The 56949-nt window shown below is 72.0% G+C and carries 51 protein-coding genes and 1 pseudogene (2 of these 52 cut by a window edge); 27 read left to right on the top strand and 25 right to left on the bottom strand.

Features of this window, described 5'->3' with window-relative positions; genetic code table 11:
• From N7925_RS06025 to N7925_RS06000, 6 genes and pseudogenes are all read left to right on the top strand, one after another.
• Window positions 1–502 carry the 3' portion of a carbohydrate ABC transporter permease gene (locus N7925_RS06025; RefSeq protein WP_274343268.1) on the top strand. The gene continues 383 nt to the left of window position 1, outside the view, so only the last 502 of its 885 coding nucleotides appear in the window; its start codon lies off the left edge, out of view; it ends in the stop codon at window positions 500–502.
• The gene (locus N7925_RS06020; RefSeq protein WP_265598463.1) at window positions 502–1800 is read left to right on the top strand and encodes an ABC transporter substrate-binding protein; all 1299 of its coding nucleotides are present in this window, start codon (window positions 502–504) and stop codon (window positions 1798–1800) included. Before N7925_RS06025 ends, N7925_RS06020 begins: the two co-directional genes overlap by 1 nt.
• Before the next feature lie 19 nt (window positions 1801–1819).
• Window positions 1820–3056, top strand: a pseudogene (gene mgt / locus N7925_RS06015) (macrolide-inactivating glycosyltransferase).
• 565 nt (window positions 3057–3621) lie between these two features.
• Entirely contained in the window at window positions 3622–4824 is a 1203-nt protein-coding gene (locus tag N7925_RS06010) for a S8 family peptidase (RefSeq protein ID WP_274343267.1), read from the top strand.
• Window positions 4825–5187: 363 nt separating this feature from the next.
• Window positions 5188–5736, top strand: coding sequence for a DUF1697 domain-containing protein (locus N7925_RS06005; protein ID WP_274343266.1), 549 nt, complete (start codon window positions 5188–5190; stop codon window positions 5734–5736).
• On the top strand, window positions 5729–6136 hold the full coding sequence (locus N7925_RS06000) for a nuclear transport factor 2 family protein (protein WP_265598460.1): 408 nt from the start codon (window positions 5729–5731) through the stop codon (window positions 6134–6136). The genes N7925_RS06005 and N7925_RS06000 overlap by 8 nt, the downstream gene beginning before the upstream one ends.
• 37 nt (window positions 6137–6173) lie before the next feature.
• On the opposite strand, the gene N7925_RS05995 is transcribed toward N7925_RS06000, so the two are convergent.
• From N7925_RS05995 to N7925_RS05940, 13 genes are all read right to left on the bottom strand, one after another.
• The gene (locus N7925_RS05995; protein ID WP_274343265.1) at window positions 6174–6926 is read right to left on the bottom strand and encodes a sirohydrochlorin chelatase; all 753 of its coding nucleotides are present in this window, start codon (window positions 6924–6926) and stop codon (window positions 6174–6176) included.
• Window positions 6927–6934: 8 nt separating this feature from the next.
• Window positions 6935–7861: an ABC transporter permease gene (locus N7925_RS05990; RefSeq protein ID WP_265598458.1), complete on the bottom strand. Its 927-nt coding sequence runs from the start codon at window positions 7859–7861 to the stop codon at window positions 6935–6937.
• Window positions 7848–8639, bottom strand: a complete 792-nt coding sequence (locus tag N7925_RS05985) for an ABC transporter ATP-binding protein (protein ID WP_265598457.1) — start codon at window positions 8637–8639, stop codon at window positions 7848–7850. The genes N7925_RS05990 and N7925_RS05985 overlap by 14 nt, the downstream gene beginning before the upstream one ends.
• Window positions 8640–8692: 53 nt before the next feature.
• Window positions 8693–9808 (bottom strand): ABC transporter substrate-binding protein, encoded by a 1116-nt coding sequence (locus N7925_RS05980; protein ID WP_274343264.1) that lies wholly within the window; start codon window positions 9806–9808, stop codon window positions 8693–8695.
• A 238-nt stretch (window positions 9809–10046) separates the two neighbouring features.
• A complete protein-coding gene (locus tag N7925_RS05975) occupies window positions 10047–11399 on the bottom strand; it encodes a sulfate adenylyltransferase subunit 1 (protein ID WP_274343263.1) in 1353 nt (450 codons plus the stop codon).
• Between the two features lie 2 nt (window positions 11400–11401).
• Window positions 11402–12337, bottom strand: coding sequence for a sulfate adenylyltransferase subunit CysD (gene cysD / locus N7925_RS05970; protein ID WP_274343262.1), 936 nt, complete (start codon window positions 12335–12337; stop codon window positions 11402–11404).
• Window positions 12334–12879: an adenylyl-sulfate kinase gene (gene cysC / locus N7925_RS05965; protein ID WP_416222873.1), complete on the bottom strand. Its 546-nt coding sequence runs from the start codon at window positions 12877–12879 to the stop codon at window positions 12334–12336. Before cysC ends, cysD begins: the two co-directional genes overlap by 4 nt.
• Before the next feature lie 23 nt (window positions 12880–12902).
• The gene (locus N7925_RS05960; RefSeq protein ID WP_274343261.1) at window positions 12903–13619 is read right to left on the bottom strand and encodes a phosphoadenylyl-sulfate reductase; all 717 of its coding nucleotides are present in this window, start codon (window positions 13617–13619) and stop codon (window positions 12903–12905) included.
• The gene (locus N7925_RS05955) at window positions 13616–13795 is read right to left on the bottom strand and encodes a hypothetical protein (RefSeq protein WP_265598451.1); all 180 of its coding nucleotides are present in this window, start codon (window positions 13793–13795) and stop codon (window positions 13616–13618) included. The genes N7925_RS05960 and N7925_RS05955 overlap by 4 nt, the downstream gene beginning before the upstream one ends.
• Window positions 13792–15489, bottom strand: coding sequence for a nitrite/sulfite reductase (locus tag N7925_RS05950; protein ID WP_265598450.1), 1698 nt, complete (start codon window positions 15487–15489; stop codon window positions 13792–13794). The genes N7925_RS05955 and N7925_RS05950 overlap by 4 nt, the downstream gene beginning before the upstream one ends.
• Window positions 15490–15603: 114 nt before the next feature.
• Window positions 15604–15687 carry a putative leader peptide gene (locus N7925_RS36060; RefSeq protein ID WP_310738857.1) on the bottom strand — a complete coding sequence of 28 codons (84 nt, stop codon included), beginning with the start codon at window positions 15685–15687 and terminating at the stop codon, window positions 15604–15606.
• A gap of 190 nt (window positions 15688–15877) precedes the next feature.
• Window positions 15878–16474, bottom strand: coding sequence for a GNAT family N-acetyltransferase (locus tag N7925_RS05945; RefSeq protein ID WP_274343260.1), 597 nt, complete (start codon window positions 16472–16474; stop codon window positions 15878–15880).
• A 136-nt stretch (window positions 16475–16610) separates the two neighbouring features.
• Window positions 16611–17906 (bottom strand): helix-turn-helix domain-containing protein, encoded by a 1296-nt coding sequence (locus N7925_RS05940; RefSeq protein ID WP_274346403.1) that lies wholly within the window; start codon window positions 17904–17906, stop codon window positions 16611–16613.
• Window positions 17907–18493: 587 nt separating this feature from the next.
• Between N7925_RS05940 and N7925_RS05930 the strand changes: the two genes are divergently transcribed.
• A complete protein-coding gene (locus tag N7925_RS05930; protein ID WP_274346402.1) occupies window positions 18494–19645 on the top strand; it encodes a YihY/virulence factor BrkB family protein in 1152 nt (383 codons plus the stop codon).
• A gap of 9 nt (window positions 19646–19654) precedes the next feature.
• Window positions 19655–20467 carry a helix-turn-helix domain-containing protein gene (locus N7925_RS05925; protein ID WP_274343259.1) on the top strand — a complete coding sequence of 271 codons (813 nt, stop codon included), beginning with the start codon at window positions 19655–19657 and terminating at the stop codon, window positions 20465–20467.
• Here N7925_RS05925 and N7925_RS05920 read toward each other — a convergent pair.
• The 4 genes from N7925_RS05920 to N7925_RS05905 form a co-directional block, all read right to left on the bottom strand.
• Entirely contained in the window at window positions 20401–20799 is a 399-nt protein-coding gene (locus N7925_RS05920) for a VOC family protein (protein WP_274343258.1), read from the bottom strand. The two genes, N7925_RS05925 and N7925_RS05920, sit on opposite strands and share 67 nt — an antisense overlap.
• A 64-nt stretch (window positions 20800–20863) precedes the next feature.
• The gene (locus tag N7925_RS05915; RefSeq protein ID WP_274343257.1) at window positions 20864–22414 is read right to left on the bottom strand and encodes a 3-hydroxyacyl-CoA dehydrogenase NAD-binding domain-containing protein; all 1551 of its coding nucleotides are present in this window, start codon (window positions 22412–22414) and stop codon (window positions 20864–20866) included.
• A gap of 129 nt (window positions 22415–22543) precedes the next feature.
• Complete coding sequence (locus tag N7925_RS05910; protein WP_274343256.1) at window positions 22544–23329, bottom strand: CoA-transferase subunit beta; 786 nt, start codon at window positions 23327–23329, stop codon at window positions 22544–22546.
• Window positions 23326–24279, bottom strand: coding sequence for a CoA transferase subunit A (locus N7925_RS05905; RefSeq protein WP_274343255.1), 954 nt, complete (start codon window positions 24277–24279; stop codon window positions 23326–23328). Before N7925_RS05905 ends, N7925_RS05910 begins: the two co-directional genes overlap by 4 nt.
• A gap of 109 nt (window positions 24280–24388) precedes the next feature.
• Here N7925_RS05905 and N7925_RS05900 point away from each other — a divergent pair, with 109 nt between their 5' ends.
• A complete protein-coding gene (locus N7925_RS05900) occupies window positions 24389–25321 on the top strand; it encodes a LysR family transcriptional regulator (protein WP_274343254.1) in 933 nt (310 codons plus the stop codon).
• Between the two features lie 147 nt (window positions 25322–25468).
• Window positions 25469–26689 carry an acetyl-CoA C-acetyltransferase gene (locus N7925_RS05895; protein ID WP_265598442.1) on the top strand — a complete coding sequence of 407 codons (1221 nt, stop codon included), beginning with the start codon at window positions 25469–25471 and terminating at the stop codon, window positions 26687–26689.
• Between the two features lie 104 nt (window positions 26690–26793).
• On the opposite strand, the gene N7925_RS05890 is transcribed toward N7925_RS05895, so the two are convergent.
• A complete protein-coding gene (locus tag N7925_RS05890) occupies window positions 26794–27549 on the bottom strand; it encodes a chaplin (protein WP_274343253.1) in 756 nt (251 codons plus the stop codon).
• Between the two features lie 544 nt (window positions 27550–28093).
• Here N7925_RS05890 and N7925_RS05885 point away from each other — a divergent pair.
• The 5 genes from N7925_RS05885 (at window position 28094) to N7925_RS05865 (ending at window position 30542) form a co-directional block, all read left to right on the top strand.
• Window positions 28094–28495, top strand: a complete 402-nt coding sequence (locus N7925_RS05885) for a rodlin (RefSeq protein WP_265598441.1) — start codon at window positions 28094–28096, stop codon at window positions 28493–28495.
• A gap of 327 nt (window positions 28496–28822) precedes the next feature.
• Window positions 28823–29113 (top strand): hypothetical protein, encoded by a 291-nt coding sequence (locus N7925_RS05880; protein ID WP_047179476.1) that lies wholly within the window; start codon window positions 28823–28825, stop codon window positions 29111–29113.
• Window positions 29114–29181: 68 nt separating this feature from the next.
• A complete protein-coding gene (locus N7925_RS05875; RefSeq protein ID WP_265598440.1) occupies window positions 29182–29592 on the top strand; it encodes a rodlin in 411 nt (136 codons plus the stop codon).
• Between the two features lie 188 nt (window positions 29593–29780).
• A complete protein-coding gene (locus tag N7925_RS05870; protein ID WP_274343252.1) occupies window positions 29781–29999 on the top strand; it encodes a hypothetical protein in 219 nt (72 codons plus the stop codon).
• A gap of 135 nt (window positions 30000–30134) precedes the next feature.
• Window positions 30135–30542, top strand: coding sequence for a rodlin (locus N7925_RS05865; protein ID WP_274343251.1), 408 nt, complete (start codon window positions 30135–30137; stop codon window positions 30540–30542).
• A 171-nt stretch (window positions 30543–30713) separates the two neighbouring features.
• Here the strand turns inward: N7925_RS05865 and N7925_RS05860 are convergent, their stop codons facing one another.
• Window positions 30714–31214, bottom strand: a complete 501-nt coding sequence (locus tag N7925_RS05860) for a DUF5949 family protein (protein ID WP_265598438.1) — start codon at window positions 31212–31214, stop codon at window positions 30714–30716.
• Between the two features lie 362 nt (window positions 31215–31576).
• Between N7925_RS05860 and rsgA the strand changes: the two genes are divergently transcribed.
• Both rsgA and N7925_RS05850 read left to right on the top strand, forming a co-directional pair.
• Window positions 31577–32728 carry a ribosome small subunit-dependent GTPase A gene (rsgA, locus tag N7925_RS05855; RefSeq protein WP_274343250.1) on the top strand — a complete coding sequence of 384 codons (1152 nt, stop codon included), beginning with the start codon at window positions 31577–31579 and terminating at the stop codon, window positions 32726–32728.
• 72 nt (window positions 32729–32800) lie between these two features.
• Window positions 32801–34186, top strand: coding sequence for a DNA-3-methyladenine glycosylase 2 family protein (locus N7925_RS05850; RefSeq protein ID WP_274346401.1), 1386 nt, complete (start codon window positions 32801–32803; stop codon window positions 34184–34186).
• A gap of 29 nt (window positions 34187–34215) precedes the next feature.
• Here N7925_RS05850 and N7925_RS05845 read toward each other — a convergent pair whose 3' ends face one another.
• Both N7925_RS05845 and N7925_RS05840 read right to left on the bottom strand, forming a co-directional pair.
• Window positions 34216–34698 carry a DUF456 domain-containing protein gene (locus N7925_RS05845; protein ID WP_265598435.1) on the bottom strand — a complete coding sequence of 161 codons (483 nt, stop codon included), beginning with the start codon at window positions 34696–34698 and terminating at the stop codon, window positions 34216–34218.
• Between the two features lie 80 nt (window positions 34699–34778).
• Window positions 34779–35771 carry a helix-turn-helix transcriptional regulator gene (locus tag N7925_RS05840; protein WP_265598434.1) on the bottom strand — a complete coding sequence of 331 codons (993 nt, stop codon included), beginning with the start codon at window positions 35769–35771 and terminating at the stop codon, window positions 34779–34781.
• 401 nt (window positions 35772–36172) lie between these two features.
• Here N7925_RS05840 and N7925_RS05835 point away from each other — a divergent pair, with 401 nt between their 5' ends.
• The 3 genes from N7925_RS05835 to N7925_RS05825 all read left to right on the top strand — a co-directional run bounded on the left by N7925_RS05835 (window position 36173) and on the right by N7925_RS05825 (window position 40354).
• On the top strand, window positions 36173–37777 hold the full coding sequence (locus N7925_RS05835; RefSeq protein WP_274343249.1) for a protein phosphatase 2C domain-containing protein: 1605 nt from the start codon (window positions 36173–36175) through the stop codon (window positions 37775–37777).
• A 112-nt stretch (window positions 37778–37889) separates the two neighbouring features.
• The gene (locus N7925_RS05830; protein ID WP_274343248.1) at window positions 37890–39632 is read left to right on the top strand and encodes a pyruvate dehydrogenase; all 1743 of its coding nucleotides are present in this window, start codon (window positions 37890–37892) and stop codon (window positions 39630–39632) included.
• Between the two features lie 356 nt (window positions 39633–39988).
• The gene (locus N7925_RS05825; RefSeq protein ID WP_322784832.1) at window positions 39989–40354 is read left to right on the top strand and encodes an ATP-binding protein; all 366 of its coding nucleotides are present in this window, start codon (window positions 39989–39991) and stop codon (window positions 40352–40354) included.
• A 24-nt stretch (window positions 40355–40378) separates the two neighbouring features.
• On the opposite strand, the gene N7925_RS05820 is transcribed toward N7925_RS05825, so the two are convergent.
• A complete protein-coding gene (locus N7925_RS05820; protein ID WP_265598430.1) occupies window positions 40379–41479 on the bottom strand; it encodes a DUF2637 domain-containing protein in 1101 nt (366 codons plus the stop codon).
• Window positions 41480–41671: 192 nt separating this feature from the next.
• Window positions 41672–42520 (bottom strand): (2Fe-2S)-binding protein, encoded by an 849-nt coding sequence (locus tag N7925_RS05815; protein WP_265598429.1) that lies wholly within the window; start codon window positions 42518–42520, stop codon window positions 41672–41674.
• A 146-nt stretch (window positions 42521–42666) separates the two neighbouring features.
• Between N7925_RS05815 and N7925_RS05810 the strand changes: the two genes are divergently transcribed.
• Window positions 42667–43521, top strand: a complete 855-nt coding sequence (locus N7925_RS05810) for a GntR family transcriptional regulator (RefSeq protein WP_274343247.1) — start codon at window positions 42667–42669, stop codon at window positions 43519–43521.
• A gap of 63 nt (window positions 43522–43584) precedes the next feature.
• Here the strand turns inward: N7925_RS05810 and N7925_RS05805 are convergent, their stop codons facing one another.
• Window positions 43585–44367 carry a hypothetical protein gene (locus tag N7925_RS05805; RefSeq protein WP_274343246.1) on the bottom strand — a complete coding sequence of 261 codons (783 nt, stop codon included), beginning with the start codon at window positions 44365–44367 and terminating at the stop codon, window positions 43585–43587.
• A 171-nt stretch (window positions 44368–44538) separates the two neighbouring features.
• The gene (locus tag N7925_RS05800) at window positions 44539–46281 is read right to left on the bottom strand and encodes a PucR family transcriptional regulator (protein WP_274343245.1); all 1743 of its coding nucleotides are present in this window, start codon (window positions 46279–46281) and stop codon (window positions 44539–44541) included.
• A 337-nt stretch (window positions 46282–46618) separates the two neighbouring features.
• On the opposite strand from N7925_RS05800, the gene N7925_RS05795 reads away from it, so the two are divergent.
• The 6 genes from N7925_RS05795 to N7925_RS05770 all read left to right on the top strand — a co-directional run.
• Window positions 46619–47509, top strand: a complete 891-nt coding sequence (locus tag N7925_RS05795) for an FAD binding domain-containing protein (protein ID WP_265598425.1) — start codon at window positions 46619–46621, stop codon at window positions 47507–47509.
• Window positions 47510–47511: 2 nt separating this feature from the next.
• Window positions 47512–48111: a (2Fe-2S)-binding protein gene (locus N7925_RS05790; RefSeq protein WP_265598424.1), complete on the top strand. Its 600-nt coding sequence runs from the start codon at window positions 47512–47514 to the stop codon at window positions 48109–48111.
• Window positions 48108–50525: a xanthine dehydrogenase family protein molybdopterin-binding subunit gene (locus tag N7925_RS05785; protein WP_265598423.1), complete on the top strand. Its 2418-nt coding sequence runs from the start codon at window positions 48108–48110 to the stop codon at window positions 50523–50525. The genes N7925_RS05790 and N7925_RS05785 overlap by 4 nt, the downstream gene beginning before the upstream one ends.
• Before the next feature lie 330 nt (window positions 50526–50855).
• Window positions 50856–52313 (top strand): NCS2 family permease, encoded by a 1458-nt coding sequence (locus N7925_RS05780; RefSeq protein WP_274343244.1) that lies wholly within the window; start codon window positions 50856–50858, stop codon window positions 52311–52313.
• A gap of 35 nt (window positions 52314–52348) precedes the next feature.
• Window positions 52349–53491 (top strand): XdhC family protein, encoded by a 1143-nt coding sequence (locus tag N7925_RS05775; RefSeq protein WP_274343243.1) that lies wholly within the window; start codon window positions 52349–52351, stop codon window positions 53489–53491.
• A gap of 215 nt (window positions 53492–53706) precedes the next feature.
• Window positions 53707–56949, top strand: the 5' portion of a protein-coding gene (locus tag N7925_RS05770; protein ID WP_274346400.1) for a S8 family serine peptidase. 417 nt of this gene lie beyond the right edge of the window; the window shows 3243 of its 3660 coding nt (coding positions 1–3243); its start codon is at window positions 53707–53709; the stop codon falls past the right edge of the window.

Genomic DNA, 56949 nt, shown 5'->3' with positions numbered 1-56949 from the left:
GGTCAGCCAGGCGTTCCCGTTCGTCCTGGTGATCATCCCGCTCTTCCTGATCCTGAAGAACCTGCATCTGATCAACACCCTGTGGGGGCTGGTCCTGGTCTACGTCGTCTGGTCGCTGCCCTTCGCGCTGTGGATGCTCGCCGGATACGTACGGGCCGTGCCGACCGAGCTGGAGGAGGCCGCCGCCGTCGACGGGGCGGGCCGGGTGCGGACGCTCATCTCGGTCGTGGCCCCGCTCCTCGCCCCCGGGATCGTCGCCACCGGGCTGTTCGCCTTCATCACCGCATGGAACGAGTTCTTCTTCGCGCTCGTCCTGCTCAAGACCCCGGAGAAGCAGACCTTGCCGGTCGTCCTCACCCACTTCCTCGGCGCGGAGGGCGTGGCCGACCTCGGCCCGCTCGCCGCGGCCGCCTTCCTCGCCACGCTCCCCTCCCTCGTCCTCTTCGCCTTCATCCAGCGGCGGATCACCGGCGGGATGACGGCCGGGGCGGTGAAGAGCTGATGCGCGCCCCGGCCCGGCGGGCGGCGTCCGCCGTCGCCGTACTGGCCCTGCTGCTCACCGGCTGCTCGGCCGGCGGCGACGACGGGCGGGATGCGGACGGCACGATCCGGCTCCGGTTCCAGTCGCTGGCCTGGCAGAAGGAGTCCGTCGACGCCAACAAACACCTGGTGAAGGAGTGGAACGCGGCCCACCCCGACGTCCAGGTCGACTACGTCCAGGGCAGCTGGGACAGCGTCCACGACCAGCTGCTCACCTCCTTCGAGGGCGGCGAGGCCCCCGACGTCATCCATGACGCCTCCGACGACCTGGCCGACTTCGCGTACGGGGGCTACCTCGCCGACCTGCGCCCCCTCCTCCCCGACCGGCTCAAGGCCGACATCCCCGAACAGTCCTGGCGCACCACCACGTTCGGCAAGGGCATCCACGGGGTGCCCTTCCTCCAGGAGCCCCGGGTCCTGATCGCCAACACGGAGCTGCTGAAGGCGTCGGGTGCCCGGATTCCGACCCCGGAGCACCCCTGGAGCTGGGAGGAGTTCCGCCAGGTCACCGACGAGCTGACGGGCAAGGGGCGGTACGGGGTCGCCTGGCCGCTGAAGGAGCCGGTCTCCGTCACCCTCAACCTGGGACTCTCCGGCGGCGGACAGCTCTTCCACCGCGACGACGACGGCAAGGCGGTTCTGCGCTTCGAGCAGGGCGACGGTGTGGTGACCGGCACCATCCGCGACCAGGTCAACACCGACGGCAGCGCCGCCCGCGGCGCGCTGGGCATGGGCGGGTCGGACGCGCTCCCCGGGTTCTTCGGCGGCAAGTACGCGATGCTCCCGCTCGGCTTCTCCTACCGTCAGCAGATCATCCAGCAGGCCCCGAAGGGGTTCGACTGGACGGTCCTGCCGATGCCCGCGGGCGCGGGCGGCGCGGTCCAGGGCGTGAGCCCGCAGACGCTGTCGGTCGCCGAGGAGAGCCCGCACAAGAAGGAGGCAGTCGCGTTCATCGACTTCCTGCTGCGCCCCCCGAACATGGTGCGCCTCGCCCGGGGCGACTGGATGCTGCCCACCGGTACGGAGGCCCTGGCCGACCCGTCGCTGCGCGGGAGCGAGCACGGCTGGGCCGTCGGCACCGCGCTCGCGCAGGGTCTGCGCCCGGCGCCCGCCCAGTCGGTGCGCGGCTACCCCGAGTGGAAGGACAAGGTGGCGACCCCCGCCCTCCAGGAGTACTACAGCGGCGCGATCGACACCGACGAGCTGCGGAAACGGCTGGTGGACGACGGAAACCGGGTGCTGGCCCGCTACCAGCGCTGATCCCGGCCAGGGAACCTGGTTGCACGAGACGTCTCGTCTCGTCTACGGTGTGCGGCATGACGGAATCCCCGCGTGCCCACATCGCCATGTTCTCCATCGCCGCCCACGGACATGTGAACCCGAGCCTCGACGTCATCCGCGAACTCGTCGACCGTGGACACCGCGTCAGCTACGCCATCCCGGCCTCCTTTGCCGAGAAGGTCGCCGCCACCGGCGCCCGGCCGGTGATCTACGCCTCGACCCTGCCGACCGACGACGACCCCGATGCCTGGGGCACCGAGCTGATCGACAACATCGAACCCTTCCTCGACGACGCGCTCCAGGCGCTCCCGCGGCTCGCCGAGGCCTTCGCGGGCGACGAGCCCGACCTCGTCCTGCACGACATCACCTCCTATCCCGCCCGGGTCCTCGCCCACCGCTGGGGCGTCCCCGCCGTCTCCCTCTGGCCCAACCTGGTCCCCTGGGACGGGTACGAGCAGGAGGTCGGCGAGCCGATGACCGCCGAGCTGAAGCAGACCGAGCGCGGCAAGGCGTACTACGCGCGCTTCGACGACTGGCTCGCCGAGAACGGCCTGGGTCATGTTCCCAGCGACGACTTCGTGGCCCGCCCGCGCTTCGGCATCGTGCTGATCCCCGAGGCGCTCCAGCCGAACGCCGACCGCGTGAACCGCGAGATGTACACCTTCGTCGGGGCCTGTCAGGGCGACCGCGCGGACCAGGGGGAGTGGACCCGGCCGGACGGGGCGGAGAAGGTGCTCCTGGTGTCGCTGGGCTCCTCCTTCACCAAGCAGCCCGCGTTCTACCGGGAGTGCGTCGAGGCCTTCGGCGGCCTGCCCGGCTGGCACGTGGTGCTCCAGATCGGGGCGCACGTCGACCCCGCCGAACTCGGAGACGTACCGGGCAATGTGGAGGTGCGCACCTGGGTTCCGCAGTTGGCCGTCCTCAAGCAGGCTGACGCCTTCATCACCCACGCCGGCGCGGGCGGGAGCCAGGAGGGGCTCGCCACCGGCACCCCGATGGTCGCCGTCCCCCAGGCCGTCGACCAGTTCGGCAACGCTGACATGCTCCAGTCGCTGGGGGTGGCCCGGCATCTCCCGATGGAGGAGGCCGACGCCGCGAGCCTGCGCGAGGCCGTGCTCGCTCTGGTGAACGACCCCGAAGTGGCCGCCCGGTGCGGGCGGCTGAGCGAGCAGATGGCGCGCGAGGGCGGCACCCCGCGGGCCGCCGACCTCATCGAGGCCGAGCTGTCGCGCTGAGCGGAATCGCCTGAGCGCTATCCGGACGTTCTCCGTCCCGCCCCGTGCGCCGCGCCCAGCGGCCTCCCGGGGCGGGACATCCGTGTTTCGGCTCTGTGAAGCCCCCGTCGTGGCGGGTCCGGTCGGCGCATCTGCACGCATACCCTCGCGACTTCACACCAGGGTCCACGTGTTCACCCCTCTCGCGCACACCTTCACGGACCTTCACGGGTCTTCACGCATGGTCACTCCCGCCCCACAGGCCACAGTGGGGGCCCGGCGATGGCCGGGCGGATGGCAACCGAATCTTCAACTACGGCTCTGAGCAAGGGATATGAAAGGCGGTACGCCCTCGCGGGGTGGCTCGATACCGCTCGATCCGGGTGGGTCGGACGTTCGGCGACTGTCCCCGGCCGTTGTGACCAGCCATGGCCGATTTCTTATTACGAAACGTTGTTGAGCAAGTGTGCCCACGTGAGGGTCTTGATCTGTGCCCGTCAATCGGTCAGGGTTTTGAGCCAGCCCCCGGAGATCTTCCGGCCGAGGGCCAATCCCCCCACAGAGTTTGACGAGGAGACCCCTCTTCATGGCCAAGCACCAGCGCACCCGTCGCATCAAGCTGACCGCCGCGATCACCGCCGTGGCGGCCGCCGCCGGAGCCACCCTTCTCGGCACCTCGTACGCCGGAGCCGCACCGGCTCCCTTGGGCACGGTCTACGGCGCGGACGCCGCGACCGCCGTGTCCGGCAGCTACATCGTGATGCTGGACGAGAAGAAGGCCGACAAGTCCGAGCTCGCGAAGGAGTACGGCGGCAAGCTCAAGCGCACCTACTCCTCCAGCATCAACGGCTTCTCCGCCAGCGGCCTTTCGGAGACCGAGGCCAAGCGCCTCGCCGCCGACCCGGCCGTCGCCAAGGTGGTGCAGAACAAGAAGTTCAGCATCGACGCCACCCAGGACAACCCGCCGTCCTGGGGTCTGGACCGGATCGACCAGACCGAGACCGCGGGCGACAACGCCTACACCTACCCGGACGCCGGCGGCGAGGGCGTCACCGCGTACGTCATCGACACCGGCGTCCGCGTCACCCACGAGGACTTCGAGGGCCGCGCCACCTCCGGCTTCGACGCCATCGACAACGACGACGACGCCGACGACGGCAACGGGCACGGCACCCACGTGGCGGGAACCATAGCCGGGACCGCGCACGGCGTCGCCAAGAAGGCGAACATCGTGGCCGTCCGCGTCCTGGACGACAGCGGCTCGGGCACCACCGAGCAGGTCATCGCCGGGATCGACTGGGTCGCCGCCAACGCCAAGGGTCCGTCCGTCGCCAACATGAGCCTCGGCGGCGGCGCCGACCCCGCCCTCGACGCGGCCGTCCAGAAGGCCATCGCCGCGGGCATCACCTTCGGTGTGGCCGCCGGCAACGAGTCCAGCGACGCCGGGCAGGGCTCGCCCTCCCGCGTCCCCGAGGCGATCACCGTCGCCTCGTCCACGGAGGCCGACGAGCAGTCGTCGTTCTCCAACTACGGCCCGGTCGTCGACATCTACGCCCCCGGCTCGGACATCACGTCCACCTGGAACGACAGCGACACCGGCACCAACACCATCTCCGGTACGTCCATGGCCACCCCGCACGTCGTCGGCGCGGCCGCCGTCTACCTGGCGGGCAACCAGGACGCCACCCCGGAGGCCGTCGCCACGGCGCTCACCGAGGGAGCCACCCCGGACGCCATCAGCAACGCCACCGAGGGCACGGCCAACAAGCTCCTCAAGGTCGTCGAGTAGCACCCCGGTTCCGACCGGACGCCGGGCGGCAGGGGCCGTACTCCCGCCGCCCGGCCCCCGCGCACAGCGGCCGCCGCGCTCTCCCCCACGGGGCGCGGCGGCTGCGCCGTTTCCGGCCGGCCCCGACGATCGCCCTGACCCGCTCCCCGATCCGGCCAATCCGGCCGGATCCCCGCGCGAGGGCCCAAGGTCTGTCCCGTAATCCCTGGCGGGCGCACGACGACAGCTACGGCACCTCGCCGCGTTGTCGGAACATCCCCCTACATCCAGTATGCGGACGTCCCTCCGCCTTGCGATGCACCGCATCCGACGCCGCGCGCTGATCCACCAGGGATTACGGGACAGCCCTTAGGGTGAGTGGCCATGACGACGACGTACGCGGCGCTGCTGCGGGGGATCAACGTGAGCGGCAGCAAGAGGGTCCCCATGCCCGAACTGCGCACCGTGCTCACCGAACTGGGACACACCGGCATCGCCACCCATCTGCAGAGCGGCAACGCCGTCTTCCGGAGCGGGAGCGACGACGAGGACGCGCTGGCCGCAGCCCTGGAGAAGGCGCTGCACCGGCGGTTCGGCTTCGCCGTCGACTGCCTCGTCCGGGACGCCGGCTATCTCGCCGCCGTCGCGGAAGCCTGCCCCTTCCCCGCCGCCGAGCTGGAGGGCAAGCAGCTCCACGTCACCTTCTTCGACCGGCCCGTGAGCGCTGACCGCTTCGCGGGCCTGGAAGCCGGGGACTTCCTGCCGGAGGAGTTCCGGCTCGGCGACCGCTGCCTGTACCTGTACGCCCCCGACGGGCTCGGCCGCTCCAAGCTGGCGGTCGCGCTGGGCCGCCCCCGCCACGTCAAGGGCCTCAACCTCACCAGCCGCAACTGGAACACCGTGGCGAAACTCGTGGAGCTGACCCGTGGCTGAGCCGTCGCCCGCCGTGGCCGCAGCCATCGAGGGCGAGCTGCGCCTGCTGGACCCGGTGGTACGGGCCTCCGCCGAGCTCCTCGCCTCGCTGCTGCACCCCGAGTTCCGGGAGATCGGCACCAGCGGCCGGCTCTGGACCCGGGAGACGATCATCGCCTCGCTCACCGCGGACGACGCCCCGCGCCCCGGCCCGCTCACCGCCTCCCGGATGCGGGGGGCGCAGCTCGGCGCCGACCTGGTGCACCTCACCTTCGACACCGAGTCCAAGGGGGTCCACTCGCACCGCAGCTCCCTGTGGCGGCTGACCCCCGAGGGCTGGCGGCTCTACTTCCACCAGGCGACGCCGTTCGGCGACGGCCCGCCCGGCAGCCCCCTCGACGGCCCTTCCCCCGAGGCCTGATCGCTGATCGGCCGAGAGCCACCCCCGCCCTGATGCCTCAGGCCGACAGCGAGGCGAGGTCCGTCACCCGCGCCTCGTCGTACCGGTCCAGCAGCAGCCGCGCCAACTCCGGCGCGGGGCCCAGCACATCGGCCAGGACGTCAGCCCCGGCCGCCTCGGCGCCCGCCGCGATGCGGTCGGGGAGCCGGCCGGGCGCGATGACGTACGGGGCCACCGCCACCCGGCGCACGCCGTCGGCGCGCAGCGCCCGTACGGCTTCCTCGGTGGTGGGAAGGGAAGCGGAGGCGAACGCAGGCCGCACGGCGCACCAACCGGTGTGCCGCAGCTCCCGCGCGATTTCAGCGATCACTGCGATCGCCTCCGGGTCTGTGGATCCCGCCGAGGCCAGGACGAGCCCGGTCCGGGGGAGGTCGCCGGGACGGATCCCGGCCTCCCGCAGCCGCCGCCCCAGCGTGGCGTTCAGCAGCGGGGACGGGCCGAGCACGTCGGCCTGCCGGATGCTCAGCCGGGGCAGCCGGGCCCGGGCCTCGCGCAGCACCGAGGGGATGTCGGTCTTGGCGTGGAACGCCCGGGTGAGCAGCAGCGGAAGGGCGACGATCTCGTCCGCCCCCTCCGCGGCCAGCCGCTCCAGCACCCGGGGCACGGACGGGGCGTTGAACTCCAGGTACGCGGTCTCCACACGCAGCCCCGGCCGCGTCGCCCGGACCCGCTCGGTGAGCGCGTGCACAGTCGCGGCGTGCCGCGGGTCGCGGCTGCCGTGGGCGATGACGAGGAGAGTGGGGTGCGTCATGGGAGGGCTCAGTTCTTGACGAGGAGACCGCGGCTGCGCAGTACCCACCGCTCCAGCGGACTGAAGATGAGCAGGTCGATCGCGATGCCGACGAACAGGATGAGCAGGATCGAGAGGAAGATCCCGGGCATGTCGAAGTTGCTGCGGCCGTTCTCCAGCAACTGCCCCAGCCCCAGCCCCAGTTCGGGGGAGGAGGCGATGATCTCGGCGGCCATCAGCGAGCGCCAGGAGAACGCCCAGCCCTGCTTGAGACCCGCCAGATAGCCGGGCAGCGCCGCCGGGAGCACGATGTGCCAGGTCCCACGCAGCCCGGTCGCGCCCAGCGTGCGGCCGGCCCGGAGGAACAGCGGCGGCACCTGGTCGACGCCGGAGACCAGCCCGTTGGCGATCGAGGGCACCGCGCCCAGCAGGATCACCGCGAACATCATCTGGTCGTTCAGCCCGAGCCAGATCACCGCCGGGGCCACCCACGCCACCGACGGCAGCGACTGGAGCCCGGACAGGATCGGGCCGATCGCCGCCCGGATCAGCTTCACCCGGGCGACCAGCAGCCCCAGCGGCGTACCGATGGCGACCGCGAGGAGGAAGCCGAGCAGACCCCGCGAGACGCTGGTCCAGACGACCTCCAGCAGCGTGCCCGCCAGCCACATCTCCCGCGCGCTGTTCCACACCGCGGACGGCGGCGGCAGCTTGTAGACCTCCGTGACCTGGGCGCGGACGAGCAGTTCCCAGATCACCAGGACGAGCGCCACCGCCACGACCGGCGGCAGCACCTTGCGCAGGAGGACCTCACGCACCGGGGTGCGGTTGATCTGCACGGCGTCCAGGGCGTCGAGCCCGGCCTCCAGACCCGCCAGATCGTCGGGCTTCGCGCCGCCCGGTCCGGCCGACTCGTCCGGCCGTTTCCGGCTCGACGTGATGTCAGTGCTGGCCATGTCGGCGGATCTCCCCACGCAGTTCTTCGGTGATCTCGACGGACAGCTCCGCCACGGCGGTGTCCTCGATACGGCGCGGCTGCTCGATGTCGACCGTCCACTCCCGGGCGATCCGGCCCGGCCGGGACGAGAGCAGCACGACGCGCTGGGCGAGCCGTACGGCCTCGCGCACGTTGTGCGTGACGAAGAGGACCGAGGCGTTCGTCTCCCGCCAAATCCGGGTCAGCTCGTCGTGCAGCACATCGCGGGTGATGGCGTCGAGTGCCGCGAACGGCTCGTCCATCAGCAGCAGTTGACTGTCCTGGGCGAGGGCGCGGGCCATCGCGACGCGCTGCCGCATGCCACCGGACAGCTCGTGCACCCGCTTGCCGTACGCGCCGCCGAGACGGACGAGTTCGAGCAGCCGTTCCGCTTCGGCGCGGCGCGCGGACTTGGGCACCCCGCGCAGCCGCAGGGCCAGTTCGATGTTCTTGCCCGCGGTCAGCCACGGGAAGAGGGCGTGCTCCTGGAACATCAGGGCCGGCCGCCCACCGGGGGTCTCGATGGACCCCTTGGACGGGCGGTCGAGTCCGGCCACCAGATTGAGCAGCGTCGACTTTCCGCACCCGGAGGCTCCCAGGAGGGTGACGAACTCGCCCGGAGCGACATCGAGCGTGATGTCGTCCAGGACGAGCTGCTGACCGGTGGGTCCGGCGAAGGACTTCGAGACGTGCGCGAGACGGGCGGCATGCCCGACCGTCGTCCGGTCCTCGGCCTTGGTGAGGGTGGTGGTCGCCATGGTCGTCACCTCCTGGGAATCCTGGTTTCTGGTTCCTGGTACGGATGGGCGGGTTACTTGACGCCGAGACCGGCGTCGGCGACCTCGGGCCTGCCCTCGGCCTTGAGGATCTTGTTCAGCGGGCCCAGGTCGTAGATGCCCTGGAGGTCCGGCTCCTTGAGCAGACCGGACTTCACCGCGTACCCGGCCTGCGTCTTGAGCGTGCCGGCCAGCGGGTCGTCGGTGATCTCGATGGACTCCCACGCCGGGTCGAGGATCTCCTTGGGCAGCGGCTTGCCGCTCAGGTTCTCCAGCGCCTTGTTGGCGGACGCCTTCGCCTCTTCGGGGTTGGCGTTGATCCACTTGTTGGTGGCGACCGAACCCTTCAGCACCGCCTCGACCACGTCCGGGTGCTCGTCGAGGAACCTCTGCGACACGATGATGTTCGTGATCACGAACTTCTTGTCCGGCCACAGGTCCTTCTCGTCGAGGAGCACCTTCGCGCCCTCGGACACCAGCTTGGACGCGGTCGGTTCGGGCACCCAGGCGCCGTCCAGATCACCGGACCTGTAGGCGTCGGGCGTCACCTTGTTGTCCGAGCGGACCACGGAGACGTCGCCCTGGCCGCTCTGGGCGTCGACCTTCCAGCCCTTCTCGGAGATCCAGTTGAGGAAGGCCACGTCCTGGGTGTTGCCGACCTGCGGGGTGGCGATCTTCTTGCCCTTGAGGTCGTCCGGAGTCTTGATCCTGTCCGGGTTCACGACCAGCTTCACCCCGCCGGAGGCCGAGCCGGAGATGATCCGCAGCCCCTTGCCCTGGGACTTGCTGAAGCCGTTGACGGAGGGGGAGGGGCCGATGAACCCGATGTCGATGGACCCGGCGTTCAGCGCCTCGATCTCGGAGGGGCCCGCGTTGAAGGTCGTGGACTCGACCTGGGTGCCGCCCAGTTCCTTCTGAATGGTGCCTTCCTGGATGCCGACCAGGGCGGTGGCGTGCGTGAGGTTCGGGAAGTAGCCGATCTTCACGGTGTCCGAGGAGAGCTTCTTCCCCTTGGCGGAGACGTTCGCCTTCTCGGCGCCGTCGTCCTTGGCCTCGGAGCCGTAGCCGCAGGCGGTGGCCGCCAGGGCGAGCAGCGGCAGCGCCGCGACGGCGGCGATGGAGCGGCGAACGGTGGAACGGGGGGCAGGCACGGGAGGCTTTCCTCTCGTTGGCCCGGCGCTCACGTCCCGCTGTCTGGGTCAGGGGGGCGTGGCCGGGAGGTCGGCGGGGCTTCGGCGGTACGGACGGTGCGGGTGATTCGGACGGGCGCGCGAGCAGTGCGCGTACGACTTCACGCACATCGCCCGACCCCGCCCTGACCACTGCCGAGAACGCCGCTGCCGACCCGTCCGCCCTCCTTCGCGAAGGTGGCGAAGAAGTCGGTGGCCATCAGAAGTCCCATGCGGCGTCGTCGTCGGCGGCCGGGGCGACGGCTTCGGCGACCGCGGCGAACGAGGCGCCCGCCATGCCGGCGCTCAGCGTCGTACCGTCCGCCGGGTCGATCAGGAGGAACGAACCAGTGCGCCGGGAGTCCGCGTAGGCGTCGAGCGCGAGCGGCTCGGCGGTGCGCACGACGACCCGCCCGATGTCGTTGGCGACCAGCTGCCCGGGGGCGGGGTGCTGGGAGAGGTCGTCCAGGGTGAGCCGGGAGGGGATGTCCTTGACGATCGCCTTGACCGTACGGGTGGTGTGCTTGAGCAGCACCCGCTGGCCCACCGAGAGCGGCTGGTCGGCGACGTGGCAGACGGTCGCCTCGACGTCCCTGGTGACGGCGGGGGAGTCCTCGGCCGGAGCGATCAGGTCGCCGCGCGAGATGTCGATGTCGTCGGCCAGCCGCAGCGTCACCGACTGCGGGGCCCAGGCGATGTCGACGCTCTCCCCGAGCGCGTCGATGCCCGTGATGGTGGTGGTGCGCCCCGAGGGGAGCACGGAGACGGGCTCGCCGACCCGGAACACCCCGGCGGCGATCTGACCGGCGTAGCCCCGGTAGTCGGGGTGCTCGGCGCTCTGCGGGCGGATCACGTACTGCACGGGGAAGCGCGCGTGGCAGGCGGTGAGGTCGTGGCTGACCGGCACCGTCTCCAGGTGCTCCAGGACGGTCGGCCCGCCGTACCAGTCCATGTGCGCCGACGGCTCCACCACGTTGTCCCCGGCCAGCGCCGAGATCGGGATCGCGGTGATCTCCGGGACGCCGAGCGAAGCGGCGTACGCGGTGAACTCCTCGGCTATCGAGGCGAAGACGGGCTCCGCGTAGTCGACGAGGTCCATCTTGTTGACCGCCAGCACCACGTGCGGGACGCGCAGCAGCGCGGCGACGGCGGCGTGCCGGCGGGTCTGCTCGACGACCCCGTTGCGGGCGTCGACCAGGACCACGGCCAGCTCCGCCGTGGAGGCGCCGGTCACCATGTTGCGGGTGTACTGCACATGGCCCGGGGTGTCCGCGAGGATGAACCGGCGGCGTGTGGTGGCGAAGTAGCGGTAGGCGACGTCGATCGTGATGCCCTGCTCGCGCTCGGCCCGCAGCCCGTCGGTCAGCAGCGCCAGGTCCGGCGCTTCCTGGCCGCGCTTCAGCGAGGCCTGCTCGACGGCCTCCAGCTGGTCGGTGAGGATCGACTTGGAGTCGTGCAGCAGGCGTCCCACGAGGGTGGACTTGCCGTCGTCGACCGACCCGGCCGTGGCGAAGCGCAGCAGGGTGGTGGCCGACACGTCGGCGAACTGCTCGGTGGTCGTGGTCGTGGTCATGGTTAGAAGTACCCCTCGCGCTTGCGGTCTTCCATCGCGGCCTCGGACATCTTGTCGTCGGCGCGGGTCGCGCCCCGCTCGGTGAGCCGGGAGGCGGCGATCTCGGTGATCACGGCGTCCAGCGTGGTGGCGTCGGAGTCGACGGCGCCGGTGCAGGACATGTCGCCGACCGTGCGGTAGCGCACCAGACGGGTCTCGGTGGACTCGTGCTCCTTGGGACCGCCCCAGTGCCCGGCGGTCAGCCACATGCCGTTGCGGTCGAAGACCTCGCGCTCATGGGCGAAGTAGATCTCCGGGAGCTCGATCCCCTCCCGCTCGATGTACTGCCAGACGTCCAGCTCGGTCCAGTTGGAGATCGGGAAGACCCGCACGTGTTCGCCGGGGGCGTGCCGGCCGTTGTAGAGCTGCCACAGTTCGGGCCGCTGGCGGCGAGGGTCCCACTGGGAGAACTCGTCGCGCAGCGAGAAGACCCGCTCCTTGGCCCGCGCCTTCTCCTCGTCGCGCCGCCCGCCGCCGAACACCGCGTCGAAGCGGTGCTGCTGGATGGCCTCGGTCAGCGGGACCGTCTGGAGCGGGTTGCGGGTGCCGTCGGGGCGCTCGCGGAGCTTCCCGGCGTCGATGTACTCCTGCACGGAGGCGACGTGCAGCCGCAGCCCGTGGTTCTTCACCGTGCGGTCGCGGTACTCCAGGACCTCGGGGAAGTTGTGCCCGGTGTCCACGTGCAGCAGCGTGAACGGCACCGGCGCGGGCGCGAACGCCTTGAGCGCCAGGTGCAGCATCACGATGGAGTCCTTGCCGCCGGAGAACAGGATCACCGGCCGCTCGAACTCTCCCGCCACCTCGCGGAAGATGTGGACCGCCTCCGACTCCAGGGAGTCCAGGTGGCTGAGCGCGTACGGGTTGACGGTGCCTTCCGGCACGGTGGCGACGGTGCTCACGCCAGGCCCCTCTCGGTGAGCAGCGCGTGGAGCGCCGCTGCGGACTCCTGCACGGTCTGCTGGTGCGACTCGATCCGCAGGTCGGGCGATTCGGGCGCCTCGTAGGGGTCGTCGACCCCGGTGAGACCGCTGATCTCGCCGGCCGCCTGCTTGGCGTACAGCCCCTTCACATCGCGTACGGAGCACACCTCGACGGGCGTCGCGACGTGCACCTCCAGATAGGTGGTGGACTCGGCGGCGTGCCGCTTGCGGACGGCCTCGCGGCTGTCGGCGAACGGGGCGATGACGGGGACCAGCACCTTCACGCCGTTGGCGGCGAGCAGCTCGGCGACGAAGCCGACCCGGGCCACGTTGGTGTGCCGGTCCTCGCGGGAGAAGCCGAGGCCCGCGGAGAGGAACTCGCGGATCTCGTCGCCGTCGAGCACCTCCACCCGGTGTCCCTCGGTCCGCAGCCGGCCCGCCAGCTCGTACGCGATGGTGGTCTTGCCCGCGCTCGGCAGACCGGTCAGCCAGATCGTGGCTCCCGTCTCCGTCACGCTCATCGAATTCTCCTGATCAGTCGTCATCAGCCGTGCAGCCCGCATTCGGTCTTGCCCCGTCCGGCCCAGCGGCCGGCCCGTGCGTCCTCGCCCTCCAGCACCCGGCGGGTGCAGGGCGCGCAGCCGACGGAGGCGTAACCGTCCATCAGCAGCGGGTTGGTGAGCACCCCGTGCTCGGCGACGTAGGCGTCCACGTCGTCCTGGGTCCAGCGGGCGATGGGGGAGACCTTCACCTTGCGGCGCTTGGCGTCCCAGCCGACGACCGGGGTGTTCGCCCGGGTCGGGGACTCGTCGCGGCGCAGGCCCGTCGCCCACGCGGCGTACGCGGTCAGGCCGTCCTCCAACGGCTTCACCTTGCGCAGCGCGCAGCACAGGTCGGGGTCGCGGTCGTGCAGCTTCTCGCCGTGCTCAACGTCCTGTTCGGCCACGGTCTGCCGGGGGGTGATCGTGATGACGTTGACGTCCATCACCGCGTCCACCGCGTCCCGGGTCCCGATGGTCTCCGGGAAGTGGTAGCCGGTGTCCAGGAAGACCACGTCCACGCCCGGCATCACCCGGGACGCCAGATGGGCGACCACGGCGTCCTCCATCGAGGAGGTGACGCAGAAGCTCGGCCCGAAGGTGTCGCTCGCCCACTTCAGGATCGTGAGTGCGGAGGCGTCCTCCAGCTCCCGTCCGGCCTCCTCGGCCAGATCCCGAAGGTCCTCGTCACTGAGCTGCCCGAACAGCAGAGTGTCCGTCATATCGCGTCTCCCTCACCGTCGTTGCGCTGAACGCCCCGGGTCAGCAGACCCAGGAACTTCAGCTGGAACGCACGGTTGCAGGAAGTACATTCCCAGGCGCCGTGACCGGTCTCGTTGGGGCGCAGGTCCTCGTCGCCGCAGTACGGGCAGTAGAACGGGGCGGCTCGCTCGCTCATGACAGCGACTCCGCACTGGCCCGGGCCGCCCAGGCCGCGAAACGCTCGCCGTCCTCGCGCTCCTCCTGGAAGCGGCCGAGCACCCGCTCGACGTAGTCGGGCAGTTCGGCCGAAGTGACCTTCAGGCCACGCACCTTGCGGCCGAACCCGGCCTCCAGGCCGAGCGCCCCGCCGAGGTGCACCTGGTAACCCTCGACCTGGTTGCCGCTCTCGTCGAGCATCAACTGGCCCTTGAGGCCGATGTCCGCGACCTGGATGCGGGCGCAGGCGTTCGGGCAGCCGTTGATGTTGATGGTGATCGGGTGGTCGAACTCCGGGATGCGGCGCTCCAGTTCGTCGATGAGGGCGGCGCCGCGCGCCTTCGTCTCGACGATCGCCAGCTTGCAGAACTCGATGCCGGTGCAAGCCATCGTGCCGCGCCGGAACGGGGACGGGGTGACCTTGAGGTCGAGCGCCTCCAGTCCGGAGACCAGGGACTCCACCTGCTCCTCGGCCACGTCGAGCACGATCATCTTCTGCTCGGCGGTGGTCCGCACCCGGCCGGAGCCGTGCGCGTCGGCCAGCTCGGCGATCTTGGTGAGCGTGGAGCCGTCGACCCGGCCGACCCGCGCGGCGAAGCCGACGTAGAAACGGCCGTCCTTCTGCCGGTGCACCCCGAGGTGGTCGCGCCAGGTCTGGGCGGGCTCCTCGGGCGCGGGGCCGTCGATCAGCTCGCGCTTCAGGTACTCGTCCTGAAGGATCTGGCGGAACTTCTCCGGGCCCCAGTCCGCGACCAGGAACTTCAGGCGGGCGCGGGTGCGCAGCCGCCGGTAGCCGTAGTCGCGGAAGATCGCGATGACCCCGCCGTACACGTCGGGCACCTCGTCCAGCGGCACCCAGGCGCCGAGCCGCACCCCGAGCTTGGGGTTGGTGGAGAGACCGCCGCCGACCCAGAGGTCGAAGCCGGGGCCGTGCTCCGGGTGGTCCACGCCGACGAAGGCGATGTCGTTGATCTCGTGCGCCACGTCCAGGTGCGGGGAGCCGGAGATCGCCGTCTTGAACTTGCGGGGCAGGTTGGAGAAGTCGGGGTTGCCGATGAACCGCCGCTGGATCTCGTCGATGGCGGGTGTGCCGTCGATGATCTCGTTCTCCGCGACGCCCGCGACGGGCGAGCCGAGGATCGTGCGGGGTGTGTCACCGCAGGCCTCGGTGGTGGACAGGCCCACCTCTTCGAGCCGCCGCCAGATCTCCGGCACGTCCTCGATGCGGATCCAGTGGTACTGCACGTTCTGCCGGTCGGTGAGGTCGGCGGTGCCCCGCGCGAACTCCTGGGAGATCTCCCCGATCACCCGCAGCTGCCGCGTGGTCAGCCGGCCGCCGTCGATGCGGACGCGCAGCATGAAGTACTCGTCGTCCAGCTCCTCCGGCTCCAGCACGGCCGTCTTGCCGCCGTCGATGCCGGGCTTGCGCTGGGTGTACAGCCCCCACCAGCGCATGCGTCCGCGCAGGTCGTTCGGGTCGATGGAGTCGAAGCCGCGCTTGGAGTAGATCGTCTCAATACGTGTCCGTACGTTGAGACCGTCGTCGTCCTTCTTGAACTGCTCGTTCCCGTTCAGGGGGGTGTGGTGGCCCACGGCCCACTGGCCCTCGCCGCGGTGGCGTCCGGCCTTGCGGCGGGGCGTGGTGGTCGCAGGCTGTTCCGGGGTAGCGGCCATGACAATACGTCCTTCGGGACTGCGGGAGGGCGGCTCTGAGCGGCACACTCGCGCTGAGGCGCGGCGGTGCGCGGGACGGTTCAGAGGGAAGAGGGGGCGGCGGTGCTGGGACTCTCAGCTCGCCGGACAGATGGCGCTGGACATGCGGCAGAGGTCGACGTGGCGTCGACTCACCAAGGCAATTCCAGTTCCAGGCATGGCGGAAGCGTGTCACGCGCATCTCGGGGCAGTCCACCACTATCCGCTATGTGGACGGCTGGGTCTCGGAGAGTGGGACGATGTGGTGCTGGTCACGGAGTGCGGCCCTGGCAAAGGCGACGAAACGCCCACCTGGCAGCCGTGAGGGCGGTGGAGCCACCGCTCCACCGCCCTCAGAGGTCACGGATGATCAGGAGGAGTACGCCCCGGGCCAAGGCCCCGGCGTCGCCACGTCCGGCTCCACCTCGGTCTTCGTGTCGAAGAGCCGGAAGCCGCGCCGCAGATAGTTGTCCATCGCGTGCGGGCCGTCCTTCGAGCAGGTGTGCAGCCACACCCGCTTCGTCACCGGCCGCTCCGGCCAGCGCTCGGCCAAGTCCCAGGCGCGCGCCACCCCGTAACCGAGGAGGTGGCCGCCGATCCGCCGCCCCCGGAACGCCGGGATCAGCCCGAAGTACATGATCTCGACCACGCCGTCGTCCTGCGGGTCCAGCTCGACGTACCCGGCCGGCGTCCCGTTCTCGTACGCCACCCAGGTCTCCGCCCCCGGCCGCTCCAGAGCCTCCTGCCACTGGGCGTACGTCATGCCCAGCCGGTCGGTCCAGTGGATGTCGCCGCCCACGGCGGAGTAGAGGAACCGGCTGAACTCCGGCAGCACCACCTCGGACCGGACGATGCGCAGATCGCCCTCCGGTACGGCGGCGGGCCGGAGATCGCCGGGCGAGGTCTGTTCCAGCGACCAGACGGTCACCTCGGTGGTCGGGGCTGCGGGCTGCGGGGTATCGCTCATGACGGCCAGAGAACCATGCCGCCGCCCACCCCCGCACGGCGGCCCCCGCCCGGAAAGGCCACGGCCCCAACGCCCGCCCCCGCACGCCCGGCGGCCCCGGTCCGGGGAGACCACGGCCCCCATCGGGCCGGCCCTCTCAGGCGGTCGGAGCCGCCCCGCGGGCCTCCACCACCACGGGCGCCCTGGAGTGCGGCAGCAGATCCGCGCGGTCCTGCGGGTGGATCACCTCCACCTCCACCCCGTCCCCGAAGCGGTACGGGCGGTGGGCCAGCACCTCCGCCAGCTGACGCCGCAGCCGGGAGACCTCGGCCCGGACCGTCACCGTCCGGGTCCCGTCCCCGAAGATGTCCCGCGCCAGCTCCGAGGCCGACCGCCCCTGCCGGTGCACCGCCAGCGCGTACAACAACTCCGCGTGACGCGGCGAGAGCCGCTCGGTGCGGCTCCCCAGCGGCCCCGTCACCTGCACGGCGAGCGACCGCGGCCGGCTCAGGTCCAGCACCACCCGCCGCGGCGCCCCCTCCGTGCCGCCGTCGTCCACCTGAACCAGCCAGCCGCCCGGCAGCGGCTCGACCCGGCACATGCCGAGCGAGGGCAGCCACACCGGCCCCGGCCCCAGTGACTTCGGCAACGGCAGCCGGTCCACGGGGGCCATCCCGGTCACCGCCGCCAGCCGCCCGTGCACGTCCACCGCCAGCGCCCGCCCGCCGATCCGGCACAGGATCGGCGCGGCCACCGCGCGCAGCCGCTCGATCTCCGCCAGGTGACGGGTGCGGATCTCGCCCTCGGCGAGCCGGGCCACCGAGTCGACCAGGGCCAGCGTCGCGGGGTGGAACGTGGACGCCGGACCGCTGATGTCCACGATCCCGATCAGCCGGCCGTCGCGCGGATCCCGGACCGGGGCCGCCGCACAGGTCCAGCCGTGCAGCGCCCGGATGAAGTGCTCGGCCGAGTGGACCTGGACGGGGACCCGGGCGGCCAGCGCCGTCCCGATCGCGTTCGTCCCGGTCGCCGCCTCGGCCCAGTCCGCCCCTTCCTCCAGGCAGATGGCGTGGGCCCGGCGCAGCACCCCCATATGGCCCTGCCGCCACAGCACCCGGCCCTCGGTGTCGGTCACCACCAGGATCTGCTGCGCGGCATCCGCGATCGAGGCCAGCCCCGCCCGCAGCAACGGCATCAGCTCGCCGAGCGCCGTGCTGTGGCGCCGGTGCTCGATCTCGTCCGCCTGCAACAGCTCGCTCTCCGGCGACTGGTCGGGGTCGATACCGCTGCGCACCACCCGGTCCCAGGAGGCGTCGATCTCCGCCCGGGGCGCGACCTCGGACCGGGCCCCCGCCAGCCGCGCCTCCCGCGCCCGGTGGAGCGACCGGGCCGCCTGGCGGCCCGCCCCCTGGCCCGTCACCCGCACCACCCCCGCAGAACCTGTCTCCGTCATGGTCCCCGTTCCCCCCGAACGCTGCCCCGCCCGGCCCATCCTGCCGGTCACCTGGCCGGACCGCCGATCAGTCCACACAATGGTTGCAACCCTTTGCAACTCTGGCCAGGTCCCGCGGCTCCGTACAAGAGTGGCGGGAACACTGTGCGCCGGGCCTGTCCCGGCCGCCCGGTGTCGCAGAAGCATGGAGGGTGGTGCCGTGTCGGCGCAGCACCACCCTCCGTCGCTTCCCCGCCCGCACGAGCCTGCCGAACGTACTTCGCGGCGGGCACCGCGAGCCGCAGGAAGCCGTCCGACATCGGCGCCGAACAGAACCCCCGGTGACCGGTGAGCAGCTATGCGCCCCGAGCCCGCGGCCCGGCCGAACTCGCCGAGCGCCGCCGGCGCCACCGGTAGGACCCCGGGCGCGACATGCCGTCCAACGGCCTCGGACAGGACCCGGCCGGCGGCCAAGACGTCCTGGCCCACCAGCGGTGGAGCCTGATCGGTCACGGTGCGGGTGGTGGCTGCCATGCCGATACGGTAAGGACGTGCAGGCAGCAAAAGAAACACCCGAGCGGCCACCGGGCCGGCTCCACCGGGCGCGAGTGCTCTACCGCAACGTCTCCAAACGACGGATGGCGTGGCACTTGCTCAAGGACACCGTCAACTCGTGCATCGAGTACCGCATTCTGGGACTCGCGGCCGAGGCGGCGTTCTTCACCCTGCTCTCGCTGCCCCCGCTGCTGCTCGGCATGATCGGGCTGCTCGGTTACGTCGACGAGTGGACGACGACCACCACCGTCGCCTCCATCGAGCGCAACATCCTCTCCGCCGCCCAGACGGTGCTGTCCGAGCGCGGGGTCAACGACTTCGCCAAACCGCTGCTCGCCGACGTCACGACCGGGGCCCGCCCCGACATCATCTCCATCGGCTTCGCCATCGCCCTGTGGTCCGGCTCCCGCGCGGTGAACGTCTTCATCGACACCATCACCGTCATGTACGGACTCGACGGCCACCGCGGCATCGTCAAGACCCGGCTGCTCGCCTTCCTGCTGTACGTCGTCGCCCTGCTGATCGGTGCGGTGGTGCTGCCGCTGCTGGTCGTCGGCCCGGACCGGGTGGTCGAGCTGGTGCCGTGGGGCACCGAGGTCATAGCCGTCCTGTACTGGCCGCTCGTGATACTGCTGGGCGTCGCGTTCCTCACGACGCTCTACCACGTGTCCGTGCCGGTGCGTTCGCCCTGGATCGAGGACGTCCCCGGGGCCCTGATGGCGCTCGGCATGTGGGTTCTCGGCAGCTTCCTGCTCCGGATCTACCTGACCAACACGGTCGAAGGCCCCACCATTTACGGCTCCCTGGCGGCGCCGATCGCCGTCCTGCTGTGGATCGGCATCTCCGCCTTCGCGGTCCTGGTCGGCGCCGCGGTCAACGCGGCCATCGACCGGGTGTGGCCCTCGCTCGCCACGGCCGCCGCCCGCGAGGCCACCGAACGCGTCCGGGCCGCGCAGGCCGCCGAGTTCGTCGCCCGTACCCGCTCGGCCGCCTACGCCGCAACGGACGACGACGATGACGAGGACGACGGCCCCGCGTACATGCCCTCCGAGTTCCCCGAGCGCTGGTCCCGCTTCCTGCCGCCCGACGACGTGAAGTCCCGGCTGCACGCGACCTGGGAGAAGGACCCCAGGGACACGAAGGAGCCCAGGGACACGAAGGAGTCCAGGGAGTCCACGGACGTCGAGGAACCGCCCGCGCGCTAGCGTGGAAGCATGCCCCGGGAACACCAGCGCGACCAGCAACACCGGCGCTCTCAGGAACGGCAGCGCTACCAGGAACGGCCGTCCCGGCTGGCCGGGGCCGTCGTCTGGACCCTGGAGGTCCCGCCCGGACCGCCGGGTCCCGCCCGGTCGGTCCTTCCCGACGGCTGCATGGACCTGATCTGGTCCGCCGGCCGCCTGGTCGTCGCCGGACCCGACACCCACGCCTTCCGCGTCGACCCCCGCAACCGCGCCTCCTGCGCCGCGATCCGCTTCCCGCCCGGAACCGCCCCCGTGCTCCTCGGCGTACCGGCCGACGAACTGCGCGACCACCGGGTCGAGCTCGCCGACCTCTGGCCCCGGGCCGCCGTCCGCGGGCTCGTCGACCGGATCGACCGGGCCGCCGACCCCGCGGCCGCCCTGGAGGACTACGCCCTGGGCCTGGCCGCCGAGACCGGCCCCCCGGACCCGCTCACGGCGGCGGTCGCCGACCGGCTGGGGCGCGGCGGCTCCGTCGCGGCGACGGCCGCCGAGGTCGGTCTGGGCGCCCGCCAACTGCACCGACGCTCCCTGGCCGCCTTCGGCTACGGCCCCAAGACTCTGGCCCGGATCCTCCGCCTCCAGCGCGCCCTGTCCCTCGTCCGCGAGGGTCTGCCGTACGCCGAGGCGGCCCCCGCGGCGGGCTGCGTCGACCAGGCGCACCTGGCCCGCGAGATGCGCGCGCTCGCCGGGACGACGCTCGGGGCCTACTTCGGGCGTTACGAGGCGTCGGCCGCCGCGAACAGCGACACCCCGCAGCCGTCCGGGTCCAGGACGACCGCGTAGCGCTGCCCCCACACCGCGTCCCAGGGCTTCAGGTGCCCGGTGTACCCGGCGTCGACCAGCTCCTCATACACCGAGTCCACCTCGCGCGGGCTGTCGCAGACGAAGGCCAGGGCGACCCGCTCACCGCCCGCCGGGCGCTTCCAGTCCGGATCGAACGAGGCGATGACCTCCTCCGTGTCCCACAGCAGCCGCTGCCCGCCCGGCAGGGTCACTTCGACATGCGGTGCGGACTCCGCCCCTTCGGGGATGTCGAGGCCGAGCCTGCGGTAGAAGGCGAGCGAGGCCGCCAGGTCCGCCGTGATGATGCTGATCGCGTCAAGTCGTGGAGTCATGCCCCGACCGTACGCACGCGGCGCCCCGACGGTCTTGTACGAATCGGTCGCCCGAGCCGGGCCCTCACCCCAGGCAGTCGGCCGGCGAGGTCCCGGGGTCGGTCACGGCCAGGCCCAGAGCGGCCCGCTCCGTGATCCACCGCGTCGGCCGGTGGCGCGGGTCGCCCGTCGTCGCGTACAGCGACCGCTGGAGCTCCAGCAGCCTCACCGCCCCGACCCGCTCGCCCCAGGCCAGCGGCCCGTACGGATAGCCGAGCCCCGTGGTCACCGCCAGATCGATGTCGGCGGGCGCGGCGAGCGAGCGCTCCGCGATCGAGCAGCCGACCGCGACGACGGAGGACAGCAGCCGCTGCGCGACCGTGCCCGCGGTGTCCCGCACCACCGACACCGCGTACGGATGGTCGCCCTCGGCGGCCAACGCCAGCACCGCCCGCGCGTCCCGGGCGGCCACCGGATCGCCGGCCGCCGTCACCGCGAGGACCCGCCGCCGCCCCGCCGGGGGCAGCACCTCCACGCCGAATGTACGTTCCCGGGGCCACGCACCCTCCGCGACCGCCGCCGACACCGGCGTCCCCCAGACGGGCACCAGCACCACGGCCCGCGCGGACGGCCCCGCGCCCCGCTCGACCCGGACCCCCGCCGCCTCCAGGGACCCGGCCAGGGCCTCCTCGTACGCGACGGTCTCCGGCCGCCCGCCCGGGACCAGGAACACCGGGCGCTCTGCGTCCCCGGTGACCGCGCTCTCCGGCCCGGGGCCGGACGCCCCGTCGCCGTACGCGTACCAGCCCCGGCCCGTCTTACGGCCGTGCAGCCCCGCCACCACCCGGTTCGGGGTCAGGAACGACGGGCGCAGCCGGTCCTCGTACCGGAAGCCCTCCCAGATCGAGTCGATCACCGCGGCCGTCACGTCGAGACCGGTCAGGTCCATCAGCTCGAAGGGGCCCATCCGCAGTCCCAGCACGTCCCGGGCGATCCGGTCGATCTCCGCCGGGTCCGCCACCGACTCCTCCAGCAGCGCGAGCGCCTCGGTCACCAGCCCCCGACCGGCGTGGTTGACCAGGAAGCCGGGGGTGTCGGCGACGGTCACCGCCCGGTGCCCGCAGCCCTCCACCAACTCGGTCAGCAGGGCCGGGATCTCCGGGCGGGTGGCCGCGCCCGGCACCACCTCGACGATCCGCATCAGCGGCACCGGGTTGAAGAAGTGCAGCCCGGCCAGGCGCGAGGGGTCCCGGAGCGTCGCGGCGATCCGGGTCACCGACAGGGAGGAGGTGTTGGTCGCGAAGACGGCGGAGGAGGGCAGCGTCTGCTCCAGCTTCCCGAACACCTCGGCCTTGGTCGCCAGGTCCTCCCGTACCGCCTCGATCACCAGCTCCACCTCGGGGCCCGCCGCCCACGGCTCGGCGAGCGGCACCAGCCGGGCCACGGCCGCGTCCCGCCCGGCGGCCGGCATCCGACCCTTGGCGACGGCCCGGTCCAGCATCGAGGCGACGAAGTCCAGGGCTTCCGTCACCGCCTCGGGCCGTACGTCCCCGAGCTCGACGGTGTGACCGGCGCTCGCCGCCCACTGGGCGATGCCGCGGCCCATGGCCCCGGCTCCGACGATCCTGATACGCATGGCGGTGGGAGCCCTTTCAACGGAGACAGAGACGGTTCTCGACGGGGACGGAGACGAGTTCTTCGCCGGGGACGGAGGCGGCTCGCCGACGGGACGGAAGCGGTGCTTCCACGGGGGCGGGCGCGGTCCTCAGCGGAGGTAGACGCGGTCGGGGTCGACATCGTCCCGCAGGAGCCGCAGCTCGGCGGCGGTCGGCGGAGCCGTCGTCGCCACCGTGCCGGCCGCCTTCAGCTCCCAGCCGGTCGCGGCCCGCACCTGTTCGACGGTGACCCCGGGATGGACGGCGACCAGCCGCAGTTCGTCACCGACACCCTCCCTGGCGAGGACGCCCAGTTCGGTGACGACACGGGTGACGCCGACGCCCAGCGGGCGGATCCCGTCCGCCAGCGCCCGGTCCGGGCCCGGCGTGGTGCAGAAGTCGAGGGTGTCGGCGAAGGAACGCGGTGTGTGGCGGCGCATCACCACGAACACCTCCCGGGCGTTCGCCATCACCTCGACCGCGCCACCGGAACCCGGCAGCCGCACCGACGGGCGGTCCCAGTCCCCGATGGCCGAGGTGTTGAGGCTGCCCCACCGGTCGATCTGCGCGGCCCCCAGGAAACCCACGTCGATGTGCCCGCCCTGGAGCACCGAGCCGAACAGGGTGGGCATCGACACCACCGCTTCGGCCCCGGTGATCAGGACGGCGTCCGCGATGGTCTCCGGCAGCCGGGAGGGGTGCGCCCCGCAGACCCCGGACTCGTACACCACCTCGATGCCCGGCGCGACGGTCAGCCGCGCCAGCTCGGCCGCCAGCGTAGGCAGCCCGATGCCGGCGAACACCGCGCGGCGTCCGGCCAGTTCACGCGAGGCGACGACCGACAGCAACTCCGAGGAGGTGACGGGCCGCGAGGCTTCCGGGTCCTGCTCGCTCACAGCCGCCTCCCGTAGTTCACCGGCTCGCTCAGCGCCTCGCCGACCGCCAGCCCCGCCCAGAACTCCTCGCCCAGCTTCGCCACGTACTCCGCGTGGTCGGCGGTGCCGTACACCCACTCCGCCAGCCACTTCCGCAGCCGAGCCGGGTCCTTGCTGATCGCGGACCAGGAGCGGTAGAAGGCGTTGTCCCGGTCGTAGTAGCCCTGCGCGAACGAGGGGTGCGCCCCGCGCGGGCAGACCACCACCGCGTCGACCGCGTGGGCCGGAATCAGCGTGCGGTTCGGGTCCGAGCGGACCACCTCGTCCGCCACCAGCTCCTCCACCACCACGACCGCCTTCTCCGCCGCGTACACCGCCTCGGCCTGGACGCCGGTCAGCCCCCAGACCTGGGTGTTGCCCCGGCGGTCGGCGCGCTGCGCGTGGACGATCGTCACGTCCGGGTTGACGGGCGGTACGACGTAGATCCGCTCGGTTCCCCCGTCGGCGGCCGGGTAGGGCGAGACGACCTTGCGGATGCCGGGGTTGACGGACGGCAGGTCGCTGCCGGCGTACGAGCGCAGCGGGTAGAACGGCAGCCGCTGCGCCCCCGCGAGATAGCGGCACACCATCACGTAGTGGCTGTACTCCTCGAACGCCAGCGGCTCCGGGTCGGCGTGCTCGATCCGCCGCCGCAGCTCCCCGAGCGAACCGGCGGAGGAGTTCCCCACGAAGGAGGAGACCAGCCCCGACACGCACCCGGCCGCCAGCATCTGGTCCACCACGATGTCCGCCGTCATCCGGACGACCGTGAGATTCCGGCGGCCCTGCCGGATGATCTCGTGACCGGCGGCGGTCGGGACGAGGTGCGTGAACCCTTCGAGACTCACGGTGTCTTCGTCGCGGACGAAGGCGGCGACGGCCTCCCTCATCGACATGACCTTTCCGGCCGTCCGGTCCACGGTTCTCCTCATCGTCCGCATACGCGGACCCCACGGTGTCAGCACCCATTGATGGCTGTCCAATACCGAATTAAGGTCGGATCAAGACCGGGGGCATATCAATGACGCGAGGGAGTGTTCCGTGGAACTGCGCCACCTCAAGGCCTTCCTCGCCGTGGCCGAGGAGCTGCACTTCGGCCGGGCCGCCAAACGCCTCCAGATGGCACAGCCGCCCCTGAGCCAGCAGGTCCGGCAACTGGAGAAGGAACTGGGGGTCCAGCTGTTCCGCCGCAACACGCGCTCCGTCCGGCTCACCGGCGCGGGGGAGACCTTCCTCGACCCCGTACGGACCGTCCTCGACGACCTCGACACCGCCGTCCGGGCCGCCCGCTCGGCGGGCCGGGGCGAGTACGGCCGGGTGACCGTCGGCTTCGCCGGCGCCTCCAGCCACGAGACGCTGCCCCGCCTCACCCGCGCCGTGCGCGCCGCACACCCCGGCCTCGAACTGGTCATGACCGGCCAGACGTACGCCAACGTCGCCCTGTCCCGGGTCGCCGACGGCTCCCTCGACCTGGGCTTCGTCCGGCTGCCGGTGACCCGGCCAGGAGTGGAGCACCGGGTGATCGACGAGGAGGAGCTGCTGTGCGCCCTGCCGTTCGACCACCCGCTCGCCCGGCACGAGGCGGTACCGCTCGGCGAGCTGGCGGACGAACCGTTCGTCTCCTTCCCCGCCAACTCCGGCTCCACCGTGCGCGACGCCATGACCGAGGCCTGCGAGGGTGCCGGGTTCACCCCGCGCGTCGTCCAGGAGGCCCCCGACTCGTACACGATCATGGCGCTCGTCGCCGCCGGGGTCGGCGTCACCCTCACGGTCACCTCCGTACGCCACATCCAGCAGAGCGGACTGGTCTACCGGCCCCTCACCGGACCGCCCATCCGTCGCCAGGCGGCCCTCGCCTGGCGTGCCGACAACCCCTCCGCCGCCCTGCACGCCGTGCTCGCCGTCGCCCGGGACGCCCTGCCGACCCCCGTACGCGGAACGGGCGGAGGACCGATTGAGACGCCGGGCCTCTGAAAAGGGGGCACATCCGGTATTGGACCCGCTCAGTCACCGGATGCGAAGGTCACCTCACCTCACCTCACCGTCCACCGCCCCGCCACCCGCGCCCCGCCACCCGCGCCCCGCCCGTCGCCCTGGTCGCCCTGAAGGAAAGGCCCCGCCGTGCCGCTCGACGTCGTCATCTGCGAACCCCTGCGCACCCCCATCGGCCGGTTCGGCGGGGCTTTCGCCCAGCAGACCCCGGCCGCACTGGCCGCACATGTCATCGCGGAGATCGTCGCCCGCACCGGCATCGACCCCACCCGGGTCGACGAGGTGATCCTCGGCCACGCCTACCCCACCAGCGAGGCCCCCGCCATCGGCCGGGTCGCCGCCCTGGATGCCGGACTCCCCACCACGGTCACCGGCTCCCAGATCGACCGCCGCTGCGGCTCCGGACTCCAGGCGGTGCTGGACGCGGCGATGCAGATCCGGGCCGGATTCAGCGACGTGGTGATCGCGGGCGGCGTCGACGTGATGAGCGCCGCTCCCTACTACACTCACGACGGACGCTGGGGCATCAAGGGCCCCGGCCTCCAGCTCCACGACGCACTCGCCCGGGGCCGCGTCACCGCCGGCGGCGTCAACCACCCGGTCCCCGGCGGCATGATCGAGACGGCGGAGAACCTGCGCCGGGAGTACGGGATCAGCCGGGCCGACCAGGACGCCCTGGCCCTGCGCTCCCAGCAGCGCGCCGCCCGCGCCGCGGCCGAGGGCCGCTACGACGCGGAGACCGTCCCCGTCACCGTGCGCACCCGGAAGGGCGAACACGTCGTCACCGCCGACGAACACCCACGCCCCGACACCACCGCCGAACAACTCGCTTCCCTCCGGCCGGTGATGGCGAAGTCCGACCCGGATGCCACGGTCACCGCGGGCAATGCCAGCGGCCAGAACGACGCGGCCGCCGCCTGCCTGGTCACCAGTGCCGTGACCGCCGAACGTCTCGGCCTCACCCCGCTCGTCCGCCTCGTCTCCTTCGCCCGGGCGGGGGTGCCCGCCGCGACGATGGGCATCGCCCCCGTCGCAGCCACCCGCACCGCGCTCGACCGGGCGGGCCTCTCCCTCGCCGACCTCGACCTGATCGAGCTGAACGAGGCGTTCGCCGCCCAGGTGCTGGCCTGCACCAGGGAGTTGGGCCTCGGCGAGAAGGACCACGACGAGCGGATCAACGTCAACGGCTCGGGCATCTCGCTGGGCCACCCGGTCGGCGCCACCGGAGCCCGCATCCTGGCCACCCTCACCCGCGAACTCCACCGCCGCGAGGGCCGGTACGGCCTGGAGACGATGTGCATCGGCGGCGGTCAGGGCCTCGCCGCGGTCTTCGAACGCATGGCGGACTGAAGGACAACCGTCCTTCTGAGTAACAACGATGCCGGCGCACACGGAAGGTCCGGCCGGACAGTCCCCGCTGTCCGGCCGGACCTCGTTCTCCCGCAGGAGGCCTGTCAGTCCCGCGCGTTGCGGGTACGGCGCATCAGCACCGCACCGCCGAGCAGCAGCGCGGCGCTCGCGCCGGCGGCCAGGCCCAGGTCGGCGGCACCGGTGTCGGCCAGCTGCGCGGCCGGGACGTCGGACCCGGGCGTACCGGACCCGGGCGTACCGGACCCGGGCGTACCGGACCCGGGCGTGCCCGAGCCGGGGGTGTCGGTACCGGGGGTGTCGGTACCGGGAGTGTCGGTCGGCGGCTCGTCGACGGGCGGCTGGTCCACGGGCGGCTGGTCGACGGGCGGCTGGTCGACGGGCGGCTGGTCGACGGGCGGCTGGTCGACGGGCGGCTGGTCCACGGGGGGCTCGTCGACGGGAGGTTCGTCGACCGGAGGCTCGTCCACCGGCGGCTCATCGACCGGCGGCTCGTCGACCGGCGGCTCGTCCACGGGGGGTTCGTCCACCGGCGGCTTGTCCACCGGCGGCTTGTCCACCGGCGGCTTGTCCACCGGCGGGTGGTCGTGCTTCGGGCCGTCGGCGTTCACGCACTTGTTGCCGAAGGCCGGGTTCAGCAGAGCGATCACATTGACGGTGTTCCCGCACACGTTGACCGGGACGTGGACCGGCACCTGCACCGCGTTGCCCGAACCGACCCCCGGTGAACCGACGGCCGCTCCCTCGGCCGACGCGTCGGCGTGCGCGGTGCCGCCGACCGCCGCCAGGAGGCCCGATGCGGCCGCCATGACGATAATGCTTCTGTTCAAGACCTGTCGCATTACTTGCCCCTTCTTAGGACATTCGCGAGGACTTCGCGTGGGTGCTTCGCGCGCGGAGCCGGGCAGCCGTCGGGAGGAGCCGCGGCACAGCCGGATCCTGCGGCGAAGCCATGGTGAAAGTGATGAAGACGTGCGCGCTGGACGACTGCCATAACGACTCAGGTTCACGCGGGAAACTCGGATGTCCGTGGAAATTGTGTAATCACCCGAACGGGTGGCAACGTCGAACCTGGGGCATCCCGGTTCGCGGAAAGAGAGAAACGATTCATCGTCACCTGCGCCGGTACTCCATGGCGTTGACGGCAGAGAAGCGCCCTCTTCCGTGTAGGTCACGGCCTCGGAGTCACTCGTCCCCGTCCACCCGTTCGGGCCAGGAGCGTCGGAGGGGTGTGCGCAATTCCTTCACGAACAGGCGGTCGTACGAACAGACGGCGAGGGGCAGCCCCCGTGTCCGGCATTCGGGTGAATGGGCAGAACCTAATGCCGGGCGGCGAGTTGACCAGGGGGCTCCGCTACGGGGCGATCGGTACGAGAAGGGTTAATCGTGATCAAGAAGGTTCTGGCTACGGGCGCTGTCGCCGCCTCCATCCTCGGTCTCGGCACGACGCAGGCCATGGCCATCGCCAACGACGGCGGCACCACCACGGTCAACGGCAACGGTGCTTCGCAGGCGTACGGCAACTCCGAGACCCACGGTGACTGGAGCCCGCAGTTCGCGCTCATCCAGGGCTCGCTCAACAAGCCCTGCATCGCCCTCCCGGCCAAGGCGAACCTCGGCTCCCTCGTCGGCATCGTGCCGGTCACGGTCCAGGACATCAACGTCCTGTCCTCCCCGCAGAACCAGCAGTGCACCGAGAACTCCACCCAGGCCAAGGGTGACGAGGCCCTGTCGCACATCCTGGAGGACATCCCGATCCTCTCCGGCAACGGCACCGGCAACAACTGATCCACGGCCGCCCTACTCGGGCCCGAGTCCTCGGAGTTCCTCCACCGGGCGGCTCGGGCCCGTCGCCGTTCCAGGGCGCGCGCACGGTGTCCTCGCCCGCGTTCCCCGCCGGGGCCACATGGGCATTGCGGCATTCCAGCGGATATCCGCCGGTGCGCTCGGGCCGGAATCGCGGAAGGTACCGCAGAAAGTCGTCGCCCCGCAGTTTCCCGAATGCGGCCGGATCGTTGATCAGGAAGAAAGCGGCAGAAGTCACAGGTAAAGAAAGCTTGTGTGCGGCACGGGAACGTGACCGAAACAGATGCCGCGCAGAAGGGAACCAGAAAAGTGAAGTACGCGAAGACCGCCGCCCTTGTTGCCGGTTCCGTGGCTGCCCTCGGAGCGGCCGCCCCCGCCTTCGCCGCTGCTACGCCCACGGCCCCCAACTTCAGCCTCGACAGCGGCCTCAACCAGGTGATGGCCAGTGCCCCGCAGGTCGTGGACCCGGTGGTGGGCACGGTCGCCGAGACCGCCGAGACGGTCTCGAAGGACGGCACGGTCGGCAAGTTGGCGGGCCAGGCGACCGGGGTGGCCGAGGGTGCGGCTCCGCTGCTGGGCGGAGTTCCCCTCGGCGGCTGACCGCCGCGGCACGACCTTTCCACCCTCTTCTTTCACCGATCCGTATCACTCCCCAGAAGGGCTCCTTCATGTTCAAGAAGATCATGGCCTCGGCCGCCGTTGCCGCCTCGGTCATCGGTGTCACCGCCGCTGCCGCCGCACCCGCCATGGCCATCGCCAACGACGGCGGCACCACCACGGTCAACGGCAACGGTGCTTCGCAGGCGTACGGCAACTCCGAGACCCACGGCGACTGGAGCCCGCAGTTCGCGCTCATCCAGGGCTCGCTCAACAAGCCCTGCATCGCCCTCCCGGCCAAGGCGAACCTCGGCTCGCTCATCGGCGTGGTGCCGATCTCGCTCCAGGACATCAACGTCCTGTCCTCCCCGCAGAACCAGCAGTGCACCGAGAACTCCACCCAGGCCAAGGGTGACGAGGCCCTGTCGCACCTGCTGAACGACATCCCGATCCTCTCCGGCAACGGCGCCGGCAACAACTGAGACCGGGGAGCCCGGGTCCGCTCCGGCCGACCCCCGTGGGGCCAGTCCATCCGTACGGCGATCGTTCTTCGCCGGACCGGACGGACTGGCCCTTCGTCGTGTGCCAACGCCTCCGGCCGGGTTGTCCGGTTGGGCCGGATGCCGTAGCACCGGCTGACGATCCGGGCCGGGCCGGGTAGGGCCTCCGTATGGATCCGTACGACAGTCAGACCCCGCAGGGCGGCGAGCGGCGGCCCGCTTCGGGTGGCACACCGATCTACGACCGGCTCGTCGCCGAGTGGCAGGCGGCCGGGGGCCGCCACCCCCTCTCGGAGCTGCACGGGGGCCAGGACCCTCCATGCGGCGGTTTCGTGCCGGCGGCGCGTACCTCGGACGAGGGCTCCGGACCCGAGGCCCCCGGAGGGTGAGCCCCCCGGAGGAGCGAGGAGTGGCGTCGACCTTGCGCCGGAACGAACCCATTTGAGTGGTGCTGCGCAACCGATCAGGGGTGAGGGCAGTTGATCAGTACGTTCCACAACGGGACGCTCCGAAAGGTGAAGTTGATGAAGAAGATGATGGCCGGCGCTGCAGTGGCCGTGTCCCTGCTCGGTCTGTCCGCAGTCGCGGCTCCCACGGCCATGGCGATCGGCAACGACGGTGGCACCACCACGGTCAACGGCAACGGTGCCGAGTCGGAGGTCGGCAACGCCGAGACGGAGGGCAACTGGAGCCCGCAGAACCAGCTCGTCCAGGGCACCCTGAACAAGCTCTGCGTCGGCCTGCCCGCCAAGGTCAACGTCGGTTCGCTCGTCGGCATCGTGCCGGTCACGGTCCAGGACATCAACGTCCTGTCCAACCCGCAGAACCAGCAGTGCACCGACAACTCCACCCAGGCCAAGGGCGACGAGCCGCTGTCGCACATCCTGGACGACATCCCGGTCCTCTCGGGCAACGGCGTCGGCAACAACTGACGCACTCCAGCCTGAGGTGTTGAGTGCGGGCGGTCCGGAGATCACACTCCGGGCCGCCCGTCCTCGTTCCCCGACAACGGCCCCGCCGCCCCGGACATAGGACGAGGCCCACCACCCCCCGTGGAGTGGTGGGCCTCGTCCTATGTCCGGGGCGGCGGGCGGAGCGGCTCCTCAGCCCAGGGAGCGGACCGGGAGCAGGCAGTGGGCGGCGGTGCGGACGACCTCCACGTCGGTGGCGAAGGCCCGCAGCCGGTCCTCGCTGACCGGCTGCCCGGGCACGGCGTCCGGCCACGGGCTGGTGGCGAACATCCCGTACACCTGGCCCTGGGCCTGCGCGGCGGCCAGCCACTCCGCCGGGGCGGGGTACTGCGCCGAGAGATGAGGCAGTGTCAGGACGGCCCGCCCCGCCTGGACGAGGAGCTTCGCCTGGACGCCCGGGCTCTCGGCCGCGTCCTGGATCGGGCCGCCGACGTGGAGGCCCGCGCGCTCCAGTGCGGCGCGCATGGCCTCGCGGCCGACCTCCGGACCGTCCTGCCCGTCGCCCAGCGAGTAGGCGAGGAGGAAGGCGGTGTCCTGGTCGGCGTCGGGCTGCCGGCCGCTCCAGCCGATCAGGATCTGCGTGCCCAACTGGGCCTGGGTGAAGGTGCCGGTGGAGGCCTGGGGTGTGGTCATGCTCGGCACCCTAACGGCCCCGGAACAGGCTCTATGCATGCGTATCACCCGATCGGGGGAGATCTGCTCCCAACTCCGGCGAACACCCCGGTCGGACCGCCTCCATCGGAGGTGTGCGGAAAACCTGTTGACGCCGCTCCCGGGGGCGCGGCTAGTCTGGCCACTGTTCCAGGCGTCGCCATGACGCCTGCGGCACGGAAACGGAAAGAACCAGGAGGTGAGGACATTGATGACTGTCGTTGCGATGGGCACTGCCCACAACCGGAAGAGCATCGTCCTCATCCCCGTGGCCACCGGCTGACCGACTTCCCTCATTCCCGCGCCGAGCGCGCGTGCCGGGGCCACCCTGTGAAGGGTTTCCCTTGTCTTTCTCGTTCCTCACCGCTCCTTCCTCCTCGCACCCGCTGGCTCCGTACGGCTGGGACGAGGACTGGGCGGCAGCTTTCTTCGCGTACGCCGAGCAGGGCCTCGTGCCGGGACGCGTCGTCCGGGTGGACCGCGGTCAGTGCGACGTGATCACCGCCGACGGCCCCGTCCGCGCCGACACCGCGTTCGTCGTGCCCCGTGACCCGATGCGGATCGTCTGCACCGGCGACTGGGTGGCGCTCGACGCCGGCGGCGATCCGCGCTTCGTCCGTACGCTGCTGCCCCGCCGCACCGCTTTCGTCCGCTCCACCTCCTCCCAGCGGTCCGAGGGGCAGGTGCTCGCCACCAACATCGACCACATCGCCATCTGCGTCTCGCTCGCCGTCGAGCTGGACCTCGGCCGCCTGGAGCGTTTCCTCGCACTCGCCCTCTCCAGCTCCAGCGGCGCCGCCCTGCTCGGCGACGGCCAGGACGCGGGCCACAGCCCCCAACCGCTCGTGCTGCTGACCAAGGCGGATCTGGTGCCCGACGCGGTCACGCTGTCCCACCTCGTCGGGGACGTCGAGGCGATCGCCCCCGGCGTCCAGGTGCTGCCCGTCAGCTCCACCACGGGCGAGGGGCTCGACGTCTTCGGCGCCGTCGTCTCCGGTGGTACGAGCGTGCTCCTCGGCATCTCCGGCGCGGGCAAGTCGACCCTCGCCAACACCCTGCTGGGCGAGGACGTCATGGACGTACAGGCCGCCCGGGACGTCGACGGCAAGGGCCGGCACACCACGACGACCCGCAACCTGCTCGTCCTGCCGCACGGGGGCGTCCTCATCGACACCCCCGGGCTCCGCGGAGTGGGCCTGTACGACGCCGGGGCCGGGGTCGGCGAGGTGTTCTCCGAGATCGCGGAGCTGGCCACCCGGTGCCGGTTCCACGACTGCGCCCACCAGGCGGAACCGGGGTGCGCCGTCCTCGGCGCGGTGGCGGACGGGGTCCTGTCCGAGCGGCGGCTCGACAGCTACCGCAAGCTGATCCGCGAGAACCAGCGGATCGTCGCCAAGACCGACGCCCGGGTGCGCTCCGAGATCCTGCGGGACTGGAAGCGCAAGGGCGCGGAGGGGCGTGCGGCCGTGCAGGCCAAGCGCGGCCGGGTGCGGTAGCCCGGAGCGACCGGTTCGACGTCCGAAAACCGCGAGTGCGGCGGCCCCGGCTGCCGCACACTGGACGGTGTGATGGACGAACGGACCAGGTACGAGGCGGTCAGCAGCCGCGACGCGCGGTTCGACGGCGCCTTCTTCTTCGCCGTCGCGACCACCGGCATCTACTGCCGGCCGAGCTGCCCCGCCGTCACGCCCAAACGCGCCAACGTGCGCTTCTACCCCACCGCGGCGGCGGCCCAGGCCGGCGGCTTCCGGGCCTGCCGCCGCTGCCGGCCGGACGCCGTGCCCGGCTCCGCCGAGTGGAACGTCCGCGCGGACGTCGTCGGCCGGGCCATGCGCCTGATCGGCGACGGCGTGGTGGACCGCGAGGGCGTCCCCGGACTCGCCGGGCGGCTCGGCTACAGCGCCCGGCAGGTCCAGCGCCAGCTCAACGCCGAGCTGGGCGCGGGACCCGTCGCGCTCGCCCGCGCCCAGCGCTCCCACACCGCCCGGGTCCTCCTCCAGACCACCGGGCTGCCGGTCACGGAGATCGCCTTCGCCGCGGGGTTCGCCAGCGTCCGGCAGTTCAACGACACCGTCCGGCAGATCTACGCCCGCACGCCGAGCGCCCTGCGCGCCGAGGCCGGTACGGGACTCGGCGGCGGACGCCGCGAGGGGACCAGGGCCGGAATCCCGCTGCGGCTCGCCCACCGGGGTCCGTACGCCACCGCCGCCCTCTTCGACCTGCTGGCCGCGGGAGCGGTCGCCCGGGTCGAGGAGGTGACGGGCCCGCCCGGCCGCCGCGTCTACCGGCGCACCCTGCGACTGCCGTACGGGGCCGGGCTCGTCGCGGTCGACGAGGCCTCGCCCGGCGGCCCCTGGCTGGAGGCCCGCATCCAGCTCACCGACCTCCGCGACCTGACCACCGCCGTCCAGCGGGTGCGCCGCCTGTTCGACCTGGACGCCGACCCGCACGCCGTGGACGAGGCGCTGGCCGCCGACCCCCGGCTCGCCCCGCTGGTCGCCGCCCGCCCCGGGCTGCGGTCGCCGGGCGCGGCCGACCCGGAGGAGGCCGCGGTGCGGACCCTGGTGGGACGCGAGGCCGCCGGGGAGCTGGTCGAGCGGTACGGGAAGGCGCTGGACGTGCCGTGCGGCGGGCTCACCCACGTGTTCCCGGAGCCGGACGTGCTCGCCGGTTCCGCCGAGGACCCGGCCCTCGCCGCCCTGGCCGCCGCGCTCGCCGACGGCGGGCTGCGGCTGGACGCCGGGGCCGACCGTGACGAGGCGGAACGGGCGCTGCTGACGCTGCCCGGGATCGGCCGCCGCACCGCCGCCCTGATCCGGATGCGGGCGCTCGGCGACCCCGACGTGGACCCGTACGGGACGCCGGGCGCGGAGCGGTGGCGGCCCTGGCGCTCCTACGCGGTACGTCATCTGGAAGCGGAAGCGGCGGGAGCGGGGGCGGCGGAACCCGGCTGACCGGGGCGGGGCGCTCCGGGGCGCTCCGGTCAGCCCCAGAGCACCGCGCCCAGCCAGGCGCCCGCCACCAGCAGACAGCAGAACAGCTCCACCAGCACCGCGTAGCCCGTCGCCCGCATGACCGAGCGCACCGACGCCCAGCCCGCGCCGCGGCTCCCCAGCCGCAGCCGCTCGGCGCCGAAGATGGCCCCCACGTACCCGAGGATCCCGCCGACCACGGGCACGACGAAGAAGCCCACGATCCCGGCGACCCCGCCGATCACCAAGGTCCGGCGAGGCGCCCCCGACTCGCCCGGGCGGCGCGGTGGCAGCAGCGGTTTGAGGGCCTGGTTCAGCAGCATCAGCGCCGTCGCGCCGATCAGGACGCCCCAGGCGGCCGGCGTCATGTCCGTCAGCGCCCACCACAGCACCGCCGCCCAGACGATCGCCTGACCCGGCACGCCCGGCACCAGCACCCCGACCAGGCCCAGCAGCATGACCAGGCCCACGGCGACGAGCTGCCACACTCCCATCCGACCAGCCTGCCGGAGAGTGCCCCGCTCCGCCCGTCAGCGGACCCCGGCCACCTGCGGCGACCTGCGTGGACGCGGCCTCAGGCCGACTCGGTACGGGCCACCCAGCCACGCTCGTACGCATGCCAGCCCAGCTGGAGCCGCGTCGAGACCCCCGTCAGCTCCATCAGGCCCTTGACACGGCGCTGCACGGTCCGCAGCCCCAGGTCCAGCTGCTTGGCCACGCTGGCGTCCGTCAGCCCCGCCAGCAGCAACGACAGGATCTCCAGATCCGTCGGATCCGGCCCGACCCCGTCCTCCCGCACCCCGCCGCCGCCCTCGCCCAGCCGCAGCGGCATCGCCTCCCGCCACACCGCCTCGAAGAGGCCCATCAGCGACTCCAGCAGACCGCTGGCGTGCACGACCAGAGCGGCGGGCTCCGCGCCCCGAGCGGTCAGCGGGACCATCGCGAGGCTCCCGTCGGCCACCACCAGCTTCGTCGGCACCCGGTCCACCACCCGGCACTGTTCGTCCCGGCTCAGCGCCGCCGACAGCTCCAGGATCCCGAACCGTGTCGACAGCACCTCACGCTCGACCACCACCCGGTAGCTCACCCCGCGCGACGTCGCCCGCTCCTCGGACTCGTTCTCCATACCGGTCACCGCGATCGGCTTGCCCGTCACCAGGGCGCACACCTCCGACACCGCTCCCAGTTGCAGCTGGTGGAAGCGCTGGGCGACGGCGCTCGCCCCCGTCACCACCTCCACCAGGTCGTGCACCGCCGGTTCGCTCGCCTCGGCCCGGTACTCCTCGGCGAGCAGCGCGGACGCCAGCTCCGCCTGCTCCAGCTCGTGCCGCTGCTGGATCAGCAGCGCGCCGAGCGCCACACCGGGCGGCGCCGCCACCCAGCGGCCCGGCCGGGCCGAGGACTGTGCGGCCAGGCCCTGCTGCTCCAGCCGCCGCAGCACCCGTTCGGTGTCCGCCTCGGGCAGCGCCAGCCGGTGCGCGAGATCGGCGAGCTCCGCGGCTCCCGCCGCGACGAGCGCGCGGTACGCGGTTTCCTGTCTCTCGTCGAGACCTATGGCCCCCAGCATTCTCCGACCTCCCCGGGTGTGGTGATCGCGCATCGAGGCGCCCCTGCGACGGGTCCCGGGTGGCGGGAAGAGGCCACGGCGTAAACCCGCCGCCCACATCATCCCCTGTACCCCCGGCCCCTCTGCCAGTGTGACGCCACAGCAGCACCAACGACCTCCGGGATGCGGCCCCTTGGGATGCTTCGTTCCGGATTGACCTGGGGAGAGCGATGCGCCCGATATCGGTTGAACCGGTGATCGGCCGATCGTACGAACGGCCGTAACGCCGGGACGCCGCTCACTCCGACCGGTCCGCCGGGCGTCCTTCCCGTGGGGGGTGGGGCCGCCCGGCGGACCCATGTGCGCGCCACATTTTCCCGATGTCCTGTTTTCGGGCCGCCTTCGCGGTGGACAATATGGGCATGAGTCAGCAGGGGGAGAAGCCCGCCGCCCACGAGGACGACTGGTGGCGCAAGCTGTACGACGAGACCGCGCACGACACCGGTCCCGGCCGTGCGGCCGACAGCCTCGACGACCGCTTCGACTCCGTGTCGGACACGGTGAGCAGCCCGGTGAGCAGCCCGGCGGGCGACCACCGGGACACCGTGGGCGAGACCGTCCGGGACCCGTACGGCGGCGACGTGTACGAGGACCCCTACGCCGACCGCTACGAGGAACCTGACGCGGACTGCTACGAGGACCCGTACGCGGACCGCCACGAGGACCCGTACGCGGACGCGTACCGGCAGCCGCCCGAGCGGAGCCGGTCCGTGGCGCCGCGGCGGGAGCCGTCGCCGGACCCCGCCCCGGATCCTGAAGCGGCTCCGGAGCCTATGCCCGACCCCCGGTCGGCCTGGGAGCCGTATGCGAAGCGCGACCGGCAGCCGGAGCCCGAGCCGGTCGCTCCCCGCACCACCGTCTTTCCCGCCCCCTGGGAGGCGCCCGCCGGGCAGCCGTGGCCCCGGACGTTCGCCGCACCGCGCGTGCCGGAAGCGCCCGCGCCCGACCCCAGCGCCCTGCACGCGCTTCCGCCGGACCCCGCCGACGACGAAGCGGCCGACGTCCGTCCCTCCGTCGGGCACCTCGGGGACCGGCCGCCCACCTATGACGCCGAGCCCGCCGCCCTGCCCCCCGCCACTTCGGAGAATCTGGACGGCCTCGCCCCCGACACCGTCCTGGACGGCGCGCGGTACGGGACGTACACCCTGCGCACCGCCTCCGTACGCGGTGACTCCGCCCGCTTCCGCGGGGAACCCCGGCGCGACGGGCTGCTCACCGCCCGCTTCGGGGCGGCCGAGAGCGCCCTCGTCCTCGTCGCCGTGGCCGGCGGCAACCGGGCCGGCGAAGCGGCGCACCTCGCCGCAGCCGACGCCTGCCGCTGGATCGGCGGTGCCGTCGCCCGCAGCCACATCCGGCTCTCCGAGGACATAAGAGCGGGCCGCCGGGACGACCTGAAGGCCGGGCTGCACCGGCTCACCGACCGTACGTACGGCAAGCTGCGCGCCCGCGCAGCCGAACTCGGCGTGGCACCGGACGCGTACACCGCGAGCCTCCGGTGCCTCCTGCTGTCCGCCGATCCCGACTGCCGCACCCGGGTCTTCTTCGGCGTCGGCAGCGGCGGCCTCTTCCGCCTCCGCGACGGACGCTGGCAGGACCTGGAGCCCCACGTCCCGGAGGGCGGCGGCCCGCCGGCGGGTGACGAGCAGGAGGAGGGCCCGGACGGGGACCGGCTGACCATGGATCTCCAGATCGCCGCACCGCCGTCCCCGTCCGCCGACGGCCCCGTCCGGCGGCCTGCCGAGCCCTTCCGCTTCCGGGCCTCCGTGGCGCGCCCCGGCGACACGCTGCTGCTGTGCAGCAACGGACTCGCCGAGCCGATGCGCGGCGAGCCGGCGCTCCCCGGCGAGCTCGCCGAGCGCTGGGGGACCGCCGGACCGCCCGGACTGCCCGCCTTCCTCGCCGACACCCAGCTCCGGATCAAGGGGTACGCCGACGACCGCACCTGCGCCGCGGTCTGGGAGGCGTAACCGCGCACCCCGTGGGTTGATGGATCCCGGAGCCCGGCGCAACGGTGTTTCGGGCCCCGGAGTCCGGACAACCGAAGTGCACGGAGCACGGGCAAGGAAAGGGTGCGCACCCATGGCCAAGCAGAACGTGGCGGAGCAGTTCGTCGACATCCTCGCCAGGGCAGGCGTCAAACGCCTGTACGGCGTCGTCGGCGACAGCCTGAACCCCGTCGTGGACGCCATCCGGCGTAACCCGGCCGTCGACTGGATCCCCGTCCGCCACGAGGAGACCGCCGCCTTCGCGGCCGGGGCGGAAGCGCAGGTCACCGGCGAGCTCGCGGCCTGCGCCGGCTCCTGCGGACCGGGGAACCTGCACCTCATCAACGGCCTGTACGACGCGCACCGCTCAATGGCCCCGGTGCTGGCCCTCGCCTCGCACATCCCCTCCAGCGAGATCGGTCTCGGCTACTTCCAGGCAACCCATCCGGAGCTGCTGTTCCAGGAGTGCAGCCACTACAACGAGATGATCTCCAACCCGGAGCAGATGCCGAGGCTGCTCCAGACGGCGATCCAGCACGCCATCGGGCGCGGCGGCGTCAGCGTCGTCTCGATGCCGGGCGACATCGCTTCCGAGCCCGCCCCCGAGAAGAGCATCGAGCACGCCCTCGTCACCGCGCGGCCGACCGTACGGCCCGGCGACGAGGAGATCGACAAGCTCTGCCGCATGGTGGACGAGGCCAAACGGGTGACGCTGTTCTGCGGCAGCGGCACGGCCGGGGCGCACGCCGAGGTCATGGAGTTCGCCGAGAAGATCAAGTCCCCGGTCGGGCACGCGCTGCGCGGCAAGGAGTGGATCCAGTACGACAACCCGTACGACGTCGGGATGAGCGGGCTGCTCGGCTACGGCGCCGCGTACGAGGCGACGCACGAGTGCGACCTGCTCATCCTGCTCGGTACGGACTTCCCGTACAACGCCTTCCTCCCGGACGATGTGAAGATCGTCCAGGTCGATGTGCGCCCCGAGCACCTCGGCCGCCGCTCCAAGCTCGACCTCGCGGTCTGGGGCGATGTACGCGAGACCCTGCGCTGCCTGACGCCCCGGGTGAAGCCCAAGTCCGACCGCAAGTTCCTCGACCGGATGCTGAAGAAGCACGCGAGCGCTCTGGAGGGTGTGGTCAAGGCCTACACCCGCAAGGTCGACAAGCACGTCCCGATCCACCCAGAGTACGTCGCCTCCGTGCTGGACGAGATGGCCGACGAGGACGCCGTGTTCACCGTCGACACCGGCATGAACAACGTGTGGGCCGCCCGCTATCTGACACCCAACGGCAAGCGGCGGGTGATCGGTTCGTTCAGCCACGGCTCGATGGCCAACGCCCTGCCTCAGGCGATCGGCGCCCAGTTCACCGACCTGAACCGGCAGGTCGTCGCGATGTCCGGCGACGGCGGATTCTCCATGCTGATGGGCGACTTCCTCACCCTGGTCCAGCACGACCTGCCGGTGAAGGTCGTCCTGTTCAACAACTCCTCCCTCGGCATGGTCGAGTTGGAGATGCTGGTGGCGGGGCTGCCGTCGTACGGGACGGGCCACGCGGACACCGACTACGCCGCCATCGCCCGCGCGGCCGGTGCCTACGGCGTACGCGTGGAGAAGCCCAAGCAGTTGCAGGGCGCGCTCAAGGACGCCTTCAAGCACAAGGGCCCCGCGCTCGTCGACGTGGTCACCGACCCGAACGCGCTCTCCATCCCGCCGAAGATCAGCGCGGACATGGTCACCGGCTTCGCGCTCTCCGCGAGCAAGATCGTGCTCGACGGCGGAGTGGGCCGGATGCTCCAGATGGCCCGCTCCAACCTCCGCAACGTTCCCCGTCCTTAGAGTCGGCGGGCCCTTGACCCCGTCAGGCCGGGGTCAAGGTCAACTCAGGTGTGTTCGCCGGACGTTGACCGGAGCTGCGCCTATGGGGTGATGGCGTGCGCGGGTGGGATGTCGCGTGCGCCCCTCGCCGCTCCTGACCGTTCACCTATTGATGAGTCGGCAAGCGTGACCGTGTACGTACAGGGGCATGCATCCCGTGAGGCTGTTCGACGAGCGGCCGGATCAGAGGAGGTCGGTGCACTGTGCGGGCGGGGGAAATGGCGAAGCGTCAGAGAAGGACCGCGGTCATCGAGGGGCGTGGCCCCCGGGGCCGGAGACCGGGCGAGGCGCCACCGCCGACCCGGATGCGCCGCAGGGTGGGCCACACCGAACGGTCGGCGGTGGGTGAAGTGCGCCGGGAGCTGAGGGAGTTCCTCCGGGACAGCTCCGACGAGGAGCGGACCGAGGCGGCGGAGCTGCTGGTGAGCGAGCTGGTGACCAACGCTCTCATCCACACCCGGCACGGGGCCGTGGTCACCGCCACGGCGACGCCGGCCCGACTGCGGGTGGAGGTCCAGGACTTCGCCTCGGCGGATCTGCCCGCGCCGTACGTACCGAACGCCGACGACGGTACGCACGGCAGGGGCCTGATCCTGGTCCGGAGCCTGGCCGACGCCTGGGGCGTGGAGGCGCAGGCCCTGGGCAAGGTCGTCTGGTTCGAGCTGCACGGCGGAAGGCCCTGAGGGGGTCTCCGCCGCGCGGGGCTCTCAGCCGAACTGCTGCTCCAGATCCTTCAGTTTCTGTTCCAGCGAGTCGAGCCGGGGGAGTGTCTGGGTGTCGTCCTCGGCGGTGAGGTCGACGGTCCGCGGGTCACTTCCCCGGCTCGAAGCGTCCAGGCTCTTCGAGCTCGAACCGGCCGGCTGCTTCGGGCCGACGGCTTGCAGGGATGGCCGGGGTCGCAGAGGCAGCTGACCCGGCTCTGCTATGGCGGGCTCCGCGACGGCCGGCGCCGCGCCGCCCGAGGCCGCGGCGATGGCGGGCACGTCCACCTGCCGGTCGACCCGTCCACCGCGTCCCCAGACCCGGTTCTGACGGTTCAGCGCCTTGATACGGGCCCGGTCCAGCTTCTCCTGGTCGCGTCGGCGCAGCCGGTCCTGCTCACGCTCCCTGCGGTCCTCGCGCACCTCGTCCACCGCCTCGTCCAGGGTGCGGACGCCCTCCAGGAGCATCAGCGACCAGGCGCCGAAGGTCTCCCTGGGTGCCCGCAGCCAGCGGACGATCCGGATCTGCGGCAACGGACGGGGCACCAGGCCCTGTTCGCGCAGCGCGGCCCGGCGGGTCTGCTTCAGCGCGCGGTCGAAGAGCACTGCGGCCGAGAGGGACATCCCCGCGAAGAAGTGCGGAGCGCCCGCGTGGTCCATGCCCCGGGGGGCGTGCACCCAGTTGAACCAGGCGGCGGCCCCGGCGAAGGTCCACACCAGCAGCCGGGAGCCGAGCGCCGCGTCTCCGTGGCTCGCCTCCCGTACGGCCAGCACCGAACAGAACATCGCGGCCCCGTCCAGTCCGAACGGGACCAGATACTCCCAGCCTCCGGTGAGGTTCAGGTTCTGCCGGCCGAAGCCGACGAGCCCGTGGAAGGAGAGCGCGGCGGCGACCGCCGCGCAGCAGAACAGCAGGACGTAACTGGCGGTGGCGTACAGCGCTTCCTTGCGTCTGCGGCGATCCTCGCTGCGTTCCCAGGAGTCGTCGGCCGCGGCCTTGCCGGCGGCACGCTTGCCGCGTGCGACCACCGTCACCGCCGCCATGACTCCCACGAGCAGTACGGCGCCCGGAAGCAGCCAGTCAAGCGATATGTCGGTCAGTCTCATGCGCGGTCCCTTGCGTCACGTAGGGCGTTTCGTGCGCCATCGTGACGGAATTCCCGTCCCGCTCCGGTGGTTTCGGGACAAGAGCACGCCATGGGGGTGGGAGAGGCTATCGATGGGTGGAATCTTCTCGAACGGCCGCTCGGTCGAGCGGGGTCGTGTTCGATTCCACGTCATCCGGACGGGCGGTGTGGATCAGGAAGCTGCGGCGAGCTTTCGCACCCGGTCCGTGTCACAGGTACGCGGACAGGTCACGCAGGTGTCCTCGGGGCGCAGCGTGTAGAAGAGGCAGCAGCTCGCCCGGTCCCGGGTCGGCAGCGACCGGCCGTCGGGTCCGGTCAGCTCGCGGAAGCCGGCGGTGCCGACGTACGGCTTGGTCGTGCCGGGCAGCAGCAGCTCCAGCTCGGCCATGGCGCGGCGCTCCTCGCCCAGCAGGTGCGCGATGTACCAGAGGCCCTCGACGATCTCGTCGGTCGCCATCCCCCACAGGGCCCGCTTCCCGCGCCGCATGCGCGGCCCGAAGCCCTCCAGCACCGGACCGAGGTGCTCGGTCAGGGAGGTCAGGACCTCGGCCCGCAGCGCCGCCTCGTCCGCGACGACCCGGGCCCCGGGCAGGGTGGCGGCCGGGTCGTCCGGCAGGCAGGCGAATTCCCGGACCCGCACGGTCAGATGCCCCAGCGCCCGCTGGAAGGCCACGTCCTCCACCGGGATCCGCGGCACCCGGCGCTGAAGGAACCAGGGGACCGTCACCAGCAGACAGGCGGGCCAGGCATACCGGTGCAGACCGAAGCTCGCCACCACGTCCGGGCGGGCCTGCTGTCCGTAGTCGCGCAGCACCTGGGCGTTGTCCCAGGCGAGGAAGGCGTCCACCGCGTCTCCGCCGGCGGCCAGCTCCGCCGCGCCGACCCAGCCCGCTCCGGACGGGGCCACGGCATCGCCGTCGAGCACGTCGGCCCGCAGGCCGGGGAACACCTCGGTCAGGCGGGTGTACGCGGCGGTCACGGGGGACGTCGCGGTGCCGGTGAACGGCGGGGAGAGGGTCATGCAGGGGACCACCGAATCGGGATCGTTTGCAGGTAAGGCTTACCTTACCCGATGCCATCGATGTTTGAACCGCAGCCTCCTCCCTCTATCGTGCACAGGAGGTCCGGCGCACGCGAGTCGGCCCGAGGCAGGCGGAGGAGGTCCGGGTGGAGCAGGGCAGCGCGCGCGAGAGCGCACGTCCGGCGTACGCCCTGGGAGCGTTCCCGCGCACGGCGGCGGAAGGCCTGATGCCGGAGTGCCGGGTGCCGGAACAGGCCCGGGGCGAGCAGGCCGGGGTCGAGCAGACGGAAGTCCGGCGGACCGGCGGGCGCCCGGCCGACGGGGAACAGGCGGCCCGGGGCGAACACACCCACAGCGAGCCTTCCGCGCCGCGTGCCGTCGTCCAGCGCCACTCCGTCCGCGGCCAGATCCTGGACGCCCTGCGCGCCGCCCTCGTCGACGGTGAGCTGGTGCCCGGCCAGGTGTACTCCGCGCCCGCGCTCGGCGCCCGCTTCGGAGTCTCGGCCACGCCCGTGCGCGAGGCCATGCAGCGGCTGGCCGTCGAGGGGGCCGTCGAGGTCGTGCCGAACCGGGGATTCCGGGTCAGCGAACGCGGCCCCCGCGAGCTCGCCGAACTGGCCGAGGTACGGGCGCTGATCGAGGTCCCGGTGATGCTGAGCCTGGCCCGTACGGTCCCGGCGCACCGCTGGAGCGGCCTGCGCCCGCTGGCGGAGGCCACGGTCACGGCGGCGGCCGTCGGCGACCGGGCCGCCTACGCCGAGTCGGACCGGGCCTTCCACCGCGCGGTCCTCATGCTGTCGGGCAACGAGCAGCTCGTGACCGTCGCCGACGAACTGCACCGGCGCTCCCAGTGGCCGCTGGTCTCGGGCCCCGCCACCCGCCGGGCCGACCTGCTGGCCGACGCCTCCGAGCACACCGCCCTGCTCGACGCCCTCGTCTCCCAGGACCTCGCCGTCGTCCAGGCCCTGGTCCGCGAGCACTTCGCCGGCGCCGACGGCTGACCGGGGCGGCGCCCGCGGCCCCCGCGGCCCCCGGGGGCCCCGGGGGCCGCGGACGCCGCCGCCTCAGCTCGCCTCTGCGGTGCGCGGGGCCGGGGGGCCCAGATACGGGGCCAGCCAGGTGGGCACGCCGCCCAGCAGCCGGAACAGTCGGCCGGCCTCGGCCCGCAGCCGCGCCGCCTCCGCCTCCTCCTGCGTCTCCGCGAGGGAGATCAGCGCCGGGGCCGTACCTACCAGGAACCCCAGCTCCTCCCGGATCCGCAGCGACTCCGTGAAGCCGTGCCGGGCCTCGGCCAGCTCCCCCTCGCGCAGGGCGAGCGCCGCCAGATGCCGCCAGGTGGACGAGAGGAGCAGTGCGTCGCCCCGGTTCGCCGCACCGGCGTGCGCCCGGCGGAACGCGGCGCGCGCCGACTGCGGCGACTCCGCGATGTTCTGGGCGATCAGCCCGCGCCGGAAGTCCAGCAGCGGCCGGGCCGGGGACGCGGGTGCCAGCAGCGCCGCCGACCGGCTCAGCGCCACGCTGGCCTCGTCGGCCCGGTCCCGTACCGCCAGGAGCGTCGAGGCGTACGCCAGATGGCCCCGTTCGGAAGCGGCCGACCCGCGCTCGTCGTCGCTGCGGGCGACGGCCTCCGCCGTGCGCAGGGCGTCCTCGGCGTCGGTCCAGCCCTCTCCCGTGTAGAGACACCGCTCGGTCAGCAGCGCGGTGCGCTGGAGAGCGGCGGCCGGTTCCGTGCTCGCGTCGTGCTCCAGCAGTGCGGCCGCGTCCGTCCAGCAGGCGCGTGAGCGCAGCCGCCATACCGCGGTCTGGAGCGGAGGATCGTCATCTGCTGTCGTTCCGGAACCAGACATGGCGGTATGCGCCACATTGCCCTCCCCGAGCGCGCCATTGTGCTGTTGGGTACGGCGCATCTCAGCACGGATTGGCACGCCGGGCCAAGGGGTCCGGGCAATGTCAGGTGAAAGATTTCACAATCGGCCGGAGCGCGACGGGGCCGCCGGGCCCCGCGCGCGGCCCGAAGGTCAGCTCATGCGCAGGGCGAGGAAGAAGTCGAGCTTGTCCTCCAGGCGCGCAAGGTCACGCCCCGTCAACTGCTCGATCCGCCCGACGCGATAGCGCAAGGTGTTGACGTGCAGGTGCAGGCGGGCCGCGCAGCGGGTCCAGGACCCGTCGCAGTCCAGGAAGGCCTCCAGCGTCTCGATCAGCTCCGCCCGGTGGCGCCGGTCGTAGTCGCGCAGCGGGTCCAGCAGCCGGGCGGTGAAGGCGCGCCGGACGTCATCGGGGACGAACGGCAGCAGCAGCACGTGCGAGGCCAGCTCGTGGTGACCGGCCGCGCAGACCCGCCCCGGACGCGCCGCGGCCACCCGGCGGGCGTGCCGGGCCTCCTCCAGCGCGCCGCGCAGCCCTTCGGCGGAATGCACGGCCGCGCTGACACCCAGTGTCAGCCGGCCGTCGTCGGCGAGCCCCGCGGAGAGCGGTTCGCGCACGGAGGAGAGCAGCGCGTCGGCGTGCAGCCCGGGATCCGCGTCGAGGGCGTCGGCGTCCTCACCGCCCGCCCGGGCGGCATCGCCCGAGGCGTCCTCCCCGGGCTTCGCGGCCACGGTGGTGAGCGTGGGCAGCGGCACCAGGGCGATGGCCTCCTCGCCCGTGTGGGCGACGGCGATCCGGTCGGCCGAATCGGGGCCGCTGACCGCCGGGTCGACGAGGATCTCCTCCAGCAGCGCCTGGGCCACCGGACCGCTCGCGATGTCGCCCGCCTGGCCCGCGGCGCTCCAGTCGACCCGGGCCACCACGACCTGCCACTGCGGGGACACGCCGAGGCCGGGCAGCAGGACCGGCGCGGCGACCCGCAGCCTGGCCGCGATCTCGGCGGGGGCGGCGCCCGCCTGGACCAGCTCCAGGACCTCCTGGGCGAGCCTGCGGCGTACCGTACGGGCCGCGTCGCGGCGGTCGCGCTCGACCGCGATCAGCTGGGTGACGCCCTGGAGCAGGTCGAGCCGGGCGGCGGGCCAGTCCGACGCGTCGGCCTCGACCGCCAGCAGCCAGTCGGAGAGCACCGACTCCCGTACGTCGCGGGCGGCCGGCACCGCGCCGCGGCCGGTGTTCCGGATCGGGAAGAGTGAATACGTCGTGCCGGCGACCGCCGCCCGGTGCGGGCCCCGGCGGCCGGTACGGGTCGCGGCCAGGTGGTGCCCGGCCAGCGCCGCGCCCAGCGGTCCGGGCAGCGGGGCGCCCGCCCCGGCGATCTGGCGGCCGGTGGGGGAGAGGACCCAGGCCCGCAGGTCCAGGTCGGAGGTGAGGAGGTCCAGGACCACCTCGGGGCCGCCGCCCGCCGGGCCCGAGGTCATCAGCCGCCGGTGCCGGTCCACCACGGCTGCCAGATCGCCCGCCCGCTCGCCGGAGACCTGACGGACGACGTACTCGGTGATCGTCGCGAAAGCAACGGTCTCATTCACGGCGAAGAGGGGGAGGCGGTGCTGCCGGCACGCCTCGACCAGATCGCCGGGGATGTCGCCGAGCTCCGCCTCGCCGGCCGCGAGACCGGCCACCCCGGCGCCCGCCAGGATCCGGACGAACGGCTCGGAGTCCGCCGCGTCCCGGCGCCAGGCGAGACCCGTGAGCACCAGCTCCCCGCCGGAGAGGTAGCGGCTGGGATCGCGCAGGTCGGTCGTCATGACGCCCCGGACCGAGCGGTCCAGCTCGTCCTCGCCGCCGAGCAGCCGCAGGCCCAGCGCGTCGTTCTCCAGCAGTGCGCGCAGCCGCATCTCGTCGCCGCCGATCTTTCCGTAGGGGGAGCAGGTGAAGTTCGTGAAGGAGCAGGTGGGGGTGGCAGTGGGTGAAGGAGGCCGTGAGGTGGGGGAGCCGTGGGGGATACGGGTATCTGTTGATTGCGGCGAGGTTACTGATTCCCGCCATTCGTTCGAATCTACAAGACGAGGACGGACACCAGCCAACTCCTTCAGTGTTTCGGTGACTGCACCGGTAGGAGCAGGGCTTGTGTACTGGGCCACACACCACGTGAACACCACATGAACGAGCCAGTCGAGGGTCGGCCGTCCCCAGCCCCGGCGAACGAACCGATTGAGAAGAAGAGAGCCACTCATGGACTTCCTTCGCCCCGCCAGCTGGGAGGAGGCGCTCGCCGCCAAGGCCGAGCACCCCACCGCTGTGCCCATCGCGGGCGGCACCGATGTGATGGTCGAGATCAACTTCGACCACCGGCGGCCCGAGTACCTCCTGGACCTGAACCGCATCGGTGAGCTGTCCGAGTGGGAGGTGGGCCAGGAGAGCGTGCGGCTCGGCGCCTCCGTGCCGTACAGCAGCATCATGGAGCACCTGCGCACCGAGCTGCCCGGCCTGGCGCTCGCCTCGCACACCGTCGCCTCCCCGCAGATCCGCAACCGCGGCGGCGTCGGCGGCAACCTCGGCACCGCGTCGCCGGCGGGTGACGCCCACCCGGCCCTGCTCGCGGCCGACTGCGAGGTCGAGGCCGAATCCGTACGCGGAACGCGGCTGATCCCCATCGACGCCTTCTACACCGGGGTCAAGCGCAACGCCCTGGAGCCGGACGAGCTGATCCGCGCGGTGCACATCAGGAAGGCCGACGGACCCCAGCAGTACTCCAAGGTCGGCACCCGCAACGCCATGGTCATCGCCGTCTGCGCGTTCGGCATCGCCCTGCACCCCGAGACCCGCACCGTGCGTACCGGCATCGGCTCGGCCGCCCCGACCCCGGTCCGGGCCAAGGCGGCCGAGGAGTTCCTGAACGCCGCGCTCGAAGAGGGCGGGTTCTGGGAGAACGGCAAGATCATCACCCCCGCGATCGCCCAGCAGTTCGCCACCCTCGCGTCCGGCGCCTGCAACCCGATCGACGACGTGCGCGGCACGGCGAAGTACCGCAGGCACGCGGTCGGCATCATGGCCCGCCGCACGCTCGGCTGGACCTGGGAGCAGTACCGCGGCGCGGGCCGCACGCTGGAAGGAGCTGCGTAACCATGCGAGTCAATTTCACGGTCAACGGACGTCAGCAGGAAGCCGACGACGTGTGGGAGGGCGAGTCCCTCCTGTACGTCCTGCGGGAGCGCATGGGACTGCCCGGCTCCAAGAACGCCTGCGAGCAGGGCGAGTGCGGATCGTGCACCGTCCGTCTCGACGGTGTCCCGGTCTGCGCGTGCCTCGTCGCCGCCGGCCAGGTCCAGGACCGCGAGGTCGTCACCGTCGAGGGGCTGGCCGACTACGCCAAGCACCGAGAGGACGCCCACCCCGGCGGAGGCTGCGCCGCCGGATCCTGCGGCACCACCCTGGACGCCGCCAAGCGCTGGCAGTCCAGGCCCACCGACGGCCAGACCGGCGAGGCCGTCGAACTCTCCCCGATCCAGCAGGCGTTCATCGACGCCGGAGCCGTCCAGTGCGGCTTCTGCACCCCCGGCCTGCTGGTCGCCGCCGACGAGCTGCTGGAGAACACCCCCTCACCGTCCGACCAGGACATCCGTGAGGCGCTCTCCGGCAACCTGTGCCGCTGCACGGGTTACGAGAAGATCCTCGACGCGGTCCGGCTCGCGGCCGCCCGCCAGGAAGAGGCGGTCCAGTCATGACGACGACCCCCAGGGCCCGGACCGCACCGGCCGGCACGCCCACCAAGATCACCCAGGGTTCGCCCACCAAGGGCGGCATCGGCGAGTCCACGCTCCGCCCCGACGGCACCCTCAAGGTCACCGGCGAGTTCGCGTACTCCTCCGACATGTGGCACGAGGACATGCTCTGGGGCCAGACGCTGCGCTCCACCGTCGCCCACGCCGAGATCGTCTCCATCGACACCTCCGAGGCGCTGGCGACGTCCGGCGTCTACGCCGTGATGACCTACGACGACCTGCCCGCCGAGATGAAGAACTACGGCCTGGAGATCCAGGACACCCCCGTTCTCGCCCACGGCAAGGTCCGTCACCACGGCGAGCCGGTCGCCATCGTGGCCGCCGACCACCCGGAGACCGCCCGCCGCGCCGCCGCCAAGATCAGGATCGAGTACCGCGAGCTGCCGCTCGTCACCGACGAGGCCTCGGCGACCGCTCCCGACGCCGTGCTCGTGCACGAGGGCCGCGACGACCACCACATCGGCCACGTCCCGCACCCCAACATCGTGCACCGCCAGCCGATCATCCGCGGCGACGCCGACGAGGCCGCGAAGCGGGCCGACGTCATCGTCACCGGCGACTACACCTTCGGCATGCAGGACCAGGCCTTCCTCGGCCCCGAGTCAGGCCTCGCGGTGCCCTCCGAGGACGGTGGCGTCGAGCTGTACGTCGCCACCCAGTGGCTGCACTCGGACCTCGGCCAGATCGCCCCCGTCCTCGGTCTGCCCGAGGAGAAGGTCCGTATGACGCTCTCCGGCGTCGGCGGGGCCTTCGGCGGCCGCGAGGACATCTCGATGCAGATCCACGCCTGCCTGCTGGCGCTCCGCACCGGCAAGCCGGTCAAGATCGTCTACAACCGGTTCGAGTCCTTCTTCGGCCACGTCCACCGGCACCCGGCGAAGCTCCACTACGAGCACGGCGCCACCAAGGACGGCAAGCTCACGCACATGAAGTGCCGCATCGTCCTGGACGGCGGGGCCTACGCCTCCGCCTCCCCGGCGGTCGTCGGCAACGCCTCCTCGCTCTCGGTCGGCCCGTACGTCATCGAGGACGTCGACATCGAGGCGATCGCGCTCTACACCAACAACCCGCCCTGCGGCGCGATGCGCGGTTTCGGCGCCGTCCAGGCGTGCTTCGCCTACGAGGCGCAGATGGACAAGCTGGCGGCGAAGCTGGACATGGACCCGGTGGAGTTCCGGCAGCTCAACGCCATGGAACAGGGCACCCTGCTGCCCACCGGACAGCCCTGCGACTCGCCGGCCCCGGTCGCCGAGCTGCTGCGCCGGGTCAAGTCCCGGCCGCTGCCGCCCGAGCAGCAGTGGCTGGCGGCGGGCAGCGAGGGCACCTCCGTGGACGTCCGCGCGCTGCCCGGCGGGCTCTCCAACACCACCCACGGCGAAGGCGTCGTGCGGGGTGTCGGTTACGCGGTCGGCCTGAAGAACGTCGGCTTCTCCGAAGGCTTCGACGACTACTCCACCGCCCGGGTCCGGATGGAGGTCATCAACGGCGAACCGGTCGCCACCGTGCACACCGCGATGGCCGAGGTCGGCCAGGGCGGCGTCACCGTCCACGCCCAGATCGCCCGTACCGAACTCGGCGTCAACCAGGTCACCATCCACCCCGCCGACACCCGGGTCGGCTCCGCCGGATCCACCTCCGCCTCCCGCCAGACGTACGTCACCGGCGGCGCGGTCAAGAACTCCTGCGAAGCCGTACGGGAGAAGGTCCTGGAGCTGGGCCGGACCAAGTTCGGCACCTACCACCCGGCCTGGGCCACCGCCGAACTCCTCCTGGAGGGCGGCAAGGTCGTCACCGACGGCGGCGAGGTGCTGGCCGATCTCGCCGACGTCCTCGAGGACGAGGCGATCGACATCGAGCTGGAGTGGCGCCACCGGCCCACCGAGGCGTTCGACCTGCGCACCGGACAGGGCAACGGCCACGTCCAGTACTCCTTCGCCGCGCACCGCGCGGTCGTCGAGGTCGACACCGAACTGGGCCTGGTCAAGGTCATCGAACTGGCCTGCGCCCAGGACGTCGGCAAGGCGCTCAACCCGCTCTCCGTCCTCGGCCAGATCCAGGGCGGCACCCTCCAGGGCATGGGGGTCGCCGTGATGGAGGAGATCATCGTCGACCCGAAGACCGCGAAGGTGCGCAACCCGTCCTTCACGGACTACCTCCTGCCCACCATCCTCGACACGCCGACCATCCCCGTCGACGTGCTCGAACTCGCCGACGAGAACGCCCCGTACGGGCTCCGCGGCGTCGGCGAGGCCCCCACCCTGTCGTCCACCCCGGCCGTCCTCGCGGCGATCCGGAACGCGACGGGTCTCGAGCTCGACAGGACGCCGGTGCGGCCCGAACACCTGACCAGCACCTGAGAGCCTGCCGGGCGGTCTCCCACCGGAGCTCGCCCGGCGGCCTCCGAGCGGTCCCCCCCGAACTCTCCGGGCGGTGCGCAGCGCCGAGAACGTCACACTTTTCCGCACCCCGCACCGTCCGGAGGCACCAAGTACCGCACCGCTCGCGGTTCTTCGCCGTGCCGAGCGCACGGCATCGCCTCACGGACCATCCGTGCCGCCGGCACATCCGTTCTGCTTCAACAGTCCGTCCCGGCCGTCCCCGGGTCGTGCAGCCGACGCAGTCATCCCAAATCCCGCATTCAGGAATCTCCAAGCGGGTGCCCCTGTGAACCTTGGGAGTCAGGCATCATGACCCAGCAGTCAGTGGAACCGAAGACCAGTCCGGAAGGTGCGGGCCCAGGCTCGCGCGTTCCCGCCGGAAGATCATGGCTCGACCGGTACTTCCACATATCCGAACGAGGATCCACCGTCGCGCGCGAGCTGCGCGGCGGCGTCACGACCTTCATGGCCATGGCGTACATCCTCCTGCTCAACCCGCTGATCCTGGGCGGGGAGGACGTCAACGGCAACCTCCTCAGCCAGCCCGGCCTGATCACCGCGACCGCCTTCGCGGCGGCCGCGACGACCCTGCTCATGGGCTTCGTCGGCAAGGTGCCCCTGGCGCTCGCCGCCGGGCTCAGCGTCTCCGGTGTGCTCGCCTCACAGGTCGCGCCCAACATGACCTGGCCCCAGGCCATGGGCATGTGTGTGATCTACGGTGTGGTGATCTGTCTCCTGGTGGTCACCGGCCTCCGCGAGCTGATCATGAACGCGATCCCGCTCGCGCTCAAGCACGGCATCACCATGGGCATCGGGCTCTTCATCGCCCTCATCGGCCTCTACAAGGCCGGATTCGTGCACAAGGGCGCGGCGACCCCCGTCTCCCTCGGCCCGGCCGGTGAACTCGCCGGCTGGCCCGTCCTGATCTTCTGCGTGACCCTGCTGCTCATCTTCATGCTCCAGGCGCGCAACATCCCCGGCGCGATCCTCATCGGCATCGCCGTCGGCACCCTGGTCGCCATCTTCATCAACGCGATCGTCGACATCGACCCCAAGAAGTGGAGCAGCGGCCCGCCGGAGCTGGAGGGCAGCGCGGTCTCCGCCCCCGACTTCTCGCTCTTCGGGAACGTCGAGTTCGGCGGCTGGGGAGACGTCGGTGTGATGACGGTCGGCATGATCGTCTTCACCCTCGTCCTGGCAGGCTTCTTCGACGCGATGGCCACCATCATCGGCGTCGGCACCGAGGCCGAGCTCGCCGACGACAAGGGCCGCATGCCGGGCCTGTCCAAGGCGCTGTTCATCGACGGCGCCGGCGGCGTCATCGGCGGCGTTGCCTCGGGCTCCGGCCAGACGGTCTTCGTGGAGTCGGCCACCGGCGTCGGCGAAGGGGCCCGGACCGGGCTCGCCTCGGCCGTCACCGGACTCTTCTTCGCCGCCTGCCTCTTCTTCACCCCGCTCACCGCGATCGTGCCGACCGAGGTGGCCTCCGCCGCCCTCGTCGTCATCGGCGCGATGATGATGCAGAACGCCCGGCACGTGGACTGGAGCGACCGCTCGGTCGCCATCCCGGTCTTCCTGACCGTGGTCCTGATGCCCTTCACGTACACCATCACCACCGGTGTCGCCGCGGGCGTCATCGCGTACAGCGCCATCAAGCTCGCCCAGGGCCGGGCCCGCGAGGTCGGGGCCTTCATGTGGGGGCTGACGGTGATCTTCATCGTCTTCTTCGCCCTCAACCCGATCGAGAGCTGGCTGGGCGTCCACTGACGCCCGGGCCCCCTTCCCGCTTAAGGAGATACGCCATGCTGGACATCGCCGAAGAGCTGCACCGGTGGGTCTCGCAGGGACGCGAGTTCGCCGTCGCCACCGTCGTGGCGGTCGGCGGCAGCGCACCCCGGCAGCCAGGAGCCGCCCTCGCCGTCGACCGCGACGGCACGGCCATCGGTTCGGTGTCCGGCGGATGCGTGGAGGGGGCCGTCTACGAACTGTGCCAACAGGCCCTGGACGACGGGAAATCCGTCCGCGAGCGCTTCGGCTACAGCGACGAGGACGCCTTCGCGGTCGGTCTGACCTGCGGCGGCGTCATCGACATCCTGGTGACACCGGTACGGGCGGAGCACCCCGCCCGCCCGGTGTTCGCCGCCGCGCTCGCGGCCGCCGCGGAGGGGACGGCGGCCGCGCTGGCGCGGGTCACGGACGGACCCGCGGAACTGCTCGGACTCCCGCTCCTGGTCCGCGCCGACGGCAGCCACGAGGGCGGTCTCGGCGGCCATCCGGCGCTCGACCGGACCGCCGCCGCCGAGGCCCGCGCCCTGCTGGACGCGGGCCGCACCGGGCCGCTCGCCATCGGCGCGGAGGGCTCCCGCTGCGGCCGGCCGATCGAGCTGCTGGTCGAGTCCAGCGTGGAGCCGCCCCGCATGATCGTGTTCGGCGCCATCGACTTCGCCGCCGCGCTGGTCCGCGCCGGGAAGTTCCTCGGCTACCGGGTCACCGTCTGCGACGCCCGCCCGGTCTTCGCCACCGCGGCCCGCTTCCCCGAGGCCGACGAGATCGTCGTCGACTGGCCCCACCGCTACCTCGCCACAACCGCGACCGACGCGCGCACCGTGCTCTGCGTCCTCACCCACGACGCCAAGTTCGACATCCCGCTGCTGGAGGCCGCCCTGCGCCTCCCGGTCGCCTACGTCGGCGCGATGGGCTCCCGCCGCACCCACCTGGACCGTAACGACCGGCTGCGCGAGGCCGGCCTCACCGACCGTGAACTGGCCCGGTTGCGCTCGCCGATCGGCCTCGACCTCGGCGCCCGTACGCCGGAGGAGACGGCCCTGTCCATCGCCGCCGAGATCGTCGCGGTCCGGCGCGGCGGCAGCGGCGTACCGCTCACCGGGGCGCATACCCCCATCCATCACGACAGCAGCGGACAGCCGCTCGCCTCGGTGGCCTGAAACGTCCGTCAACCTCCCGTCAACACCCCGTCCGTCCCGGGCGGGTTACCGCCACGGCGGTTTCCCGCCCGTCGGATACGCAGCGGTCGCCCCCGATTTGCCGGTAGATCAGCTGCATGACTTCTCCCCCCTCCTCCGTTCCCGGCCGGGCGAGATCCGCTCGCCCTGGACGCAGAGCCCTGCTCCTGGCGACCTCGGCGGCCCTGCTGGGCGGCATGCTGGTCCCCTTCGCGGGCACCGCCGGCGCCGCCCCCGCACCCCGCGACGGAGCCCCGCGCCCCGACGTACGCACCGAGAGCCACACCGTCACCCTGATCACCGGTGACGTCGTGCGCTACGTGGACGGCCCCGGCGACCAGGACACCGTCACCGTGGACCGCCCCCACGGCGCCGACGGCGGCGTCCGCATCCAGCAGGCGGGCGAGGACGTGTACGTCCTGCCCGACGAGGCCACCACGCCGATCGCTTCCGGCGTCCTGGACCGGCGGCTGTTCAACGTCTCGGCCCTGGTGCGGATGGGCTACGACGACGAGTCCACCGGCTCCGTCCCGCTCATCGCCACCTACCCGGCCGCACGCGCCAAGGCCCTGCCCACCGCCCCGCGCGGCGCGAAGAAGGTCCGCACCCTCGCATCCGTCAACGGGGCCGCGCTCACGGCCGACAAGGACGACGCGCGGACGTTCTGGAGCGCCATCACCCGTCACGACAAGGCCCGTTCGCTCGACGGCGGGATCGCGAAGCTCTGGCTGGACGGCCGCTCCGAGGCGCTGCTGACCGAGTCGGTGCCGCAGGTGGGCGCCCCGCAGGCGTGGGCCGCCGGCTTCGACGGCAAGGGCGCCAAGGTCGCGGTCCTGGACACCGGCATCGACGCCGACCACCCGGACGTCAAGGACCGCGTCGTCGGCGCCCGCAGCTTCGTCCCGGGCGAGGAGGTCGACGACAAGAACGGACACGGCACACACGTCGCCTCCACCATCGCCGGATCCGGCGCCGCCTCCGACGGCGCCCACAAGGGCGTCGCCCCGGCCGCCGACCTGCTCGTCGGCAAGGTCCTCAGCGACGAGGGCTCCGGCGCGGACTCCGGGATCATCGAGGCCATGGAGTGGGCCAAGGCCGAAGGCGCCGACGTCGTCTCCATGAGCCTCGGCTCCCCGGTGCCCGACGACGGCACCGACCCGATGTCCCAGGCCGTGAACTCCCTCTCGGCCAACGGCGGCCCGCTCTTCGTGATCGCCGCCGGCAACGCGTACGGGGCGGGCACCATCGGCTCGCCCGGCTCCGCGGAGCAGGCGCTCACCATCGCCGCCGTCGACAAGCGGGACGGCCGCGCCGACTTCTCCTCGATGGGACCGCTGGTCCGCTCGCACGGCCTGAAGCCCGACCTGTCGGCCCCCGGCGTCGACATCAGCGCCGCGGCCTCGCAGTCGATCCCCGGCATCGAGGGCATGTACCAGTCGCTGTCCGGTACGTCGATGGCCACGCCCCATGTCGCGGGCGCCGCGGCGATCCTGAAGCAGCGCCACCCCGACTGGTCCGGTCAGCGCATCAAGGACGCGCTGATGACCTCGTCCAAGAAGCTCGACGCCTACACCCCGTACGAGCAGGGCACCGGCCGGCTGGATGTGAAGGCGGCGATCGACACGACGATCGAGGCCACCGGCTCGGTCGAGGTCGCCTCCTACGACTGGCCGCACAGCCCGTCCGACCCGGTCGCCGAACGCACCGTCACCTACCGCAACTCGGGTGACGCGGACATCACGCTGAACCTGGCCACCGACACGGACGAGGCGGCGTACACGCTGTCCACCGACACGCTGACCGTCCCGGCCGGAGGCACCGCCGAGGCGGTCCTGTCCCTGGACCCGGCCAAGGTCGCCAACGACACCACCTTCTCCGGCCAGGTCGTCGCCACCGACGCGGCGGGCACGACGGTCGCGCACACCGGCTTCGCGCTCACCAAGGAGAAGGAGCTGCACGACCTGACGGTGAAGCTCCGCGACCGGTCGGGCAAGCCGATGGACGGCCTCGTCGTCCTCGCCGAGCTGGGCGACCCGCAGCTCGGCCTCGTCCAGGTCAGCGGCGGCGAGACCACCCTGCGCCTGCCGCCCGGCAACTACACCACCTGGGCCACCGTGGACGTCGACGGCGACCGCCCCGACTCCAGGGCGGTCGCGTTCCTCGCGGCCCCCGAGACGATCCTCACCGGCTCCACCACCGTCACCCTCGACGCCTCCAAGGCCCGCAGGATCGACGTGCGCACCCCCAAGGAGACCGAGACCCGCCAGCTCCGCTACGACATGGCGCGCACCGCCCCGGACGGCACCGTCCAGCGTGACGCCTTCCAGATACCGCTGACGTACGACCAGGTGTGGGCGAGCCCCACCAAGAAGGTCACCGAGGGCAGCTTCAGCTTCCTGACCCGCTGGCGTCAGGGCGAGGAGCTGATCGACGTCGAGGCCGACGGCCGTGACGTGCCGGTCTTCGTCCAGGGCGGCGCGGCGGTCGCCGAGGACAGCAGGCGGAAGCTGAAGGCGGTGTACGCGGGCAAGGGCACGCCGGCGGACTACCGGGGGGTGAACGCGCGCGGCAAGGCGGTCGTCATCACCCGCAGCGACGACGTCGCTCCCGCCGAACGCCTCGCGGCGGCGCTGGCGGCCGGGGCGGAGGCCCTGTTCGTCGTCAACGACGAGCGTGGCGTGGCGATGGAGAGCTACACCCCGTACGGCGAGGAGACCACCATCCCGGTCGCCTCGGTCCAGGCCTCCGCGGGCGAGAGCCTGATCAGGGCGGCGCAGCGCGGCAAGAAGGTCCAGGTCGACCAGAAGAAGTTCGCGGACTACCTGTACGACCTGGTGGACCGCCACGACGGCACGATCCCGGACCGCTCGCTGTCCTTCGCCCCCTCGACCCGTCAGCTCGCCAAGGTGGAGAACACCTTCTACGGCCACGAGAAGACCCTCGGCGGCGGCTACCGCTACGACATCCCGGAGTACGGGCCCGGTCTGGGCTTCGAGGAGTACGAGCAGTTCCCGGGCGTCCGGACCGAGTGGGTGAACCCGCTGCCGGGCGACTCCTTCTGGTACGAGAACCACGCGGTCCTGGACGCGGAGCAGTCGGGCCGGGCGCACGAGATGCGCAGCGCCGAGCTGGACTACCGGGCGGGCGGGGACTACCGCGCCGAGTGGTTCGCCCCGGTGGTCCGCCCCCGTCTCGGCACCGGCTACTGGGGTCCGTTCCGCACGGCGTCCAACGACCTCCAGTTCAACATCACCCCGTGGACGGACGCGGGCGCGGGTCACGCCGGCTCGATGCCCGAGAACGAGTACGACACCACCTCCTACGCCTTCTACCAGGGTGACAAGGAGCTGAAGAAGGGGGCGGGCAGGGCCGGCTACGTCTGGGACCTTCCCGCCGAGGAGCTCCCGTACCGCCTGGTCATCGACTCGGAGCGGGACGCG

Origin of the sequence: Streptomyces sp. CA-278952 (assembly GCF_028747205.1) — a bacterium.
GTDB lineage: Bacteria > Actinomycetota > Actinomycetes > Streptomycetales > Streptomycetaceae > Streptomyces.
The sequence above is the reverse complement of the archived record's forward strand: the minus strand, read 5'-3'. Positions and strand labels throughout refer to the sequence as shown.

Bases quoted from the DNA above. Each gene is read 5' to 3' on its own strand.
- N7925_RS06020 (WP_265598463.1), top strand. From the start codon at position 502: ATGCGCGCCCCGGCCCGGCGGGCGGCGTCCGCCGTCGCCGTACTGGCC.
- N7925_RS06010 (WP_274343267.1), top strand. From the start codon at position 3,622: ATGGCCAAGCACCAGCGCACCCGTCGCATCAAGCTGACCGCCGCGATC.
- N7925_RS06005 (WP_274343266.1), top strand. From the start codon at position 5,188: ATGACGACGACGTACGCGGCGCTGCTGCGGGGGATCAACGTGAGCGGC.
- N7925_RS05995 (WP_274343265.1), bottom strand. From the start codon at position 6,926: ATGACGCACCCCACTCTCCTCGTCATCGCCCACGGCAGCCGCGACCCG.
- N7925_RS05990 (WP_265598458.1), bottom strand. From the start codon at position 7,861: ATGGCCAGCACTGACATCACGTCGAGCCGGAAACGGCCGGACGAGTCG.
- N7925_RS05985 (WP_265598457.1), bottom strand. From the start codon at position 8,639: ATGGCGACCACCACCCTCACCAAGGCCGAGGACCGGACGACGGTCGGG.
- N7925_RS05975 (WP_274343263.1), bottom strand. From the start codon at position 11,399: ATGACCACGACCACGACCACCGAGCAGTTCGCCGACGTGTCGGCCACC.
- cysC (WP_416222873.1), bottom strand. From the start codon at position 12,879: ATGAGCGTGACGGAGACGGGAGCCACGATCTGGCTGACCGGTCTGCCG.
- N7925_RS05960 (WP_274343261.1), bottom strand. From the start codon at position 13,619: ATGACGGACACTCTGCTGTTCGGGCAGCTCAGTGACGAGGACCTTCGG.
- N7925_RS05955 (WP_265598451.1), bottom strand. From the start codon at position 13,795: ATGAGCGAGCGAGCCGCCCCGTTCTACTGCCCGTACTGCGGCGACGAG.
- N7925_RS05950 (WP_265598450.1), bottom strand. From the start codon at position 15,489: ATGGCCGCTACCCCGGAACAGCCTGCGACCACCACGCCCCGCCGCAAG.
- N7925_RS36060 (WP_310738857.1), bottom strand. From the start codon at position 15,687: ATGCCTGGAACTGGAATTGCCTTGGTGAGTCGACGCCACGTCGACCTC.
- N7925_RS05945 (WP_274343260.1), bottom strand. From the start codon at position 16,474: ATGAGCGATACCCCGCAGCCCGCAGCCCCGACCACCGAGGTGACCGTC.
- N7925_RS05940 (WP_274346403.1), bottom strand. From the start codon at position 17,906: ATGACGGAGACAGGTTCTGCGGGGGTGGTGCGGGTGACGGGCCAGGGG.
- N7925_RS05925 (WP_274343259.1), top strand. From the start codon at position 19,655: ATGCCCCGGGAACACCAGCGCGACCAGCAACACCGGCGCTCTCAGGAA.
- N7925_RS05920 (WP_274343258.1), bottom strand. From the start codon at position 20,799: ATGACTCCACGACTTGACGCGATCAGCATCATCACGGCGGACCTGGCG.
- N7925_RS05915 (WP_274343257.1), bottom strand. From the start codon at position 22,414: ATGCGTATCAGGATCGTCGGAGCCGGGGCCATGGGCCGCGGCATCGCC.
- N7925_RS05905 (WP_274343255.1), bottom strand. From the start codon at position 24,279: ATGAGGAGAACCGTGGACCGGACGGCCGGAAAGGTCATGTCGATGAGG.
- N7925_RS05890 (WP_274343253.1), bottom strand. From the start codon at position 27,549: ATGCGACAGGTCTTGAACAGAAGCATTATCGTCATGGCGGCCGCATCG.
- N7925_RS05875 (WP_265598440.1), top strand. From the start codon at position 29,182: ATGTTCAAGAAGATCATGGCCTCGGCCGCCGTTGCCGCCTCGGTCATC.
- N7925_RS05870 (WP_274343252.1), top strand. From the start codon at position 29,781: ATGGATCCGTACGACAGTCAGACCCCGCAGGGCGGCGAGCGGCGGCCC.
- N7925_RS05865 (WP_274343251.1), top strand. From the start codon at position 30,135: ATGAAGAAGATGATGGCCGGCGCTGCAGTGGCCGTGTCCCTGCTCGGT.
- N7925_RS05860 (WP_265598438.1), bottom strand. From the start codon at position 31,214: ATGACCACACCCCAGGCCTCCACCGGCACCTTCACCCAGGCCCAGTTG.
- N7925_RS05850 (WP_274346401.1), top strand. From the start codon at position 32,801: ATGGACGAACGGACCAGGTACGAGGCGGTCAGCAGCCGCGACGCGCGG.
- N7925_RS05845 (WP_265598435.1), bottom strand. From the start codon at position 34,698: ATGGGAGTGTGGCAGCTCGTCGCCGTGGGCCTGGTCATGCTGCTGGGC.
- N7925_RS05840 (WP_265598434.1), bottom strand. From the start codon at position 35,771: ATGCTGGGGGCCATAGGTCTCGACGAGAGACAGGAAACCGCGTACCGC.
- N7925_RS05835 (WP_274343249.1), top strand. From the start codon at position 36,173: ATGAGTCAGCAGGGGGAGAAGCCCGCCGCCCACGAGGACGACTGGTGG.
- N7925_RS05830 (WP_274343248.1), top strand. From the start codon at position 37,890: ATGGCCAAGCAGAACGTGGCGGAGCAGTTCGTCGACATCCTCGCCAGG.
- N7925_RS05820 (WP_265598430.1), bottom strand. From the start codon at position 41,479: ATGAGACTGACCGACATATCGCTTGACTGGCTGCTTCCGGGCGCCGTA.
- N7925_RS05815 (WP_265598429.1), bottom strand. From the start codon at position 42,520: ATGACCCTCTCCCCGCCGTTCACCGGCACCGCGACGTCCCCCGTGACC.
- N7925_RS05805 (WP_274343246.1), bottom strand. From the start codon at position 44,367: ATGTCTGGTTCCGGAACGACAGCAGATGACGATCCTCCGCTCCAGACC.
- N7925_RS05800 (WP_274343245.1), bottom strand. From the start codon at position 46,281: ATGCGGCTGCGCGCACTGCTGGAGAACGACGCGCTGGGCCTGCGGCTG.
- N7925_RS05795 (WP_265598425.1), top strand. From the start codon at position 46,619: ATGGACTTCCTTCGCCCCGCCAGCTGGGAGGAGGCGCTCGCCGCCAAG.
- N7925_RS05790 (WP_265598424.1), top strand. From the start codon at position 47,512: ATGCGAGTCAATTTCACGGTCAACGGACGTCAGCAGGAAGCCGACGAC.
- N7925_RS05785 (WP_265598423.1), top strand. From the start codon at position 48,108: ATGACGACGACCCCCAGGGCCCGGACCGCACCGGCCGGCACGCCCACC.
- N7925_RS05780 (WP_274343244.1), top strand. From the start codon at position 50,856: ATGACCCAGCAGTCAGTGGAACCGAAGACCAGTCCGGAAGGTGCGGGC.
- N7925_RS05775 (WP_274343243.1), top strand. From the start codon at position 52,349: ATGCTGGACATCGCCGAAGAGCTGCACCGGTGGGTCTCGCAGGGACGC.